The following is a 57671-nucleotide window of genomic DNA, read 5'->3' as shown; positions in this document are numbered from 1 at the left end:
AGAGAATGGGACTGGAACAGCCACTACAGAACTCCCTCTCCAGCCCTCCCGGAGGAGGGAACAACTCCGCCCGTTACGTTGTCTCGTCCACCATCAGGAAGGGAAGTGCAGAGATCAAATTATTCAATAACCTTTACAGTCAGGAGGCCGCCGGTGAGCGGTCTTCTTTCTTTACCGCCAGTTTGAGTGCACTATATGGTGTGACGAACCGCTTCAATGCGGGGATCGACCTCCGTTACCGGCGCGTCCGGTACGATGAAGCCGGGGCCGTTTCTAACTTTGCGGTGCTGAGTGATGGTGGAACCTTCAGCCGGACGGCCATCTCTGGCTTTGGCCCCAAGGTGCGTATCGCTCCGTTCAACAACCTGCCGAATTTCTCGATCCAGTCAGCACTCTGGATTCCCCTGGCCGACGATCTGGAAGGAAACGAGGGAGGACGCTTCACCGACTGGAACAAACCAACGTGGTTTACGCAGGTATTCAACGACTTCCCGATTGGCAGTAACTTCAGTCTGTTTGCAGAAGTGGATTTCACCCTCGAGGATATCGGAAGTGAAGACACCGACGCCAACCGCTTCTCCACCCCGCTGACGGGGATTCTGAGTTACTTCCCAACGCCCAAAGCGACGCTTTACGGATTGGCCAGCTATGCTCCGTACTGGCAGGAAGATTACGACTATTTCTACCAGCTTGGTGTGGGAGCCAAGTACCAGTTTACTCCAAATTTTGAGGTGGAATTGCTGGCGGTGGCTTTCGAAACTGAATTTCTGAATTCAGTAGATGGTAACGCCGGGACCGTAAACCTGGGGATTCGGGTGAACCTGTAGCGGACCGCGAGACGCAAAGACAGTCGGCCTGTTGAAGGTGAGGGGCTGGTCCCCGTATCGTGTTTAAACGCTTATTTGAGGTTGGATGGCAACATCAGCCTTGTCTGGAGATCCAGAGCCCGGTTTAAGCCGTACCTTGCAGCACTAACTATTCTTGATGTTTTCCTTTCGCTGCCTGTTGTTTTTAAACTTATTGTTGCCGATCACTCTGTACGCACAAATACCCCAGTACTTCACGGGTCTGGCGCGCACGCAGGTGCAGTATTTGGATGCGAAGAGCAAAGTATTGCAAGCCGGTACCTCGCCCGAAAACCTTGCCTTGCACCTGCCGCCGGGCCAGCAACTGACGGATGCCCTGACCGGTCTTCGGCAAGATCTGATCAATCTGCCCGCCATCACCCGGGCGAGCTTTACCATCGATTCTTCCCGCGAAAACCTATCTGTAGAATGGGACATCGAAGAAGCCCGGACCCTGTTTCCGCTGCTCGACCTTGGCGGCGTGAAGGGGAATTTTTACTACCTGCTCGGCTTTACCGATTCGCACTTTCGTGGCCGTGGCCAAAGCATCACGGCGTTCTACCAAAACATCGACGGCCAGCACAATTACTACCTCAGTTTTACGAATCCGAACCTCAACGGATCCCGTTGGGGCTATCAGCTTGAGAGTCGTCGTTACGCCGCCATCGAGCCGTTGTATTTCCCCGAGACTGTCCGTTACATCTACTCTAACCTGAATTTTGGGGCGGGGATCAGTTACACTACCCCGAACCGCCACGTCTTCCGCTTCGGGCTCAGCAATTTCTACGAAGATTACCGAAAAACAGAGGCTGAACCCGGTTCTCCCGGTCCCCGGGAGCTAAAACTCAACAAAGGCCTCCTGAAGCTGAGTCATGGCCGCCGAAAACTCGATTATCACTGGGAACGACTGGCGGGTACCGCCAACGAAACCGTCTTTCAGGCCGTCCGTACCTTTAACGGAACCGACGACAACTTCCTCATCGCCTGGCACGATTTCCGGTATTACCGCATGGTTGGCAAAGCGACGAACCTGGCCGTGAGGCTGCGCGCCGGGGTGTCTACCAACAACAACAGCCCTTTCGCCCCTTTCGTCCTGGATAGCCAGGTAAACATCCGTGGCTCCGGCAACCGGATCGACCGCGGAACCGCCCAGCTCATCCTCAATCTGGAGTACCGCCTCACTGCTCTGAAAGACCAGAAAGATCGCTTCGCCCTGCAGGCCGTCGGCTTCTCCGACCTGGGCAGCTGGCGCAACCCCGGCGGCGAAATCTCCGACATCTGGGACGAACGCAACTTCCGCCATTTCGTAGGCGGCGGTCTTCGCTTTATCAGCCTGAAGGCTTACAACGCCGTGCTCCGCCTTGATTACGGGGTGGATGTGCGCCACTCCCGGGAACGAGGTTTTGTGGCTGGTTTTGGGCAGTATTTTTAGTAGTAGGTAGTGGGTAGAACGTGGTGGGTAGTGCTGCCGCACTTTATCCCTCGCGGAAGCACTACCCACTACTAACTACACTCTCTCCTAGACAACAACTTCCCGCTCCGCTACCCTGGTCAGGAAGCTGTCCATCAGAGTATTGAACTCTTCGGGCCGCTCCATCATTGGCGCATGGGCGCACTTGTCGATGAAGTGCAGCTCGGAGTCGGAGATGAGCTCGTTGAACTGCTCGCCGACGAAGGGAGGCGTGATGGTGTCCTGGTTGCCCCAGATGAGCAGAGTAGGAGCCTTGATGCCGTCGAGCTTGTGCCCGAGGTTGTGGCGTACGGCCGACTTGGCGGTCATGATGATCCGCAGGCCTTTGTTCCGATCGTTGACGGTGGCGAAGACCTCGTCCACCAGCTCTTTAGTGGAAACTGCGGGGTCGTAGAAGGTCGATTCGGTCTTCTTTTTGATGAACTCGTAGTTCTTCCGTGGCGGCAGGGTATTGCCCATTGCACTTTCAAAAAGGCCACTGCTGCCGGAGAGGGTAATTGTAGCGATGCGATCGGGGTGGGCCAGAGCATAAAGGATGGCAACGTGCCCACCGAGGCTGTTGCCGACGATGTGTACCGGGGCGAGGCTCTTATGCTTCACGAAGTCTTCGAGGTGATCAACCAAACCCGCAAGGGAAACCTTGCGCAGCGGCAAGGTCATGATGGGAAGGGTGGGCAGGATCACATTGTAGCGATCGCGGAAAAAACTGATCTGGTCCTCAAAATTACTCAGGCCGCCGAACAAACCGTGCAACAGGAGGATGGGTTCGCCCGGTCCGCCTGTTTCCAGGTATTCGAACTTGCCTTCTTGCTTCATCTGTAATGCCATGGACTTGGATAACTTTTACTGTGGGCGGTAAAATAACGGAAAAAAACGTTGGGAAGGGGCATTTATTGGGTAGTGGGTAGAATGTATTGGGTAGTGCTGCCGTGCGTTATAGTGTGAATGTTCGCTCCGTTCGTTCAGTTTCATTGTCTGAAAAGGCAAAAAAACAGGTACACTTTCTTGTAATGTCAGCTCTGTCAGTTTCATTACCTGTAACGCCTTCAGTGCTTGTAGTATGCGGTCGTATTACTCACTCTGCCCACTACGAACTAAACTCTTCTTCAACAAAGTACATCTCAATGAGACCTTTGTTTTTGGCCTCTACCTTGCCCCGGTAGGTACAGCGGAACTTGTACTTGATCCGGTCGTAAGTAGATTCTGAAATATTGACCCGGCCGGGCTCGCTTTTACCTTCAATCCGGCTGGCTACGTTGACGGTGTCTCCCCAGATGTCGTAGGCGAACTTACGGGCACCCACCACGCCGGCCACAACCGGGCCGGTGTGCAGGCCAATCCGACCACTGAAGAACGGAAGCCCGAGCTCAGCCCGCTTCTTACCCTCGTCGTTGAGGAATTTCTGCATGTCGAGCGCTGCCCGGATGATGTCGTTCGGGAGCGTCTTCCGGGACGAAAGGCCCGAAGCTGCCATGTAGGCATCGCCGATGGTTTTAATCTTCTCGACGCCGGGATAGTTGTCCATTATTTTGTCGAAAGCCTTGAAGCAAACGTCGAGCTCCTGCACGAGCGCTTCTGCGCCCAGGCGCTCTGCCGTTTTGGTGAAGTTCACGAAGTCGCAAAACAGCACCGTTGCGTCGGGGAAACGCCGGGCACGGGCTTTGCCCGTCGCTTTCAGTTCCTCGGCGATTTCGACGGGGAGGATGTTTTTGAGCAGATCGTCGGACTGTTGCCGGGCGGCATCGAGATCGTTGTTGGCCGCTTTCAGTTTTTCGGCGCTGCGCTTTTTTACCCTCAGGCGCGACAGGACCGTAAGGACCAGAAGAAGAAGCGCAGCCCCGGCCCCCAGGGCCATATAGAGCTGGGTGGATTGGCGCTCGGCCTTCATTTCTGCTTCCTGGCGTATAAGTTCTGCTTCTACGAGTTGTTCACGGGTTTCGGTAGCAAGCATTCTTTGCTCGAGTGCTTCGCGGCTCAGGGCGCTTATCTCTTTTTTGCTTTCGGCAACGCGGGCTTCCACTACGGCTTTTTCTTCCTGGGTCTGGGCGAGTTCCCGGTTGCTTTCTTCCAGTTCCTGTGCTCGTTGGGCGAGTTGTTCCGCTCTGGTAAGGTTCTCCTTTTTGAGCTTTTGGTTGGTCCCTTTCAGCTCCTGATTGGAGCCGCTGAGCTGGTTTTTCTCGCTTTGCAGCCGATCGATTTCGCCGGCAAGCTGGCGGGTTTCGTTTTCTATTTCTCGCCGTCTGCGTTGCAATGCGGCTTGTTCGCGCTGTAGTTGGGCGCGCAGGGCCGAGAGGCTGCGGTCGTCCCCGTTTTTGGTGAAATAATCGAGTGCGCGCTGGCTTATGGCCGCTGCTTCGCGGTAATTGCGGGCCTTAGTGGCCAGGCGGTTGCGTTCGGCAACCGCCATCATGATGAGGTCGGGCTGGCCGGCTTTCATGCCGGCGGTAACGGCCTCGGCCATGAACTTATCGGTATTGCGGTCGTCGCGCTGGTTGCGGTACGCCAGCGCCAGGGTGTAGGCTGCCGGCCCGACCAGTTTCGTGTCCGGCAGGCGCTTGGCGGTAGTGTAAAGTTGCTTACTGAAGGTGACTGCCAGGGCTTTATCTTCCTTGCGCCCGGATTCCAGAAGCTGCCCGGTCAGGTCATACAGGATCCCGTAGCGCTCGGCATCGGTGTCGGCGTCGTCGAGGGCTTCAATGAGTTCTGAGGTGCTCTGTGCGTCCATCTGGGCGGGGACGCAGGTGCAAAGCAACAGGATAAGGAAGCAGAGTAAATTGGCTCGCATGGGGCGCAAGATAGAAACTCCCGCCTATAAATCAGGATGCCGGAGAGCACGGGCATTCGGTTCCCCTGCTCCTCAATATCCGGACTTTGCACCTGCGGCCGCGCCCGGAACCACCTGTTTGTGCAACCTGATCTTTTGAATTGCGTTAGACCATGGTGTATGTCGCAAATAACCACCGTCACACTACTCCGTTACCGAAGCGTCCGTGCCAAAGCATGGATCTTTACGCAAATGGGCCTGATGCCGGGCTTCCCCTTCCCGAGCCCGCTGGCCGGCACCGAAGGCTTACTGTTTGGCCGGCTGATGGGCAGTGGAGCGGATAACGGCTTCGGGCTCAAGCCTAATTTCGGAGTTTATGCTTTCATGGGGCACTGGCAGGACCGGGCGGCAGCAGACCGTTTTTTTGCTGCGCACCCGTGGTGGCGCGGCAACGAAAAACAACTGCACGAATCGGCAACCTTTTACCTCGAAGCCACCATGACCCACGGGGAGTGGGGCGGGCAGAAACCTTTCGTCCCCCAACCGGATAAGCACGACTCGGCTGCGCCCGTAGCGGTGATCACCCGCGCGACCATCCGCGCCCGAAAACTGGCAGATTTCTGGCGCTACGTTCCCCAAACCAGTGCCTCGGTCTACGAGCACCCCGAACGCAAACTGAGCATCGGGGTGGGGGAGTACCCGGTCTTCATGCAGGCTACCTTCAGCCTGTGGACCAGCGGCAAAGCCATGCGCGATTTTGCCTACAAAAGCAAGCACCACGCCGAGGTGGTCAAACTCACGCGAGAGCGCGGCTGGTACAAAGAAGAGATGTTTACCCGTTTCAAAGTTCTGGAGGTCAAAGGAAAGTGGGGAGACACCGATCTATCCGCCTTTCGTTAACGACGGATGATGCCGGAGTCGCCAGGCCAACTTTTACCTGCCGACTCCCGAATCATCTCCCGCCCCCGGAAAAAGTAGCTGCGCATTAATGATCAGCATCAGGCTTCTGATTTCGCGATTGGTTGGTGGAGTGGCGGGTCGCCAGTCCAATTCTTTTAGCCTGGCGAAGCCGGATAAAAGTTGGCCTGTCGACTTCCGCCTCGTTTTACCTGTCGACTCCCGCACCACTAGTGGTATGTCAAGCTAAGATTTTCAGGTAAAATCAGTGATTTTACCTAAAAAAGTCAGTTTGACGCAGCACTAGTCCACTTTCCGGTACCTGAGTACTTCCCGACCCGCATCATTGGTGAGGGAGAGTTTCAGCCCGTCGAGTTCATATCCGGTGACTTCCTGCATTGCCGCGTTGACCAGGCCCGGTACCACCGGGCGGATGCAGGCTTTACGCGTTGCAGCGAGAGCACCCATACGGAGCTCTGTGTCCGTTACCGACGTCAGCGATCCCGAAAAATCATTGCAGCCATCGGTTCCGAATACGCGCTGTTCCGTCAGGTTGATTTCCAGAGTCGGGCGTTGGGCCGGCGCCTGTGCGTTGTCGAAATCCACATCTTCTCCGTTGATGGCTTCCAGAGCCCAAATGTCGTGGAGGCGTGTTTTCGGGTCAGGGCGTTTATCGACGATCTCAACGAGCGTGTACTTTATGGAAGAAGCGTCGGCCGGAACCTGTGCGGGCGGCAGCCGGGTTTCGCTGACTTTGAGTTGGTAAACGTAACCCGTCTCGTAATCGAATCCTTCTATACCTGAGTAGAGCAACTCCCATTCTGCGGAGTTGAAGTCTTCGCCTTTTTTGACGCGCAGGCAGGACTGAGGCCCGGCGCCGGTGCAGGGAACTTTCATGCCGTCGACCCAAAAAGTGAGGGTGTTTAGTGCAGAACTGGTGGTTGCCTTCGGGCTGCAGGCGAAGAATAGGGTGGCCAAAAAGCCAATGATCAGGTATTTCATAAAAACGTTTTTTGGGGTAACGGGAGGGGCTCCTTACAGGTTTGGTGAATCCCTGCCCGAAGGGTTTCTCCGGGGCCGGGCAGGAGCTGCTGTCTTTTAAGCGTCAAAGTCTCCGCAGGAGGTGTTAAAATTATGGAGACTCCAAATTTTTTCGTTACCTTTTACCTTGAATAGCAGTCGATTGGCTTGTTGTTCCATTTGACTGAACTCAACCTACACGTCCTCATGGCCCAACACGCCTGGAACATCACGGGGCACCATGGGAACACCTACAAATTAGGTCTTTTCCACGGCGAGAAAACGCACCACGTCGTCGTGCATTGCAACAACAATGTCGTTGCAATTGACTTTGGAGTGAAAGAGTCTAAAACGTACACGATTTTTCTCGACCAGCAGCTCTGCGAAGTATCGATCGATCATACCGGTGGCGAAAATTTCAGCTACGATTGCCGGATCAACTACGAGGTGGAAACGCCGCTCAATCTCCAGCGCAAAAAGCAAAGGGAGGACGAGAAACGGTCCGAAAGAGTCCGGCTTTTTGCCGCCCTGGCCGTTCTGGTAATCATTGTTGCCTTTTTGATGGGCTGATGGTGTTATGCCTAGCCACATCGGCTTAGGTATATCCGGGCGATGAAGCCTGGTTAAGTTTCTGAAGAACGGGCCGGAATGGGGCGCTAACGCGGGTGCAATGCGAAGTTATTCATGGCTTCGGATCAATCTTTAATCAAGCCGGTACGTTGAACGTATATTGCAACCCACCAAAATGCATCCATGATCCACCTCGGAATAATAGAAGACGAACCCATTATGCTCGCCAGCGTCGAGGAATGCTTTGAGGCCAGCCGCGACGTTGAGGTTGAGCTTGCTGCAACCAGTGTTGAAGACTTTCTGGCCGGTATGCCAAAAGAAAAACCTCTGAATACCCTGTTGCTAGACATAATGCTGCCGGGCATGAACGGAATCGTCGGTATTCCCCGCCTGCTGGAAAGATGGCCGGACCTGGATATCATTATGCTTACCAATTCCGACGACTCCGACAATATCTTTCGTGCGCTGCAAGCGGGAGCCTTCGGGTACATTAGCAAAAAACGGATGAACCCCAACATCATCCGCGATGCCGTTTATACCGTTCATCGGGGAGGATCCTACATGAGCCCGAGCATCGCGCGTCAGGTAGTTGCCTACCACAACCAGCAACGAATCAAGAAAACAACGGACCCGACTACCCAGCTGACTACCCGGCAGCTAGACATCGTGCAGGGGCTGGTCGACAACCTTTCCTACCGCGAAATCGGGGAGCGGCTCGACATCAGCATCGAAACCGTACGTGATCACATCAAGAACATTTACCGGAAACTCCGGGTGAACTCCAAAATGGAGGTGGTACAGAAAAAGATCAAAGGAGAAATATAGTCTGTTGCACAGCCTGGCCCGCAGGCCGGAAGGCAACCGCAAGAAGGTCGTGGAGCAGTCCCTTTTAGCTTCCACTGCACCTGCGGCCGCGCCCCGGAAAACAGTATCTTCGCAACCACCCAAAGAACCAAGTAAACCAAAGAACCAAATAATGACTACCCAAGCTTACATCGACCAAAACAAGGAGCGTTACCTCGAAGAACTATTCGCAATGCTGCGCATTCCCAGCGTGAGCACGAACAAAGATCACGATCAGGATACCCACGATTGTGCCGTTCTGGTGCAGACCTACCTCGTGAAGGCGGGCCTCGAGAACGTGAGCCTTTACCCAACTAAAGGTCACCCCATCGTTTACGCCGACAAGATCATCGACCCGGCGCTCCCAACCGTGCTTGTTTATGGTCACTACGACGTGCAGCCCGCCGCACCACTCAACGAATGGAAAAGCGAGCCTTTCGAACCGGAAATCCGTAAAACAGAAATCCACCCCGATGGTGCCATCTTCGCCCGTGGCGCTACCGACGACAAAGGACAGATGTTCATCCACGTCAAAGCGGTAGAAGCCCTCATCCAGACCGACAGCCTGCCCTGTAACGTGAAGTTCATGATCGAAGGAGAGGAAGAAGTGGGAAGCCCCAGCCTATATCCTTTCCTCCAGGAGTACAAAGACCTCGTAGCGGCAGATGTGATCATTGTTTCAGATACCAGTCTGCTGGCAAAGAAAGCACCAAGCATTACCGTTGGTCTTCGTGGCCTGACCTACCTCGATGTGAAGATCACCACGGCCCGCGCCGATATGCACTCCGGACTCTTCGGAGGTGCTGTCCTGAACCCCATCAATACCCTCTGTGAAATGGTGGCGAAGCTGAAAAACGAAAAGAAACACATCACCATTCCCGGTTTCTACGACGACGTGGTTTTCCCTTCCGACGAAGAGCGGGACATGATGCGCAATGCTCCCTTCAACGCAGAGGAGTACATGGATAGCCCCGGCGTTTACGCGCTCGATGGCGAGGAAGGCTTCCATACCTACGAACGTACCGGTATCCTGCCAACCCTGGATTGCAACGGCATTTGGGGAGGCTTCACGGAGGAAGGTTCTAAAACGATAATTCCCGCAGTCGCCAACGCCAAGATCAGCATGCGTCTGGTAAGCAAGCAGGATTGGCATAAAGCCACCGAGCAGTTTACCGAGCACTTCACCTCGCTCGCTCCCGAAGGAGTGAAGGTGGAGGTAACACCCCATCACGGCGGAAACCCCTACGTGACCCCAACGGACAGCCCCGAATACAAAGCTGCTTCGGCCGCTTTCGAAGAATCTTTCGGTGTGGTCCCCGTGCCGATGTACGAAGGTGGTTCTATTCCCATTATCGCTGAGTTCAAACGTGTACTCGGGATCGAAACCCTCCTAATGGGCTTCGGCTTCGATACCGACGGACTGCACAGCCCCAACGAACACCTGGGCGTCTGGAACTTCTACAAAGGAATCGAAACCATCCCCGGATTTTACACTAAATATGCTGAAATGAAAAAACAGGCATAGCACCGTTCCGCAACGCAAGCATTCAGGCAGCCCGCTATTGCATGGCTGCCTGAATGCTGCATGCGTGAGGAGACTTTGTCTCGTCTCCATCATACCGGAGAGGGACCAAAAGGGTCCGTCAGTGTTTCAATCTTTATGACTCCGCGTACCCGTAGAGCAGACCGCAGAAAATCAATATTTTGTCGACTCGCCGCCAACAACAAGCCCGGATAATCCGTAAGGCCCGCTACCTGCACCGCGTGTCGGGGATCAGTCTGTTCGTGTTCTTCTTCATTATGGCCGTAACCGGCATCCTGCTGGGCTGGAAGAAGCACAGCGGGGAACTGATAATGCCGGACACTTACGCAGGCACCACGGATGAAATGACCCGGTGGTTACCACTCGATACCCTGAGTTTGCTGGCGACCGAAGCGCTGTACCAGGATGCTGGAGTGTTGTCTGAAATAGACCGAATCGATGTTCGGGCGGGGAAAGGGAGCATGAAATTCCTTTTCAAACACCAGCGGCTGGAAGTTCAACTCGACGCTGCCACCGGGAAGACGCTCAGTGTTGGCCGGCGCCACAACGACTGGATCGAGCAGGTGCACGATGGATCCATCATCGACGATTGGCTCGGCGTACCCTACGGCCTTTTCAAAGTGTTCTACAACACACTTATGGGCGCAGCACTCGTACTGTTTACCGTTACCGGGTTCTGGCTGTGGTACGGCCCCAAACGAATGAAAAAGAGGTGATGGATTTGCCTTACTCAGCAATCGTTTCTAATGGCTGGCGGTCAGGACCGTTTTCTGTACCAGTTCATCGACGGTGGCTTCCCGGACCGACAGCACGGCCCCGGAAAAGAACAACGTCTTGCCCGCCAGTGCGTGGTTGGCGTCCAGGGTGACGCTTTCGTCGTCCCATTTCAAAATCTTCGCGTGTACGGGTTTGCCGTCGGATCCGGTAAGGGTAATAAAGTGGCCCGCCACGAGAAGGTCCGGGTTGTTTTCTCCCTTATCGTTTTGGAAGTGGTGGATCGGCATCGTAAGGATGTGTTGCTTGCTTGCTACGCCGTAGGCGTCTTCAGGGGCGAGTTTGAAGGCGAACCCGGTACCGGGTTTCAACCCGAAAAGGCGGCGCTCCCAGGCTGGTAGCATTTTGCCTACGCCGAACATAAAGACAAAGGGGTGATCCCGGTCCATCTTTTCCATCAGCGGCCCACTTTCGTCGCCGTCGCGAACTTCGTAGGTGAGGGTTACTATGGTGTGATCGTCGATGGTCATTCAAAAGATTTTTGTTGCCTCCTGCGCCAAAGGATAACGAGGTTGACAAACGTAAGGCAAATGTAAGCTGCAATCACCCAGTTGCTTTCGGAGGGCAGGTAGTCGGTTATCGACATAAAAATCACCACCAGAGCGTAAAGACTGGCGCCGATAAGTAAAACCTGCATATGAAGGGGGAGACCGAGTTTCATGAAACATTAACGCAGGCCTTCGGCTTTGGTTTTATTTGGGTTATTACTTTGATCAGCCCGCTGATCTCTTGCCGTTTTCCTCTACATTTAAGCCAGCAACTTAAGCGATTTGTATGCAAGGTCTCATCCGAACGGTAATACTCAGTACCGTACTTCTTTCCCTCAGCAACTGCGGGGAACCCGCAAAGACAACGGCTCCCGGGCCTGGTCTTCCCAACCTGATTGTCATCCTGACGGATGACCTTGGGTACGGCGATCTCAGTTGCTACGGCTCGCACCGTATCCATACTCCGCACCTGGACCGGATGGCGGCCGAAGGGCTGAAGTTTACCAATTTCTATGCCTTTCCGTCTTGCTCCCCGAGCAGGGCAGCTCTGATGACGGGGTGCTACCCTCCACGGGTTGGCATTCCAAACGTAATCGGCCCAACCGGCCCGGCATGGACCTCACACGTTCAGTACGGGCTGCACCCCGACGAAACAACGCTGCCCGAAGTCCTGAAAACGGCAGGCTACGCAACGGGGATGGTCGGTAAGTGGCACCTCGGCCACTGGCCGGAAACCATGCCCCGCCGGCAGGGGTTCGACTTCTTCTTCGGGCTGCCTTACAGCAACGATATGCTCCCTGAGGATGGATACCCCGACCTTCCGGTGTACGACGACGAAAAGCCGGTAGCGTACAACCCAGATCAGGCGCTGATCACTCAGTGGTACACCCAACGATCGCTCGATTTTATCAGGGAAAACAAAGACACTTCCTTTTTTCTGTACCTGGCACATTCCATGCCCCACATCCCGTTGTTCACCGGTGATGCTTACGCCGATCGTAGCCGGCAAGGAGTCTATGCCGACGTTGTGGAGGAAATAGATGGTTCGGTAGGCACCATCATCGCCGAGCTCAAACGCCTGAATCTGGACGAGAACACCCTGGTGGTGTTCACTTCGGACAACGGTCCCTGGCTAACGTACGGAAACCAGGCCGGGTCCGCCGGCCCCTTCCGCGAAGGCAAAGGGACCACTTTCGAAGGAGGGATGCGGGTACCGATGATTGCGCGTTGGCCGGCAAAGATCGACGCCGGGAACATCAGCCACCGCACGGCTTCACTGATGGATATCCTGCCTACGTTTGCGGCGCTGAGCGCCGCCGAATTGCCCGTTGCTAAAATCGACGGGCAAGACATCTCTGCTCTTTTTACCGATTTTCGGCATCCTGCGTACGCGCCTGATAAAGAGCCGTTTTGTTACTATCGTTCGGGCAAAATCGAGGCCGTACGGCTGGGTAAATGGAAATTGCATATTCCCCACAGCTTCCGCTTCGTTGACGAAGTAGGAGACGATGGCATACGCGGCGGCTACGCCTACACAACCACTGGTTTGGAACTGTACGACCTGCACGGAGACCCCGCCGAAAAGTACAATGTTGCGGAGAAGTTTCCCGAAAAAGCGGACGAGTTAGAAAGACTCATCGGCAAATTGCAGGAAGAGATGAACGCCGAAATCCGCCCGCCGTTTTATCCGGCCGGGGATGATCAGGAGGCGCAGACGCAGGTGCAATAATGGTTTTTGAAGCAAGGTGTCGTGGCCTGATGTGCCGGCTTTCATCTTTTAAGGAATCCGTGTTGTTCTTCGGCCATGACAACAACCGAAACGCTCATCATCGGTGCCGGCCTCTCCGGCCTGACCATCGCCTATAAGCTTCATGAAGCCGGTAAGCCTTTCCTGCTCATCGAGGCCCGCGACCGCATCGGTGGCCGTATCATGACGTCCCGGACCGATGCTGGCGCACCGATAGAACTAGGCGCTACCTGGCTGGGCAAAAAACACCGCAATCTGATCAGCCTGCTGGCCGAACTGGGTATCGGCGTATTCCCGCAGGTCACCGGGGGAAGAGCGATCTACGAAGCCAGCTCTCTGAGCCCCGCTCAGGTGGTGGACCTGCCCCACAACGACGAGCCAAGCTACCGCATCGCGGGCAGCAGCAGCATGCTGACCCGTGAGTTGCGCAGCAAAATACCAGCCGCTTCCGTCCAACTGAACGAGCAGGTGATCGCCCTGAGGGGAACTCCGGACCACATAGAAGTAACCACCGATAAAGGAACCTGCCGGGCCGGGCGCGTGGTGTCTACTTTGCCCCCCAATCTGTTTGTTTCGAAGATTGCCGTCAGCCCGGCCCTGCCGGATCAGCTGGTGGCCCTCGCGCGCCAGACCCACACCTGGATGGGGGAATCGATCAAAGTGGGGCTGCGCTACGCGCAGCCATTCTGGCGAGAAGACGGTGCCCCGGGCGGTACGATCTTCAGCAACGTCGGCCCCGTCTCCGAAATGTATGACCACACCAACATCGAAGAAAGTAAGTACGCCCTGAAGGGCTTCCTTAACGGAACCTACCACTCCCTGACGAGGGAAGAACGCCGCGATCTGGTACTCACCCAACTCCGGAAATACTACGGCGAAGTAGTGGACGATTACCTAGCTTACGAAGAAGGCGTCTGGCGTCAGGAACCTCATACTTTTTCGGACTACGACAGCCACGTGCTGCCGCATCAGCACAACGGTCATCCTCTTTTTCGGGATGCCTACCTGAATGGACGTTTGTTCTTCGCAGGGGCGGAGACGGCCGAGAGCTATCCCGGGTATATGGATGGGGCGGTAGAGAGCGGGGTCAGATTGATAGAACGACCGGAATGGGGGTATACCTAAGTCAGAATGGTTTGGGACTTTTTCACTCGCTATCGCGATCCCTGACTTCGTTAAAAAGCCTCACCGAAGCTAAGGCTTCGGCTACGTTTTTTGCCTTGTCAGGAACCGCGTTAGCTTCGCGCTAATTGTCCCAAACCACTCCGGCTTAGGTATAGTGACTGAATCGTGGAGTACGATAGCATCATCTTGAAACAGAAATGACCGCAGAAGCTTGCTTCTGCGGTCATTTCATCGAATTCGCGGAAAGGTAGTCTGATGAAGTTACTTTACTCCTTATTCAACAACGCCGAGTTCTTTTCCAACCTTCACGAAGGCCGTGATGGCTTTGTCTAGGTGCTCCGTCTCGTGTCCGGCAGAAAGCTGCACCCGGATCCGGGCTTTGCCTTTGGGTACTACGGGGTAGAAGAAACCGATAACATAAATCCCTTCTTCCAGCAAGCGGCTGGCAAACTGCTGCGCCAACGGCGCTTCGTACAGCATGATCGGCACGATCGGGTGATCTCCGGGGATGATGTCGAAGCCGGCGGCGGTCATACCCTCGCGGAAGTATTTTGTATTGGCGGCGAGCTTGTCGCGCAGATCGGTCGACTCGGTGAGCATGTCGATAGCCCGGATGGAGGCCCCGACGATGCTGGGCGCAACGGTATTGGAGAACAGGTAGGGGCGGGAGCGCTGGCGCAACATGTCCACAATCTCCTTGCGGGCGGCGGTGAAGCCGCCGGAGGCGCCACCAAGCGCTTTGCCGTAGGTGCCGGTTATGATGTCAATACGTCCCATCACGTCGCGGTATTCGTGGACGCCCCGGCCGGTCTTACCGATGAAACCGGTGGAATGGCATTCGTCGACCATCACCATCGCGTCGTACTTGTCGGCGAGGTCACAGATTTTGTCGAGTTGAGCGATCGTGCCGTCCATCGAGAAGGAACCATCGGTAACGATGAGTTTGCGGCGGGCGCCGGATGCTTTTTTGAGTTCTTCCTCCAGCGCGGCCATGTCGTTGTGGGCGTACCGGTGGCGCTGTGCTTTACACAGGCGGATACCGTCGATGATGGAGGCGTGGTTGAGCGCATCGGAAATGATGGCGTCCTCTTTGGTTAGGATGGGTTCGAAGAGTCCGCCGTTGGCATCGAAGGCGGCGGCGTAGAGAATACAATCTTCCATGCCGAGGAACTCGGCGGTTTTGCGTTCAAGTTCTTTATGGATATCCTGAGTGCCGCAGATGAAGCGAACCGATGACAGGCCGAAGCCGTGACTGTCGATGGTGTCCTTACTTGCTTTCAGCAGTTCCGGGTGAGAAGACAGGCCGAGGTAATTATTAGCGCAGAAGTTGAGTACGTGCGGGGTGCTCACCGTATCGATTTCGGCGCCCTGTGGGGTTGTGATAACGCGCTCTTCTTTGAATACGCCGGCTTCGCGCATCTCGTTCAGTTCTTGCTGAAGGTCTTCCTTAATGTTGTACATGGTATAATTTTTTGAGGTTGGTTAGTGGTTGGTGCGCGGGCATTGCGTACAGGCTTTATGCAGCGGTGCCGAAGTTTAGAAACTGTTATAAAGCCAGTGGTTCACGGAAAGTAAGCTAAACTTCTGCCGTTAGTTGGTTCAACCTCGTCTTTTCGTGTTCGTATTTCTTTCGGAGGTTCGTCAGCATGGTTTCCACCAGCTCTTCCATTTTATATTCGGGTTCCCAGCCCCAGTCGGTGCGGGCGGCAGAGTCGTCGATGCTGTTAGGCCATTTGGCGGCGATGTTCTGTCGGTCGTCCGGGGTGTAACTGACCCGAAAGTCAGGACAATGTTTTTGAATAGCGGCGGTCAGCTCAGCGGGGGAGAAGCTGAGTCCGGCCAGGTTGTAAGAACTGCGGTTGGTGATGCTTTCTTTCGGTGCTTCCATCAGCTCGATGGTGGCCCGGATGGCGTCGTCCATAAAGATCATCGGCAGCTTCTCGTCGGGGTTGAGAAAACAGCTGAAAGGCTGTTCTCTGACGGCGTAGTGGAAAATCTCCACCGCGTAGTCGGTGGTGCCACCTCCCGGGTCCGACTGGTAGCCGATCACGCCGGGGTAGCGAACGGAGCGTACGTCTAATCCGTACTTGACGAAATAGTACTTTGCCCAGTTTTCTCCGGCGGCTTTACTGATGCCGTAGGAGGTCAGCGGGTCGAGGAAGGCGTCGTTCGGCGTGTTTTCCAGCGGAGCACTCTCCCCGAATACCGCTATGGAGCTGGGGTAAAAGACCTTCTCTATTCTTTCTTTTCTGGAAACCTCGAGGACGTTCAGAAAGGCTTGCATGTTCACGTCCCAGGTCCGTACCGGATTTTTTTCACCGTTGGCCGAGAGGATCGCCGCCAAATGATAAATCTGGGTAACCCCGTACCTGCGGACGATCTCCGTCATCCGGTCTTCATCGGTGGCATCGAGAACTTCAAAGCGTTCTTCCTGGTCGGTACGCCCGCGTAGGTCGGAGGCAATGACATTGTCGGTGCCATAACGGTTTCGCAGCGCGGGAATGAGCACACTTCCCAACTGGCCATTGGCTCCGGTTACTAAGATGATCGGTTTCATGCTTACTGTTTTTGGTCAAATGAGCTTGGCTCAATCTCTTCATTCAGGAGCCGGATAAAGACGCTCCGTTACCAGTAAAATTAGTAGTTGCCGTAAATCGACGCTACTTTTTGCATGAATCAGATAAAAAACACGGTTTTTTGAAAATAAACAGGTTTTTTTGCTGTTCCGAAATACTTGTCGCACCAACAATCAGTAAAAATTCTTGTGCCGATGTCTCAGAAAATTGACGAAACGGATCTGACCATCCTCCGTATTCTACAGGAGGATTCCAAAAAAACGGCGAAGGAGATTGCTGCGCATCTCAATCTTACGGCGTCACCGGTATACGAACGAATCAAAAGGCTCGAAAAAAGCGGCGTAATCAGGAAGTACGTTGTCTTGCTCGACAAAAAACAGTTCGACCTGCCGGTGACTGCCTTCTGCCAGGTTTCCATGCGGTACCACGACAAAACATTCATCGAGAAGTTCGAAGAACAAATTCAAGCCCTCGAGGAAGTCCAGGAGTGTTATCACATGGCCGGCAGGGTAGATTTCATTCTTAAAATCAATAGCCGGAGTCTGGAGGACTACCACAACTTCATCAAGTACAAGCTGTCCAAAATTGAAAACATCGGAGAGCTCAACTCAACTTTTGTTCTGAAAGACATCAAGCATACTTCCTCTCTGAACATCTGACCGCAATGCTAAGCTTCCATGACTCTGCGTTTGCGGAGGGTTCCTGAGCCCGAGGTCTCCTGTAAGACGCCTTCTTCTCCGGTATTGATTTCAGCAGCGTTACCCTCGTCGGTATCGATGTGCATTTCTAATTTGTACTTCGGGGATACCCGGATCAGTACGTTCCCGAAAACGAGGCTGCGCTCCCCACTGCCTACCGCTACCTCGACGATGTCCCGGTCCTGGACGCCAAAAACAGCTGCGTCTTCGGGGGTCATGTGGATATGCCGCCAGGCGCAGATCACACCGTCCTCAAGCAGGAACTCTCCGGCCGGGCCAATCAGTTTACAACCCGGAGTATCTTCAACTTTCCCCGATTCCCGGACGGGCGCATCGATGCCAAGGAAGAACTCATCTGTCCGGCTGATCTCCAGCTGATCCTTACTCCGTACCGGCCCGAGTACGCGGACCCGCTCGATGGTATTGCGGGGCCCTACTACGGTTACGGTCTCTTCGGCGGCAAACTGCCCTGGCTGGCTGAGCCATTTTTTTACCTTCAGTTCGTACCCGGGGCCGAAGAGTGCGTCAACTGTTTCCCGGCGAAGGTGAATGTGGCGGGCAGAAATAGCTACGGGGATGGTCGGTAACGTATTCACCGCGTCTGCCTTTTCGATCAGCTTTCCGCACTCGCGGGCGATCGCGAGTTGCTCGTCGGTCTTTACGGCAAGGAGTTTTACCCGGCTGTGCTGCATACTGAAATCCACCACCGGAGCGGTTTCTGATAACCGGGTCGTTGCGTTTTTGTCTTCGTTGATGATAGCGCCGAGGTAGCTGAGTCGCTGACTGGCCCGGTGGCGGATGATGGGGCTGTTTTCACCGATGCCACCGGTAAAAACGATTGCGTCTACTCCGGCCATGATGGCGGCGTAGGCACCGATGTATTTGCGCAACCGGTGGGTGAATACCTGCACGGCCAGCTGGCAGTCGGCGTTCCCTTTGGTCGACTCATCCAGGATCGTCCGCATATCGTTTCCTACTCCGGTGAGGCCCTTTAGCCCGCTCTGGCGGTTCAGCAGTTCATCGATCTCTTCGGGGGGTAGTCCGGTTTGCTCGTGCAGATAAGGGATAATGCCGGGGTCGAGATCACCCGAGCGGGTACCCATCACGAGACCTTCGAGTGGGGTCATTCCCATGCTCGTTTCTACGGAGCGTCCGAACTCGATGGCGGCTACCGAGCAGCCGTTACCCAGGTGGCAGGTAATGATGCGGAGGTCTTTGGGCTGAGCACCAAGGTAGCGGGCGGCTTCTGCCGCAACGTATTTATGGCTTGTGCCGTGGAACCCGTAACGCCGGATGCCGTGCTCGGCCATCAGGTCTTTGGGCAGCGCGTACGTTTTGGCCCGCCGGGGCATACTCTGATGAAAAGCTGTATCGAAGACCGCAAAGTGGCTTACGTCCGCAAAGAGTTCCCTGGCGGCGCGGATGCCCCGAAGATTGATGGGGTTGTGCAGCGGAGCGAGCTTCTCCAGTGCTTCGATTTTTGCTTCCACTTCTTCGTCAATACGCGCGGCCCGGTCAAAGTCTTCTCCCCCATGAACAACGCGGTGACCTACTCCCGCAATGGGCGTGTCTTTGAGTTTATCTTTCAGAGCTTCGAGGCAGACAGCAATAGCGCGTTCGGGGCCTTTGCTTTCCAGTTCGATTTTGGTGCCATCGGAAAACTCGATCAAGGGGGCGTCGAGCAAGCGCTCGGCGTTCATCTCCAGGCTGCGTTTGCCGGTTTCAGGATCAATCACGGCCGCTTTTACGGAAGAGGAGCCAGCGTTTATTACAAGAATCTGCATGGGATGGTCTTTGCGTTTGTAGGGCTAACGCAACAATACAGGCTGGGTTTCATAATCGCCCGTTTTATCTCTTTTTGCGCGGACGCAGGTGCAGGGAACTCTTTCAGGCTTGGTTGCAACCTGCCAGCTTTGCCGTAATTCGCCGGCGGACCGCCGGGTTTCTCGTCAGGGTGAGCGCACGGTTGAAGTGATACTGCGCCAGTTTTTCGTCCTCCAGCTGTACGTAAAGCTCGCCCAGCAAAAGCTGGTAGCCAAGGTGACCCCGAAGATTAATTTTAAGGGCTTCGTTCAGCGCTGCTTGGGCTCCATGAACCCTGCTCAGGGCGTAGGTCCGGTTCAATGCTGCAACGGGAGAGTAAGCTTTCATAAGCAAGCGGTTGTACAACGCCAGGATGTTAGGCCATTTATCTGGCCCCGGGTTGGGAGAGGTATGCATAAAGGCAATGGCTGCTTCGAGTTGGTAGCGGCCGACGGCTCCTCCGGCGGTTGCCCGCTCGAAATACCGGCTTCCCTGTCGGACGAGCCGTTCGTCCCAGAGCGATCGGTCCTGGTCGTCGTAATCAATCAGGTCTCCGTTGTCAGTTAGCCTTGCATCAAAACGGGAGGTATGGAAGCACATCAGAGCAAGCAGTGCGCTGACCCGCGGTTGGTCGGTAAGGTCATTTCGGGTGAGCATCAGGGTCAGCCGGATGGCATCCGCGCAAAGGTCCCGCCTGAAGTTAGTTGCTGTTCCGGTGGAATAATACCCTTCGTTGAAAAGAAGGTAAATAGTGGTCAGTACGCCGTCAAGCCGGGTGGGCAATTCGGAGTCGGCTGGCAGCTCAAGGTTGGTCATCACTTTGCGTAACCGGTTTTTACCCCTGCTCAGTCGTTTATTGATGGTGTCTTTGCTGGTCAGGAAGGCCGCTGCAATTTCCCCGACACCAAAACCACACAAAATGCGCAGGCACAGCGCTACCTGGGTTTCGGTGTTCAGTTCAGGATGACAGAGCGCAAAAATCATCCGCAGCTGGCTGTCCTTGAAACCGGCCGGCGAAAAGTCGGGCTCGTCAATTCCGCAGGTTGTTGGGGCTCGCTGTAGTTCTGGCTGCACTTTGTTGACAAAAACACCTTCCCGGCGCAGGAGGTCGCAGGCCCGGTTTTTTGCGGTGGTATAGAGCCATGCGGTTGGGTTTGCGGGCAGGCCTTTGGTTCCCCAGGTTTCTGCGGCGATCAGAAAGGTGTCACTGGCGATGTCTTCGGCTATCCCAACCCGGGCGATGCCGAACGAGCGAACGAGTACCGCAACGATTTTTCCGTACTCGGTCCGGAAAAGATTGGGAAGTAGCATTTGCGGATGGTTGAAAAGGAGGGCCGTTGGCCCACAAAGCGAAGGTGCGATTGCCCCCACGAAGCATTAGCGGCCACAAACTACTAATGCTTCGGCGCTCTGCGGGCTAACGGCCCTTGAATTTTAGCCCAGGTCCATGATGGGGCGAATCTCCACCTTGCCGCCCGGAGCGCTCAGTACGGGGCAGCCTTTGGCCAGCGCGACCGCATCGTCCCAGTCGGTGGCCTTCAGGAGGATGTACCCGCCAATAATCTCTTTGAGCTCGGTGTAGGGGCCATCGGTTACCGTACCGTCTGCCATCAGGGTTTTTCCGGTGTAGTCAAGGGCTTCTGAACTAAGGAATTTGCCCTGGGCGGCGATGCCGCCAATCCAGGCTTCCCAGAGTTTGATCTCCGCCTGAAGGGCTTCGGGGGAGGGGCGTTCGGTTGGGTTTTCTTCGCTGCGGAAAAGCATCATAAAGTCCTGCATAGTAGTTGTTTTTTTGCAGTTACAAATTCGGTTACAACTCTATTACGAACGGGAAGCAAAAAACAGGACAGGCCGGGAGAATTTATTTTCAGCAAGTTGATTGCTTTCTGGATCAACGCTCTTTCTCTTAACCAGACCCTGCACCTGCGTCCCCGCCATCGAGTTCTGCTTTTTGGGGAAAGTGCTAATCGGCCCCTGCCGGTGCAGGGCTGAAAATAAATAAGACCCTGATTGCGGTAATTCCTGGGGCTTAGTATCAAGCGTAAAGTCTAAGATTTTTCCCAGGTACAGGAAAAACCGATATGCGTTTTGAAAATGCCCCGGCACGCTCACCAGGTCAGGCCGGGCGCGGTCGCAGGAGCAATGAACGCTAATAAAAGTTTGGTTAGAGAACCGGAGACATCAGGCGGGCAAGTTTTTCGATAAAGCGGGTAAGTTTTCCCCGTTTCATCCACTCTTCCAGGGTGAGCTCCGTTGCTTCTTCGGCGTCGTCGAAAAAGGTTGCAGCCATTTGGCTGCCGGTCGTCTGGTCATAGACGATAGCGTTGACCTCAAAGTTGAGGTCGAAACTGCGGATGTCCAGATTGGCCGTCCCGACGATGGAAAGCGCCCGGTCCACAACCAGCGTTTTAGCGTGAACGAAGCCTTTCTCGTACTCGAATATCCGAACGCCTGCTTCCAGCAGGCGCTGGTAATAGGATGCTGCGGCCTTGCTCACTACTTTACTGTCTCCTTTGCGGGGGACCATTAACCGGACATCAAGCCCCGTACCCGCGGCGATACAGATGTTGTCCATCAGGCTTTGCCCCGGGATGAAGTACGGCGTCGTGATCAGTAATTCCTCTTCGGCCAGATCGATGGCCTGCAGGATGGAGTAAAGGATCGCGGGGGCTTTGGAGTCGGGCCCGCTGGCAGCGATCTGCATGGCGATGTTCCCGGGGGGCTTCGTGATTTCAGGGAAGTAGTGCTGGCGGGCTTCCTCCAGGCTCACTTTCTGATCTTTGGTACAGAAGTTCCAGTCGTTCAGAAACAGGTATTGGAGCTGATGAACCGCAGAGCCTTTCACCATCATGTGGGTGTCCCGCCAAAATGGTGTGTTTTTGTTTTTACCGATCTCGTTATCGTAAGCTTCGCTTACGTTGATACCGCCCACGAAGGCGGTGTGGCCATCGATCACGATCACTTTTCGGTGGTTGCGGTAGTTGAACCGGCTTAGGAAGGTGGTTGCCGTCATCCGATAGTAGGGCATCACTTCTGCGCCGGCCTCCCGGAGTCGGTGGGCCATCTTGTGGCGGATGCTCCGGCTGCCGAAGTCGTCGTAGATCAGGCGGATCTTCACGCCGGCACGGGCTCGTTCCAGGAGGATTTCTTCCAGGCCCCGGCCCACGAGGTCGTCCTCAAACCGGTAGTATTCGATGTGGATGTGGTGCTCCGCCCTGCGGAGCATTTCTTTCACGCGGGGGAATTTGTGCTCGCCGTTCACCAATATGTCGACCGAGTTGTCAGCGGTCAGAGGGTTCAGGTTGGTGTGCTGCATCAGGTTGATGAGCTTTTTATAAGGCCCAAGTTCCTGCCTTGTCGCCAGCAGCCCACCGGTGTGCCTTTCGGCTTCGGCCATCAGTTTTTGCCGCACCTTCCCGTCTCCGATCAGTTTGTCGGCGTACAACCGTCGCTTACGCATGTTGGTGCCAACGGCATAGTAGAAAACGATACCCACTACCGGCAGGATCACCACGAGCATCAGGTAGGCAAAAGTCTTGGAGGGTACCGTAGTGTCGTAAATAATCCGAATCATGGTGGCCACCAGAATGGTGAGGTAGATGCCTTGCGCTATCAGTAGCCAGTTGATCATGTTGGGGTATGGGAGTTTGTTCCGTTTGGTGATGAAACTCCTTTTCGACGTGCTTTGTTTGTTACAAGCCCGGGTGGATTAGGTGCGTAGCCATATGTGTCGTATTGGCTATCCCATCAGGAAATACTTACCAGCTCGACGTAAAAAATGAGTTCGCTGCGGGAAGGGATGCCTTCCACACCTTCCGATCCGTAACCGAGTTCGGGCGGGATGAAGAGGGTCGCCTGGTCTCCTTCGCTAAGGAGGCCGATGCCGATGTCCCAGCCGCCGATCACTTCTCCCTGCCCGAGCCGGAATTTGATGGGGCGTCCGCCCCGGAAAGAATCGTCGAAAAGGGAACCATCTTTAGCGAGTAGCCCGATGTAGTGTACCTCCGCAATTTTATTGCGTTTGGCGGGTTTGCCTTCGCCCTGTTCGTGGATGACGAAGCCCAGACCCGCATTGGTGCGGGCGGGTTCCAGCTCTCCTGCGATGTACTGACGGCGAATCTCCCGGGCAAACTCGGTACGCTCGCCGCCCCGGGCTTTGGTTTGGGCTGCCAGCTTTTTCGATCTCTTTTTCATAGACGTAAAGGTAGGGCGGAGCCGCAAGATGAGGGCTGTATCGCTCAGCGGTCCGCTCACCCTGCACCTGCGTTCGCGCAGTATGTTCCTGTGCCGCTACCGGTTGAAGCGGTACCCGACCAGTACGCCAAGACGCAGATCAAGACCAGGAAGGGCCTGGTAAAAAGCGGTGGTGACCTGCGCGCTTTCCTTGTTGCCAAAGGCTGTCCCGTAGCCGGCCCCTGCGTTCAGCTCCAGTACGAACCCGCTGTCGTAGGCCCATTTGTTGCCGAACATAGCGCCCAGAGCAAGGCGGGTGCCGCTCACGTTCTCTCCTTCCGATACGGCCTCGCCCTCGAAGAAGGCCAAACGACCGTAGGCGCCGGCAAACAGCCCGTCAGCTCCGTTCTGCGGATCGAAATAGTGGCGGTATTCGGGGATGATCCGGTACCGGAGGTACTGGTATTGATTTTCGTTGACGGTAAGCTTTGTGTTGGCCCGGCCGATACCGATTGCCAGAGAACTGTTGTAGTTGATCGCAAAATCTGCCACAATGTTGATCCCTCCGGTGACTAAAGAGCCTCCGTTCAGCTTCGCGTCGATCTGGGCAGAAGCAGTAAGAGATAAAAGGGCGAGGGCGCAGGTGCAAAGTAGGTTTTTAAAGAAGTTCATCGTGTGAGGTTTATGGGGTTGCGCAGGGAAAGAACCCTGCCTGGTGCCGCTAAGATCGGCTTCCGGAACGCTGTTAAATGTGAAAGGAAAAGACCTAAACGTTAATAGTACTGCTCTCATGCCAACCACAATGCGCGTTTGTGAGGTAGAAAGTTTACCGTTTGCGCAGCAAACGCCATTTTGAACCGGAGGTCCTCATTAAAAAACTTAACGATCTATGTACAGGTTTTAACCGCGATTAACAGGTCCGCGATGGTTTTTAGCCCATCAGCTAACGATCTAAACACCTGACTGCCTAACTTGCCCCCATGCCCCTCGAACCATTACAACTGTCTGACGACTTCAATTATGCGCTCAAGCGTATGGAATCCGGAGATCACCTCTTCATCACGGGGCGGGCGGGTACGGGAAAGTCTACGCTTCTGCAGATTTTCCGAAAGAGCACCACAAAGAATGTGGTGGTGCTGGCCCCAACGGGGGTGGCGGCGCTCAACGTGCAGGGGCAGACTATTCACAGCCTGTTCGGGTTCCCGCCCCGGCTGATCATGCCCGAAAACGTAAAGCCCAACCGCCGTTACCGCCGGCTGTTCGAAAACCTGGACACCTTGATTATCGATGAGATAAGTATGGTCCGGGCCGATGTGATGGAGGCCATAGACATTGCGCTGCGCATGAACCGGAGCAGCAGCCGGCCCTTTGGCGGCGTCCAGATTATCCTTTTCGGAGACCTCTACCAACTTCCTCCGATTGTGAGTAGCCAGGAAGAAAAGTTCTACTTCCGGCAGCGGTACACCAGTGCCTACTTCTTTGCCGCCGACTGCCTCGATATGATCGATATGGAAATGATCGAACTCCGGCAGGTGTACCGTCAGGACAGTCGCCACTTCCTGCGGCTGCTCGAGGCCATCCGTAACGCAACGGTAGACTACGACGAGCTGGAGTCGTTGAACGAACGCCACATCCCCGATTTTCAGCCGGAAGAAGGCGAGAACTACCTGACGCTTGCCGCCCGCAATGCTACCGTAAATGGCATCAACGCAACCAAACTGGCCCAATTGGATACTCCGGAAATGCTCTATCTCGGCAAAGTGAAAGGTGGCTTCTCCGAAAAACTGTTCCCAGTGCCTGCAGCACTGAAACTAAAGGTCGGAGCTCAGGTGATGACCGTTCGTAATGACAACGATAAAAAATACGTCAACGGAACCATCGGGACCATCATTGAGTGTAAACCCGAGTCGGTCGTTATTCTGGTCAGCGAAGACGGAAAGCCCCGCGAAATCGAAGTGGGTTACGAAGAGTGGGATGTGATCCGTTATACCGCAACGGGGACCGAAGAAGAAACTAAAATAGGAACGGAAACTCTGGGGACATACAAGCAAATACCCGTTCGCCTGGCGTGGGCCGTTACGATTCACAAATCTCAGGGTAAAACCTTCGACAAAATCATCATCGATCTCGGCCGGGGGGCTTTCGAGCATGGCCAGACGTACGTAGCCCTCAGCCGCTGCCGTACGCTGCAGGGTATCGTTTTACGCAACCCGCTCACGCCCCGCGACGTAATGGTAGACCCCGCAGTAGTGGAATACTACGAAGGAATGCGGTAAGCGGCAGCGGACGAAACCTGCTTGATAAGGCACTGGCTAGCCCACTAGCGTACGACCACTCTGCGCACTACAGAAGTACCGTCGGGCAGACCGACCCTGAGTACGTGCAATCCGCTCTGGAGGTGTGCGGGTATGCGAAGGCTTCCTGCGGCTCCGGTCGTCCCGGTGCTCACCTCCCGGCCGGAAGCATCGTAGATGCTGTAAGGAGCTATCGCTGTTTCTTGTCCGGCAAGGGTCAGGTCTTGTCCGGCAAAAACAGGGTTAGGGGAAAGCGTTAGGTCGGCCCGTTCAACGGGCACACCAAGGCTGCTGATCACTTCTGCGTATTCCTCCCAAAAGCCGATGGTACGAATCAGGGCGGGGAAGACACAGTTACCGTGCGTTTGCGCACCGCCGGATTCAAGGGTGATGCTTGTTGATCCGTTTGCCCGCATCACCGAGTCGGCCAGGATCGCGTTCCGGAAAGGAACCTGCTCGTCGGCCGTACAGTAGTAAATAAGGGTAGGCTCCTCCGGGGCCCAGTCGTAGGTGTCGTTGTCTGCCAGCGCAATATTGATCGGGTGGGTGGGGTCGCCGCTCTGCAGCACTGCGCGGATAGAGTCCTGAAAGATGGCGTTCAGGCGCGCGTTGTTGTTTCTCAGTAGCTGGTCCAGCTCGTCGTTAAACTCGTCCAGGGTTGTCTCTTCGTTGGCGAAGCGCTCAATAGGCTCCAGGTAAGGTTCCACAAATGCCTGGGAGAGGCTGTCGAAGAGTCCGTAGACATAATCATAGCTGATATAAGTATACGCGATGTAACCCGGCAGGGTGGCGTTTCCCTGCTGAAAAAGGGTGCCGACCATCACCTCGGAAATACTGTACGGACCAGACAGGTGAGAGGCGGAAGTCACCACCAGACCATCGTCGCCGGGGTTGGTTGCAATGTCGCGGTGAAGAGCCGCAGCAGCGTGGCCACCCTGGCTGTAGCCCGTGATGAAGAGTTGGTCGTTGAAAGCAGAAATACTCTCGTTGGTAAGCCATTTCTTTACCGCAATGATCATGTCGCGGCCGGCACTAGCTTCGGTGGCAGCATGAACGTAGGGGTGGGGCCCCTCGCTGTCGCCCAGTCCGATGTAATCCGGAGCGATGGTGATGTAACCGGCAGTAGAAATTGCGGCAGCAACCAGGCGTTCCTGAACGGTTGGCCGGCTGGGTACAGCCTCCCGTTCACCTACTGTTCCGTGGTTGTACACCGCCAGGGGAAACAGGAAATCCTGGGTGGTGATCGGGACCGTGACGAGTCCGCTGGCGGTATCGGGCTGGCCGAATGCATCCGTGGTAGTGTACAGGACCTTGTAGCTCTGCACATCGTATTGCGCTGGGTAAGGGACCGCAAGGCCGAGGATGAATCTAGACTGAACGTCCTGAACTTCGAAATCCACAACATCCTGAGCGGAAAGGGTAGTGGCGAAGGCACAAATCAGTAGTAAAAAAAGATTCTTCATAGTTGTGAGCTTGTGATTTCGGCGAAGATAAGCAGTTTGTTATCGCTGCACGATCAGTTGTTGGTAGTGGTTTTGTAAGCTGCTTTGCAGGTACTGGGTTATCTCACTTCTTTCTGCAGAGGTGGGATGTACAATAAGCCAGATGTGCCGCGGAGGATTAGGGAGAAGTTTTACCGGTGCTTTTTTGGTCAACTCAGTTCTGTCAGAGCCACTTTCCTCCGAATTTTTCTACCAGAAGGTCGTCGTACTCATCTGCTTTAGCAAAGAGGTGCTCAAACCTGGGCAGCGCTGTCTCTACGGTCAGGTAGCGGTCGTAGATCAACAACGAAAGTACAATGTCGCGGCCAAAGGTGGAGAAAGTAAGTTGCCGGAGCTTACAGTTTTCGCGCAGCATAAACGCAAACAGTTCGGCGTTGGGCAGCTCTGGCAGGGAACAGAGGTAGGCATCACCCGTCACAAGCCCGGAGTCTTCGTGGTAGGCCAGCTGAATGATGGCGCTGCCCTGGCGGATACTCCACAGGTTGGGGCCCCGGCGTGCCATGGGGGGAGCGTGCCCCGCTGATTTTATGATGGCCTCCACCGTAGCCGAAACACCGGTGGGCTGGTAGTCCTCCACCATGCCGGGCAGGGTGAGCTCAGACCCGCAGTTGGGGCAGTAGCCGGAAGGGTTTACCTCCGTTTCGTAGATAACCGATTGGCAATTGAAGCACCGCGAGGAGGCTTTTCCTTTCCCCTCAACATAATCCTCCAGGCACTGCCGGACTACAGAAGCGGGCAGGCTCAGCGCCCGGCCTTTACCTTCCTGAATGTCGTACATATTGATGCCGGCCAACTCTCCGGCCGCGTTGAAGAGCGGCCCTCCCGAGTGAGCCGCTTCCTGCCACGCATCGTGCATTATGAATCCGATGCCGTGATGCTCGTGCTCCAGTTCCAGCACCTGACCGTCGCTTACCCGCAGGGGATGACCAAAGTGCTGGCCTATCGCAGTAACGGCCTCTTCTACGGCCGGAGGGCTGGTAGCCAGGGGAAGTGGTGGCAACTCGGGGTTGAGCTCCGGCTTAAGGAAAGCAAGGTCGTAATACGGATCGAGATAAACTACTTCGGCGAGTTGCTCAGGAGTCGTCTCGCTGCCAATTACCACCGTGGAATTGTCGCGCACGACGTGTTCGTTTGTAATCACCAATCCGTATTCCGGCAGGTACACACCGGTACCGGTACTGAAGGGGGTGGCTACTTGAAAGACATAAGGACTGAGCATGGGGCGAAGTTAGTGAATCGGCGGATAAGCAGATTCGCAAATCGTCTGCTGCAACGAGGAGGACAAACGGCTGGTGCACTTATCCTCCCGATTCGGTTATTCTATCCTTATTTTTGCGCCGATGCAAAACCCTGATAATTTTTACCAGCAAACGTCTATCGATAATGCGGGAAAAGCCAAAACACTGCAAAGCTGTTACGACCGGCTCGCACTGGTGCGCCTTGTCGTTTTTATCGGCTGGCTGGCCCTGTTGATCGTCTTGTTCAGCAATAATTTCCTGATCGGGCTGGCGGTGTTTGTGGGTAGCCTGCCGTCGGTGGCCTACGGCGTCCGCTGGCATCTCAATATCCAAAAACAGGCTGAAGAGGCCGCTGTTTTGGCTGGCCTGGCCGAAGGCGAACTTCGGGCCCTCGAACATGATTTTGAACATTTCGATGGCGGCGCAGACTTTCTTGAATCCGCCCATCCTTACGCGGTAGATCTCGACATCTTTGGCCGGCAATCGCTGTTTCAGTTCATCAACCGTACCGTGACGGCACCCGGGAGGTCTCGTCTGGCGGATGCGCTGCTCGGCTACCACGACGAAGGGCAGGCGGCGCGGACGCGGGTGCAAAGCAAGGATATGGAAGCCAGCCCCGACTGGTGCCTACGTTTCCGAACCCTCGGCCACGACCTCAACGACGAAATCGGTAATTTCGACCGCCTGCTGGGCTGGCTAGACAGGCCAGCCGTTGCACCGACCGACTGGACGCGGGTTCTGCTGTTCATCGCTCCCGTACTCACGCTGGCTTCCATCGCCTGGATGCTCTTCATGACGCCCTGGCAGTTGGGCGTGATCGGTTTTTTGCCCGCCATCTGGCTCATCCGTAAATACCAGGAAGTGACGGCCGCCGAGCACGCTCATACCGCCGCGATGGGCAACTTGCTGAAAACCTACGCCGCTTTGCTCGAGCACGCCGAAACCCGCCCCGGAGGCATTGAACTTACGGGTGCGCCGCAGCGCGCACTGCAGCGGTTGTCCTTTCTGATCAGTCAGCTGGATGTGCGGTACAATCCGTTTTCTATTCTGCTCGAAGTGAGCACCCTCTGGAGCCTCAATAAACTGCGCCGGCTCGACGCGTGGCGCGAAGAGCACAAAGCCGACCTCCCCGGCTGGCTCGCTGCGTTGTCTGAAACCGACGCACTCGTAAGCTGGGCAACCCTGCGGTACAACCACCCGGAATGGACGGACCCCGTCTTCACCAATGAGCCCATAGTGGAAGCCACCGGGCTTGGGCACCCGCTTCTGGCCCCCGGAGGCCGGATCACGAACGACTTCAGCATCAATACCGACGGCCATATTCACCTGATCACCGGCTCCAATATGGCGGGGAAATCTACCTGGCTACGCACGGTAGGGATCAACCTGGTACTGGCCAACGCCGGCGGACCGGTTTGCGCGCTCTCCGGTAGCGACGAATCTCCCGTTACCTCACCCGGCATCCTGCGTACGCGCCCAAATCTGCAAGTATGGACGAGCATGAGAACGCAGGACGACCTGAGCGAATCCACCTCTAGCTTCTACGCCGAGCTCAAGCGCCTCAAAGCCATCATCGAAGCCGTAAGCAGCCCCGATCAGGAAGTGTTTTTCCTCCTCGATGAAATCCTGAAAGGAACCAACTCGCGCGATCGGCACACCGGCAGCCGGGCCCTCATCCGCCAACTCATCCGTGAGCGCGGAGCGGGCATCATCGCCACCCACGACCTTGAACTGGGAGCCCTGGAAGCCGAACCCGGCAGCCACGTCGAAAATTACGCGATGGAAGTGCAGGTCTCCGCTTCCGGTGACCTCGTTTTCGACTATAAACTTCACCCCGGGGTGTGCCAGAGTTTCAATGCTACCGCCCTGATGGCGCGCATGGGAATCGATATCCCCGACGAGGAAATCCGGCTACACCACAAATGAGTTGGTGATCAACTCAGCGACTCAGTTACTATCTTGCCGCCTAAACCCAGAGAATCATGAAAATTCTAGTTACAGGAGGCACCGGTTACATCGGTTCACATACCATCGTTGACTTGATCGAAAACGGCTTTGAAGTCGTTTCGGCCGATAATTTCCACAACTCGCGCCCGTCTGCTCTGGACGGGATCGAGGCCATCACGGGAGTGCGGGTGAAGAACTACAATATTGATCTGGCCGACCGCAAAGCAACACTGGAACTGTTCGATAAAGAGAAATTTGACGGAGCCATCCACTTCGCTGCCTACAAACTGGTGGGGGAGAGTGTAGGGAAGCCTCTGGAGTACTACCGGAACAATACGAACAGCCTGCTCAACGTCATCGAGGGCCTGCGCCGCCAGGGCAGCAGCAATCTGGTGTTTTCCAGCTCCTGCTCGGTATACGGAAACGCCGATGAGCTCCCCGTAACGGAAGCTACTCCCCGGAAAGTAGCCGAAAGCCCTTACGCGCTGACCAAACAGATGGGAGAAGACATGATTACGGATTACTGCAAAGCGATGCCTGACTTCAAGGCAATACTGCTGCGGTACTTCAATCCCGCCGGAGCGCACGAAAGTGCAAAAATAGGCGAAGACCCCAGCAACCCGGCTACCAGCCTGGTACCGGTAATCACCGGCGTAGCAGCGGGCAAACGGGATAAAATGACCGTATTCGGTACCGATTACGACACCCGCGACGGCAGTTGCGTGCGCGACTACATTCACGTTCAGGACCTCGCTCACGCTCATACCCTGGCGTTGCAGTACCTGCTGGCCGGTAAGGGGAACGCTAACCCGGAACTCTTCAACCTCGGGATCGGGGAAGGTCTCACCGTATTGGAGGCAATCAATGCCTTCGAAAAAGTGAGCGGTGTTAAGCTAAACTACGAACTGGGGCCGCGCCGTGCGGGAGATGTGGTTGCGGTTTATGCCGACCGGAGCCGGGCGACCAACGAGCTGGGCTGGGAACCTTCGCGGGGGGTAGAGGAAATCATGAGCACAGCCTGGGCGTGGGAACAAAGCCTTTAATAAAACAGCAGAAAATAGCGGGTAGTGCCGCTACGGCCGAAGTGAGCATTCTTAACTCCAATTCCCGGAGCAACTACCCACTACTTTCTACCCACTACCCACTATCTTTGCGGTCATGCTTCTCCAACCTTCTATGCACCTGCGTCCCCGCCTGATCATTCTGTTGACCCTGGCCGTTTGGGGAACAATGCTTCATGCTCAAAAGGACACGCTCCCGCCCGGAATCGGGGAAGACGACGAGTTCCAGCAGCAACTCATCGAAGACGTACTCGCGAATACGGAAGATGAAACGGACGAATTCTCGTTCAACGCTGCTTTTGACCTGCTGGAAACCTACCGCCGGCGACCACTCAATATCAACAAAGCCACCTATGAAGAACTGGAAGAAACGCTGTTGCTTTCTCCCATTCAGATTGGCCAGCTGATCGATTACCGGGACCGGATGGGGGGACTGCTGAGTGTCTACGAATTACAGGTAATTCCGGGGATGGACATGGAGTCTGTCCGTCGTTTGGCACAGTTCGTTCGCGTAGGGGGAGACCTAGATGATGCCAAAATTCCGCTTGGCCGCATGCTCGCCGAAGGCGACCGCGAGCTGTATGTACGCTGGCAGCGGAGGCTGGAAACCGCCCGGGGCTATGAACTCGGACCCGAGGATGGAACCAGTTATTACCTCGGAAGCCCGGACAGGATATACACCCGTTTCCGGCAGCGGTATTCTAAGAACCTCAGCTTCGGTATTACCGCCGAGAAAGACCCCGGTGAGGCATTTTTTGCAGAAAACAATAAAAAACGAGGCTTCGACTTTTACAGCGCTCACTTCTTTTTAGGGAATGTGAACCGGACGGTGAAGGCGGTGGCTCTCGGTGATTTTGCCGTAAGCTTCGGGCAGGGATTGATCCTGTACACGGGCTTCGGGTTCGGAAAGAGCAGCCAGACCACAAACGTTGCCCGCGGCGGGCCGGTACTGCGGCCCTACACCAGCGTGAATGAGGCCAGCTTCATGCGCGGAGCCGGAACGACCCTCGCCTTCGGTGATAAACTGGAACTATCCGTCTTCGGTAGCCGGAAAGGCAGAACGGCAAACCTCATTACGGTAACCGATACCCTCGATGTGGAAGCAGAAGACCTTGGCGTTACGAGCCTCAATATCTCCGGCCTGAACCGTACACCGAATGAGGTAGAAGACCGGAACTCTATCACTGAAATCAACTATGGAGGCAGCCTGAGGTACCGCGCGAATCAGCGTCTGCAGGTCGGACTGAACGTACTGGGCACTAACCTAAGCCAGCCGCTCAACCTAAACGATCAGGCTTACAACCGTTTCTTTTTTCAGGGCACTGACCTTCTGAACGCAAGCCTGGATTACCGTTACCGCTACCGTAACTTTACGTTCTTCGGTGAGCTGGCTGGTTCCGACAACGGAGGAGTCGCCCAGATACATGGCCTGATGATGGGGCTGGACCGCTTCGTCGACGTTTCCCTCGTGTACCGCAATTACGGTGTCGATTACCAGGCCCTCAACGCCCGTCCCTTCGGAGAAACCAGCGGAGGGCGCAACGAAAACGGTATGTACCTCGGCCTCGAGCTACGGCCCGGCAAGCACTGGCGTGTTAATGCTTACTACGATGTTTTCCGCTTCCCTTACCTCCGCTTCAACATCGACGCACCGAGCGAGGGCCACGAATACCGTTTCCGGGTCACTTACTGGCAAAAACGAAAGCTGGAAACTTATCTGGAGTTGCGCTCCGAAACCAAAGGTTTCGGTACCGACGGAGATGAATCCGTTTTCACAAACCTGGACCCGGTAGTACCACGAACCCGTTTTCAGGCGCGTCTGCACTTCGGTTACAAGATCAATTCATTTCTGGAGTGGCGTAGCCGCATCGATGCCGGCTTCACCGACGATGAACTCAACGGTCGTGAAAAGGGCTTCATGGTTTACCAGGACCTGCATTACCGCCCCCGTGGCGCCTTTAGTTTCAGTACCAGAATGGCCTTCTTCGATACCGACGGTTTCAACGTACGTTTCTACCAGTACGAAAATGGTCTGCTCTACAATGCCCGCGTAGTACCGTACTACAACCGGGGAACCCGTGCTTTTTTTCTGGTGCGTTATAAGGGGATCCGCGGGCTGACGCTCGAAGGCCGGATCGCCCAAACGTTCTATACCGACGGTACCGTTGCCGGCAGCGGATTGGAGGAAACAGGCCTGCCTCGCAGAACAGAAATGGGGGCACAGGCCATCTGGCGCTTCTAAGCACCTCTAAGTGACGCCATCCTGCATACGCAGACAATCGGAGGGTGAAGATTGAACATTGATCGGGTGTGTCCGCTTTCGCTATAAAGCCAACTCCTGATATTTTATGAATTATACTCACGACCTCATCGTAATCGGTGCTGGTTCCGGTGGCCTCGGCTGTGCCGGATTCGGCTCTTCTATCGGCCTCAATGTTGCCCTGATCGACAAAACTGCCAAGGCGTTTGGCGGAGATTGCCTCAACTACGGCTGCGTGCCGAGCAAAGCCATTCTTCACGTCGCGAGCCTCTTTGCGGGTGGCAAAGAAGCAGAAGCCTTTGGCCTGAAAACGGAAGGAAAGGCAGATTTCAAAAAGGTGATGGAATATGTACACAGCCGGCAGGAAGTGATCAGGGCGCACGAAACACCTGAGTATTTCGCTAAAGAATTCGGAACCGAAACCATTGTCGGTACAGCTGCAATGACCGGCCGCAACGAAGTATCCGTGAACGGTCGAAAACTGACCGCTCCGAACATCGTTCTCGCAACGGGATCGGTACCCCGCAAAATGGAGGTGCCGGGAATTGATCAGGTAAAACAGTGGGACAACGAATCCGTCTTCTGGGAGCTCGACGAGCTCCCCGAACACCTGCTGGTAGTAGGTGGCGGACCGATCAGTTGCGAACTCAGTCAGGCTTTTACCCGGTTGGGAAGCAAAGTGACGCTGCTGGTCCGCGGGGAGCGCCTCAACGAGAAAGACCCCGAAGTGATGGGCGACATCCTGGCCCGAAAGCTGGAAGAAGAAGGAGTGGATATCAGGTTCAACACCGAGATCGGCTCGTTCACTAATGCAACTACTGCATTGTTGAAAGATGGCGGGGCCGCAGGTGCAGGGAACGCCGGACGTACACTTGAATTTACCCACCTTCTCGTTGCGATCGGGCGTAAAGTCCGTACCGAAGGGCTCGGCCTGGAGCAGGGCGGGGTAAAGGTCGAAAAGGGGAAAATCGTCACCGACGATCGTTACCGAACCACCAACTCTTCGGTTTATGCCATCGGCGACGCCTGGGGCGGCGAGCAGTTTAGCCACGGCGCCGAGTTTCACAATACCCAACTGTGGAACAACCTCATCAGTCCGATCAAGAAAAAACACAACCTCGATAAGTTTGCCTGGGTAACCTTCACCGATCCGGAGATCGCCACCTTCGGGATGACGCCCAAACGCTTTAAGGAAAAAGGCATCGACTTCGAAACCCGCGAGCTCTCCCTTAAGGACGACGACCGGGCCATCGCTGCCGATTTTCGCGGCGGTCACCTCATCGTTTACCTCAGCAAGGGCTGGTGGGGAGGAGGCAAAGTCCTGGGCGGCTCATTGGCCGCCCCCGCTGCCGGAGAAATGATCCAGACGCTGCACTACCTGCAAACCGAAGGCAAGAAGTACTCGGCGCTAACGAATATGATCTATCCTTACCCGGTCGCCAGCCGGATCGTGCAGAAAGGCGCCCGGCAGGGCGCCTCAGATATGCTCACCAGCGGGCCGGTCCCGAAAATCCTGCGGTGGGCCTACCGGCTGGTGAACCGGTAAGATCAGATGAGGCCCAGTATCAGATAGGTAAGGCCCGCCAGGCCGCCGGCAATGCCGGCGTAGGGAAGCTGCGTCTTGACGTGGTCTACGTGGTCGGTAGCCGAGGCCATACTCGACAAAATGGTTGTGTCTGAAATTGGAGAGCAGTGGTCGCCGAAAACCCCGCCGCCGAGGGCGGCAGCGATGGCCATCAGTACGTTGGCATCCATCTGGTTCGCCATAGGGACGGCGATGGGAATCATGATGGCGAAGGTACCCCAGCTTGAGCCCGTACTGAACGCGATGAAGCAAGTGACCACAAATACCATGAAGGGGACGAGGCCGGGAGAGAGGAAATCTTTGGCTACGTCGGCAACGTAGATGCCGGTTTCGAGCTGTTTGCAAAGCGAGCCGATCGCGAAAGCGAGTAGCATGAGCAGCGCCAGCGGAATCAGCCCGGCGATACCCTTGAGCACCAGGTCAACGCTCTCACGAATGCCGAATATGCCCTGCGCTTTGTAAAAGCCCATGCTCACGAGTATAGACAACGCAACAGCAACCAGAACAGAGGTGGAACCGGAACCTTTACCGATCGCGAGCATGAAAACTTCCCCTGCACCTGCGTCCGCGCCCAGTGCGTCCCGTGCAGTTTCCCAACCGGTGTAGGCGAGCATTAGTGGCATCGCCAAGACCATAATTACGATGGGCAGGACCATGTTCCACAGGTTAGGCGTCACCCCGTCTTTGGCTGCAATGTCGGTAAGTTCTGTGTCAACCACCGGGGTTGCTCCTTCGCTGAGCACTTGCCCCCGGCGGGCGCGTTCTTCTGCTTTTTTCATCGGCCCGAAGTCGCGCTTCGAGAGAATTACCACCGGAACCAGCAGGAGCGCCAGGATAGCGTAGAAGTTATAGCCAAGCGCCTTGATCATCGTGCTGAACGGGTCCGCAAAGCCCTCTGCTACGAGTAAAGTCATGATGAAGGCGCCCCAACCATTGAAGGGGATGAGAATGGAACTAGGAGCCGAACTGGAATCTGCGATGTAAGCGAGCTTTTCCCGGCTGATTCCCATTTTGTCAAAGATGGGCCGGTACAGCGTGCCGACGGTAAGAACGCTGATGGAGCTTTCTACGAAGATTAAGGCGCCCGTCAGCCAGGCTAAAAGCTGAACCACAACCCGCCCGGATCCGTCCTGACGGTTCTCGTATTTCCTGAGTTTTCGTTCAACGAAAGCGATGAACCCCGCCACGCCGCCGGAGCGCTGCATGAACACAATAAGTGCCCCAACGAGCGCGCAAAACATAATGGTCCGGGTATTCCCCGCGTCCGCAAATACGTCTACCAGACCCTGCATCGTGTCCAGAAAGCCAAGCCAGGGGTTGCCTCCGGCCATGATCACGTAACCAATGAAAATACCCACAATGAGGGATATGAAAACCTGACGGGTCACGATGGCCAAAATGATGGCCACAAGGGGCGGGAGGAGGGTGAGGATGCCTAGAGATTCTGCCATATGGGTAAGCGGTAAACGATTAGGAATATGCGATGGGCGATTTTGCTGCCGCACGTTGGAGGACGGCACAAGCTAAACATTTCCTTTCAGGTATGGGAAAGCTGTGGCGTTCCTGGACCAAAGAGCCGCTGGCTTATCGATTTAAGGCTCCGGCTGAAGCGCGGGCCTACAGGATATTGATAAGCAGTTTAGTTGCCACACAGTGGAAGGGCAGCACAAGCCGAATGGTCCGCCGAGGCGCGAACGCAGGTGCAAAGAAGGCTTATTTAACCTCACGAATGGAAGTCTCGCCCCGGCTGGTCATATCGGTGTCAAGCATCCGTTGTTCCAGCCATTTGCGGTTGTCCGCGATCTTGCCGTTCAGGTAACGCTCGGTCATGAGTGACGCGATGGGCGCGGCGATGGTACCACCGAAGCCGCCGTTCTCGATGTAGACCAAAATAGCAATTTTAGGGTCATGCATAGGCGCAAAGGCAGTGAATACGGAATGGTCTTTTCCTTTCCAGTTTTGTACCGTGCCGGTTTTGCCGCAGATTTCGATGTCGGGGATTTGGGCGATGCGCGCAGTACCGTTGAGGACTGTTTGCCGCATTCCGGATACAACGGTCTCGAAGTGCTGGCGGTCGATGGCAATGTCGTGGCGCTCGATGTTCAGGCGCTGTTGCTCGCGGTCGTTGCCCACCCGGGCACCTTTCACCAGGTGAGGGGTGTACCAATGGCCCCGGTTGGCGATGGCAGCGATGAAGTTTGCGATCTGGAGGCTCGTCATCTCGTATTCGCCCTGGCCGATGGCCAGGGAACGGTTCCAGATGGCTTTCCAGCGGCGCTCTTCGCTGTGCTGGCTGTGAAGGAAAGCACTGTCGGGGATGAAGCCCTTTATCTCTCCGGGAAAGTCAATACCCAATTTTTGGCCAAGACCAAATTGATAGAGGTAATCATTAAACTCTTTTAACCCCTTAGTGGATTGATCCGATCCGTGGCGGTTCACGTTTTCGAGCCATGCCGTTACGAAGTAATTGTTACAGCTCTGGGCGATGGCCTGCTCCACGTTGTTGATATACGGATGGTGGTGACAGCCGAGGAGCATCTTTCCGCCACTCCAGAATCCGCCGTTACACGCCATGCCGCGGTCGGGGATGAGTGTTCCTGACTGAAGACCGATAAGAGCTACCAGGGTCTTGAACGGCGACCCCGGAGCATATTTCCCGTTGATGGCCCGGTTGAGTAGTGGCTGGAGGGTGTCCCGTTGTAAAGAAGTGAAGGCCTGTCCTCTGCCACGACCGATGCGCAGCGCGTTGGGGTCATAAGTAGGGGCCGAGATCATCGACAGGATTTCCCCCGTGGCGGGTTCAATGGCAATCACGGCGCCAACCTTATTGACCATTAGGCTTTCGCCGTATTCCTGAAGGTCGAGGTCGATGGTCGTCATCAGGTCAGAACCTACGACGGCTTCGTTTTCGTTTTGGACGTTGCCCACATCGCGGCCGAGCCGATCAAGGTACAGCCATTTTTCTCCCTTCTCGCCACGCAGCATCTCTTCGTACTGGTATTCGAGGCCGGAGAGCCCGTGATAATCACCAGTGACGTAGCGACCTTCGCCTTCATCGATGGCTTTTTGGTTTACTTCGCTCATGTAACCCAGGATGTGGGCGGCAGACCGGTGCGTGTAGCCACGCATGCTTCGTAGACTCGCCGAAAAGCCGGGGAACCGAAACAGGTTCTCCTGAAAGGTGGCGTAAACGTGCGGAGGTACGTTGGGCAAAAAGATGAAAGGCTTGCGCTCGGTGTACTTATGTCCCCATACTTTGGGGATGCTTTCTACAAAATACTCCGGGGTGATGCGCAGTAATTCGCAGAAGGCCGTGGTGTCGAAGGTCGCAGAATGCTTCGCGAAATCGCGGTAGGTCATTTCGATCTGGTACACCGGCTCGTTTACCGTAAGCCTTTTATTGTTGCGGTCCACCATCAGCCCGCGGGCGGGGTAGAGCGTTACCTTGCCTGAGCCCACGCGCTCTGCGCGTGCTCTGAACTCGGCATCGAAAAGCTGCAACTGAGCTGCTTTGCCCAACAAGAGTGCAGCCACCATCAGGAAGATAACCCTGATGATAGCGCCCCGATTGTCCAGATTTGTAGTGTTTTGAAGGCTCTGCATTTCTTGTTCGTCCCAAAGGTAACAACAGACTAACGAACTTAAAACCCGATGGCTTATATCCGTGGTCGCAAAAAGGTAACCAAAATCCCGCAAAGCAGTAGAGAAACAGGAGCAGTTAGCAAACTCTTGATGGTAATCTGTTTCCAAAACACCGGGCTGAAGGCTTCCATACTGAAGTAGAAGACGGTGTACGCGACCACCAGGTAGGCCAGGTAAGAAAACCACCAGCTAAGACTGAGGTCTTTACCGTCCGGGCTGGCTTTCACTTTGTAGCCATCGCGTGGCTCAAGAATTACGAGCACGAACTGGCGGATGTAGCCACAAAAGGTGGCCGCCGCAGCATGAACCCCCAGGGTTTCGTAGAAGAAATCGGTGCTGATGCCAAACAGAAAAGAAAAGATAACAACGAGCGGCTTGGGCGTTCGTAGCGGGAGCAGGGCAATAAATAACGGAGCAATAAATACAAAGATGTATTCTGCACCTCCCCAGCCCAGGCTCACCTGCCGGAAAATGAATACCTGCAGAAAGAGCAGGATGAAAAACCTGATGATATTACTGACCGAGTCTACACCTCCCATTATTTAAGCGGTTTTAGTTTGGCCAGTTCGTCTTTGAACAGGTCCCTGACTACAAAGACGTTATTGGTGTGCAAGGGATCGTTGATCAGCCTGACGATAAGGTTCTGGCTGCCCGTTCCCGGTTGAACCTCACTGCTCTCAACGGTCCCGATCACCTGCCCGGTAGGGAACACATTACTGAACCCGGTCGTGAAAACAGTGTCTCCCTCCATTACGGTCAGGTAGTCGGCAATGTCGGTAAGAATCATCCGGCGTGGATCGGTTCCATCCCATTGCAGGGTGCCGTAGGCGTTATTGCGCAGCCCCGCACTGATGCGCGCCGAACGGTGAAGGATCGAAATTACCCGTGAGAAGTTTTCTGTAGGCAGGTCTACTATCCCGATGAGTCCTTCTCTGCCCACCAGCCCCTGGCCAGCTGCAACGCCCTGGCCCGTCCCCCGGTCAATAACGAGGGTATTGTTGGGAGAAAAAGGAGAACGGTTAATCACGTTGGCCGTTAGGTGAATGAAGCGCTGAGCGTAGGTCTTATCCTCGATGCTGTCCGTCTCCAGGGTCGTTGAATAGCCGGCTTCGGGCAGCCGGCTGCGCAAGTCGGCTATCTCCCGCCGCTGAATTTCGTTTTCCTCCGCAAGGTTGAGGTAGCCCTCAACGGTGCCCGCACCACTTTTTACGCTTCCGGTGAAGATCGATGCGGTCTCGACGGCAATTGCACTTTGCGGAGAGTTGAAATTTACGATCAGATACAGGCACAAAAGTTGTAAACCAGCAAAGGTGAAAAAGCTGCCGTTTTTATAAAATATGCGGAGTATCTGCTCCATGCAAGTTGGAGGTTAGAGACTGCCCGCCGCGCTGGGCCACGACAGGCAAAATGTTTATTGAATAAAAGTTATTCAGGCGGTAAACAGCACCGGGTTCTTAAAATCCGCGCTCTTTACTGCAGGCTTCAACTAGCTCACGCTGCTGCTCGGAACCAGAATTGCCCGGAACCGTTGTGTGTCGCTCAGGGCCTTACTGGTGCCTCGAACTACGGCACTCAGAGGGTCTTCAGCTACGTGAACGGGCAGTTGAGTCTTGGCGCTCAGGCGCTTATCGAGGCCACGCAGCAGGGCTCCGCCACCAGTAAGGTAAAGACCGGTAGAGTAGATGTCGGAAGCCAGCTCCGGAGGAGTGGTTTCCAAGGCACGGATCACAGCTTCTTCGATAGAGACGATGCTTTCGTCCAGAGCGGTGGCAATTTCCTGGTAAGTAACCGTAATCTGCCGCGGAATACCGTTCAGCAAGTCGCGGCCGTTGACGGCGTAGGGTGGGGGCGGGTCGTCGAGTTCCGGAAGGGCAGAGCCAACAGCAATCTTGATCTTTTCGGCGGTACGCTCTCCGATCAGGATGTTGTGCTGCCGCTTCATGTAGTTTACTATGTTCTCGGTGAACTCGTCGCCGGCCGTTCTGATGGACTGGTCACAAACAATACCCGAGAGTGCAATTACGGCGATCTCCGTTGTCCCTCCGCCTATGTCGATGATCATGTTGCCTACAGGCTCTTCCACGTCAAGACCAATACCGAGGGCGGCAGCCATCGGTTCAAAGATCAGGTAAGTCTCTTTTGAGTCTACCCGTGCGGCAGATTCGAATACAGCGCGCTTCTCCACCTCGGTGATGCCGGAAGGGATGCAGATCACCATCTTCAGATGGGTGAAGAACGAACGGCGGTTGCCGATCATGTCGATCATCCCCTTGATCATGTGTTCTGCGGCACGGAAATCTGCAATAACCCCATCTTTGAGCGGACGAACCGTATGGATGGTGTCGTGTGTTTTTTCGTGCATCTGCATGGCACGGCGGCCAACGGCAATGGTCTCTTCCGTCTTGCGGTTGATGGCTACGATGGATGGCTCGTTGACCACCACTTTATCGTTCTGGATAATCAGCGTATTGGCTGTTCCCAGGTCGATGGCTAAGTTTTGTTGAAATAGGCTGAAAAACCTCATTTGAATATTTGTATCGTGAAGGTCGCCGGAAGTCTCGAAGGGAAGGCATCTTGGTCCCAACCTTATAGTAACATCTGACGTCGACTTCTTTGGTTTCCGCAAAAGTCGTAAAAAGTACCCGTAAACCATCGGAATCGGTCGTTTATTGTTGGTACTTCCGAATTAAGTTATTCTCTGAGCGTTTTTCGGGCGCTGACGCAGGTGCAAAGAGAGGGTTCTGAAGAGGAGGTCGCTGGCCTTCCTGTGGGGCTCCTTTCCGGAAATCTCAGCCTTGCACCTGCGGCCCCGCCTGCTTATTTCGGCACAAAACAGAAACGCGCGCGGGAAGTCTTGAGGGCCGACAACTCTAAACTTTCGTACTTTGCTCCCAGTTTTCAATTAAAAAGATCAAGCATATGTCCGATCAGCGCCCCTGGCTGGCACAGTACCCCGCCGGAATTCCCGCCAATATTGACACCAACGCCTATGCTTCGCTAAATGATTTGCTCAGCGAAGCAACTAAGAGATATAAAAACAAACCTGCCTTCAAATGTATGGGTAAGGCAATCAGTTACAACGAACTCGACAAAATGTCGAACGCCTTCGGAGCCTACCTCCACTACCGGGGCCTGCAGCCCGGAGACAGCGTTGCCGTAATGATGCCTAACCTCTTGCAGTATCCGGTTGTGGTACACGGCATCCTTAAGGCAGGGCTCGTACTCGTCAACACTAACCCGCTTTACACCCCGCGGGAGATGAAGCACCAGTTTACCGACAGCAGCGCTAAGGCGATCATCATCGCTGAGAATTTCGCTTCCAATCTGGAGAAAATTATCAACGAAACCGAAATCAAAACGGTCGTTACCACCAGTATCGGGGAGCTGCTCGGTTTTCTGAAAGGAGGAATCACCAATTTCGTTGTCCGGAACGTGAAAAACATGGTGCCGAAGTTCAATCTCCCCGGTTCGGTTACTTTTAAAACGGCGCTGGCAGAAGGTAAAAAGTACAAACTCCCAACCTTTGAGAGCAAACACGACGACACCATCGCGCTGCAGTACACCGGCGGAACGACCGGTGTGTCTAAGGGCGCAATGCTTTCAAATAAAAACCTGATCGCCAACGGCCTGCAGGCAAAAGCCTGGCTGAAAGATAAATTCGAGGAAGGTGGAGAAGGCGCGATGCTCTGCCCGTTGCCGCTGTACCATATCTTTGCCTTTTCGGTAAACGCAGTTGGCTTGTTTCTGCACGGTGTTTGTAACGTACTCATCACCAATCCCCGTGATATGAGTACCATCAACAGTGCTTTCAAGGACAACAAAATCGCCGGAATAACCGGCGTCAATACGCTCTTCAACGGCCTGTTGAACAATTCCGGTTTCAAGAAGCTCGATTTCCGTCATCTCCGCGCCGCCGTTGGCGGCGGTATGGCGGTCCAGCGCCCCGTGGCGGAAGCCTGGCAGAAGCTAACCGGTGTCCCGCTGACCGAAGGGTACGGCCTCACTGAATCAAGCCCCTGTGCAAGCATGAACCCGCTGGATGGCACCGAACGCAATGGCACCATCGGAATCCCGATGTCCAGCACCGATATGCGCGTCTGGAATGAGGAAGAAAACCGGGTCGCCACTCCGGACGAAAGAGGCGAGATTCACATCAAAGGCCCTCAGGTAATGAAGGGTTACCTCAACCGGCCTGAAGATACCGCAGAGGTTATCACCGCCGATGGTTGGCTCAAAACGGGAGACATCGGTATGATGTCCGAAGATGGATTCTTCCGCATCGTTGACCGCAAGAAGGACATGATTCTGGTCTCCGGCTTCAACGTCTTCCCCAACGAGGTCGAAGACGTACTGGCCGGGCATCCCAAAATTCTCGAATTGGCCGCAGTCGGTGTTCCCTCCGAGAAATCCGGTGAAATAGTCAAGGTTTTTGTGGTGAGAAAGGATAAGTCGCTTACCGAAGATGAAGTCATCGCCTACGCCCGCGAAAATCTTACGGGCTATAAAGTACCTAAAGCCGTCGAGTTCCGCGAGGAACTGCCAAAATCCAACGTAGGTAAGATCCTGCGGCGGATGCTGCGGGATTAAGCATTCCTCAAAAAGGCCGTGTATCAATAGTGAAGTGCCGCACTTACCCGACGGGAACCCCCGCAGGTAGGTGCGGCACTAACTTTTTACTGCCTACGGCCGGATAACTCCTTTGTTCTTAACGTATTTGTCCATCCACTGATCCTGCTCCCAGAGCAAGTGCAGAATGGATTCCTTTGCGCGGTAACCGTGGCTTTCTTTGGGCAGCATTACCAGGCGAACGGTAGCACCGAGCCCCTTCAGGGCGTTGAAGTAGCGCTCTGACTGGAGAGGGTAGGTGCCCGAATTGTTGTCGGCTTCGCCGTGGACGAGAAGAAGTGGCGTCTTCATCTTGTCGGCGTGCATGAAGGGAGACATCGTGTTGTATACCTCAGGGGCATCCCAGTACGAGCGTTGTTCAGACTGGAACCCGAAGGGCGTCAGCGTCCGGTTGTACGCACCACTGCGGGCAATGCCCGCAGCGAAGAGATCGGAATGACTCAGCAGGTTGGCCACCATGAAGGCTCCGTAGCTGTGGCCACCAACGGCAACGCGTTCCCGGTCGATGTAGCCTAGTTTATCTACTGCGTCAATGGCTGCTTTGGCGTTGCTAACCAGTTGCTTGCGGAACGAATCGTTAGGCTCGGTGTCTCCCTCGCCAACGATCGGGAAGGCGGCTGCGTCGAGCACAACGTAACCACGGGTAACCCAGTAAACGGGGCTGCCGTAGTAGGGGTAAATAAAACTGTTGGGGTTACTGGTGGTCTGGCTGGCACTGGCTTTGTCTTTGTACTCGCGCGGGTAGGCCCACAGGATCATCGGGTATTTCTTTCCTTCCTCGTAACCGACAGGAAGGTAGAGTGTACCGGAAAGGTCCAGCCCGTCTTCGCGCTTGTAATTGATGACTTCCTTGTGGACGCTGCCGAGCGCCGCAAACGGGTTTTCAAATTCAGTAATCGGGGTTACTTTTCCCGAACGAACATCGCGAAAGGCGTAGTTGGGGAACTCCGTCGGTGACTCGATGCGCACCATCAGCTGGTTGGATTCTACGTCGTAATCCCGCAGGCTTTCAACTTTATCGGTGTATTCAGACTGATAAAGGCGTTCTGTTTTTCCTGATTCCAGAGCCATCCGGTCCAGGAAAGGGAACTGGCCTTTGTCCGAAAAGCCGGCACCCAGCAGGAAGGCGTTTCCGTTTTTGAGGGCGAGTACCGAGCGGCCCCATTTGTTCCGCTTCGATACGAAATTACCAGGATCGCTGTAGGTGTCCTGATAATTGCGGTCAAAAAGAATGCGGGCTTTCTTATTCGGGGCAGAAGGATCGAACACATAGGTTTTTGCGTTGCGGGTATCCCACCAGCGGTCGTAGAGAACTGCGGTCTTATCGTCGCCCCAGCGGATGCCGGAAAAGCGATTGATGGTTTTTACGAGCGGGCTTCCTTTGCCGGCAAACGGAGCGGGGAGCGTAAATACCTGATCGCGGTATTCAACTTCGTTGGCAGGGTCTCCTTCGTCCAGCGCCTCGACGTAGATGAGGCTGGCGGCGCGGTCGGAGCGCCAGCTGACGCTCCGTCTGCCCGGCTGGGTCGCCATAAAGCCTTTGGGGAGGTCTTCGATCAGCGGAACCGTATTGACTGTGTTGACTTTCTTCCCTTCTTTGGTGTACACCGTCGTGACGGAAGGAAAGCGGTAGTAAGGTACGAGATAAGAGAATGGTCGTTCGATATTGGTTACCATGACGTACTCTCCGTCCGGGCTGAAACTGATACTCCGGTACATGTTTGTTGGCAAAAATTCTTCTTTCGTACCATTCAGCCGGACGCGGGAGATGGTAGAACGTGCGAGTTGCTCGAAGTTGTGCTCATCGTTGGGGTTCTTGAGGAGGTCCTGGTAGGTGCGGTTCTGAGCCTTTTTGCCGTCAGCGGTCGAAATGGTGGGGCCGGTAGGAACGGCAGTGGCACCGTTGATCAGTTCTTTGCGGTCGGCAGGAAGAAACTTGAGGAGCATGCTCTGGCTGTCATCGAACCAGTTGATAACGTCGCCGAGGTTGGCGTTGATCGGATCAACCGATGCATCGGTAACCCGTTTTACGGAAGCTGCGGCTACGTCGAGAAACCATACCTCGACCCCGTCGGCGGTGGTGTGGGTCATGGCAATTTTCGTCTGGTCCGGGCTCCAGGTGAAGTTGGAAAGTTTTGGGTTGTCGGGCAGGCCCATCACTTCCATCAGGTCCGTTTTGCCGGTTACCCGCCGTACGGCAATTTTGTTGGAGTAGTTCGTCCGGCTTCCGATGTTGGTGGCCGGGTCGATGCGCAGGCCGCCGAGGCGCATTTCCTGACGGCTGAGGTCTTCGATGGATTTGTAGGCGTCGCGGTAGGTCAGGACCATGAATTCGTGAGCGTCATCCATCATGACACCCGGTGCAAGCGGGACGTCTACAAGGTCGAGGATTGCTTTGTGTGGTTTTTGGTAGCCCAGGTTCTGGGCGGTCAGCGGCAGGATGCAGCCGATAAAAAACAGGAAAAGGAGGTTTCTCATTTGGTTGGGTTTGAGGTTTCAAGATACAGAACTTAACAGAGTACGTTTGGCCCGATGTGGGGGGAATGTCTTTTGGGTAACCTAAAACCTCGTTTCGGGGGCGCGAACGCAGGTGCCGGGCAGGTTGTTTGTCCGGGGATTCGCCGCTGATCCAAACGTATCCGGAAGGACTCGATACCCTTAGCAATTGCGTTGCCCCTCCTCGCCCGACGACAGCCGCCGGGGGAGAGAGAAGCAGGAATCCAGAGACAGCATAACGAACTTACGTGCTACCTTAGCCCCATGGCCATTTTTCCCGACATCGAACTCATCGGACAACCCGGATATGCCGAAGCGATCCGTCAGTTATCTCCCAATGCCGTCGATGGCGTTGACCTGCTGATCGTCTACGACTCCGACTATGATTTCCTGGAAAGGGTGCTCGCTGCGGCGGGGTACGACGATCCAAAACTTCAACTTCACTTGCTGGAGTGGTCCCCCGCCGCCGGGCCGCTGGACCTTACCGGTTTGATCCGCCACCTGAAAATAAAACGCGTCTTGCTTTTTGGCCAGGACATGAAGTCGCTCGGCCTGCACTTTCAGGTCGCCGATTATTTTCCCGTGGAAGTCGGCGGCGTGAATTACATGCGTAATCCTTCGGCGGCAACGATCTCCGAAGCCAAAAATAAAGGTGACAACGGCCCCGCCGGCGCTCTGTGGCGCGGTGTGAAGGCAAGTTTCATGAAGGGGTGAAAGCTGTCAGCACCTGAGTATGTCCAGCAGATGAATCAAGAACACAATCTGGTTTGCGCCTAACACAATTAACGCCATAAACTACCTTTCGTATCATGTCCCAATTAGTCTTTGCTACCAACAACAAGAACAAAATCGCTGAGATCAAAGCTCAACTGGGCGACCAGTACACTTTTCTGAGCCTTGAGGACATCGGCTGCCACGAGGACATCCCGGAAACACAGCCGACCCTTGCCGGGAACGCCGAGCAAAAAGCCCGCTACGTAAAGGAAAACTACGGACACGATTGTTTCAGCGAAGACACCGGCCTGGAAGTAGATGCGCTCGGCGGTGCGCCGGGTGTCATCACGGCCCGCTACGCGGGCCCGGAGCGAAGTGCTGAAGCCAATAACGCCAAAATCCTCGCCGGGCTGGAAGGCAAATCCGATCGGACGGCCCGCTTCCGTACCTTCCTTTGCCTGATCATGAACGGCGAAGAACACCTCTTCGAGGGCCGCTGCGAAGGCCGCATCAGCGAAGCAGTAAGCAACGGGACGGATGGCTTCGGTTATGATCCCATTTTCATTCCCGACGACGGCGATGGGCGTACCTTCGCAGAAATGACCGGCGAGGAAAAGCGGAGTATGAGCCACCGCGCCCGGGCCATGACCAAACTGCAGGATTTTCTGCGCGAAAACTAGAAAGTAAAGTGTAAAATGCGGAGACCAGATTACAGCATTTGGCCCTGATTTCTGCTCTTTGCACGCTTCCCCCTTTAGCCCCGATCTATGCGTACCCTGATTCCTTTAGTGATCCTGGCAGCTATGGCTTACGCCGGCTGGTTCTACCTGCAATCGTTTACCGATCAGCCCCTGCGCGAAAACCTGCTGCTGACCAATACCAATACGCTGCGTGAGCTGAAGGTAACCAACGATCGCCGCGGGTTCCGGATCTTTCGGGGCGAAGAGGGCGGCTGGATCGTTAAGCAGGACGCCATCGAATTGTACGACCAAAGCGAAGCAGCCGACCGGCTGATCGAAATCCTGAACAACCTGCAAACCGATTCCGTGATGCGCCGGTCTTCGGCGGTTCATGGCCCGTCGGTAATCCTGGTGGGAGAAGGAGGGCAACGGGAAGAACTTAGTTTTCGCTTCCCGCTTCAGGGGCCGCCCGTTGTACAGGTCGGTGCCACAGGCGACCTTTTCGCGCTGCCGGCCAGCGTCAGGGAACCCCTGGAGAAAATGCTTTGTTTCGATGCTTACCGTGGGAGACGATCGCTGGAAGTCGCAACGGAAAAAGTGGACAGCATTACGGTGAGTTTCCACGATTCTTTGCTGTGGAGAGTTCCTGCAGAAGAAGTTCCCCGGCTCGCAAAAACGTTCGTTGCACCTGCGACCGCGCCTGATGATTTGCCGGCGTATGCTGATTATTTCGACGAAGTGATGGACCGCGAAAAATACTTTGCAACCATCCGTCTTTTTGCCGTTGCTGACACCCATAACATCGAGGTATTCCGTGATTCGCAATGGATAAAACCCTACGTTTTGGTGGGAGAGGATTACCCGAGAACATACTTCGGAATCGATTCTTTACGATAGTTTCCGTGGCGCTGACGCAGGTGCAATGAGTAGCCCTGAAAGAGCAGTGTGGGGCAAGGTTGAAATTTATGGCAACCACCAGCCGGTTCGACACGTTATGCAACGCATGACCTTACGCCTTATCTTCTTACTGGTTACTCTTCTTGCACTGGATGTATACGCCTTCCAGGCTATCCGCAGCTGGCTAAGTCCTTACAAAGCGACGGCCCGACGGATTGGTTACGCAGTCTACTGGGGACTGTCGCTGCTTGCTTTCACTTTCCTGCTGCTGAACGTTCTTGAAATTGTGGACGGGTGGGGCAAAAACGCACAACTCATCGTTCGGGTCAGTCTTTTCCTGTTCTGGGTTTGTAAACTGCCGATCATCCTGCTGCTGGGGATCGACGATCTGCGCCGTGGTATAAGCTGGCTGGCCAATCGTATCAGCCCCGTAACGGAACGGGATACCAGTCGCTCTCGCTTTATGGCGAAGACGGCATTGATTGCCGGTGGGGTACCACTGGCAACGCTCACCTACGGGATCGTACGCAATGCTTACCGCTACCGGCGCTTTGCGACCGACGTTCCTGTGAAGAACCTTCCTGCCGGACTTGAGGGGTTCAAAATTGTTCAGATCTCCGATATGCACTCGGGTAGCTGGACACGTTCTGAGCCGCTGAAAAATGCGGTGGCCATGATCAATGCCGAAGAAGCCGATGTGGTTTGCTTTACCGGTGATCTGGTGAACAGCGAGGCGGATGAGATCGTGCCCTTCATCGATATCTTCAAAAACGTGAAGGGTAAATACGGAGTGTTCAGTATTCTCGGTAACCACGATTATGGAACCTACCACGACTGGGGCTTCCCCAAAGGCAGCGAGGAGGAAAAGGCTGCCATCGCCGCCAACATGGAGCGCCTCTACGGTCACCATGCAGCCCTCGGCTGGGACCTGTTGCGCGATGAAAACCGGATACTCGATGTAAACGGACACAAAATCGGCATCCTCGGTGTGGAAAACTGGGGCTCGGCTTTCCGCTTTCCCCGCAAGGCGGATTTACCGAAAGCAACCGCAGGAACAGACGCCTGTGACTGTAAAGTTCTGCTGAGCCACGACCCAACGCACTGGGATGCTAAGATCCGTCCCGGGTACCCCGACATCGACCTTACACTGAGCGGGCATACACATGGGTTTCAGTTCGGGATCGAAATTCCGGGGTTCAAATGGAGCCCGGCTCAATACCTTTACAAACAATGGGCTGGCTTGTACAAAGAAGGCGACCAACACCTTTACGTGAACCGCGGGCTGGGCTTTTTGGGCTACCCCGGGCGGGTAGGCATCCTGCCTGAGATTTCGGTACTCACGCTCAGAAAAGCCTGAAGTCGCTTTATAAAGGCGGCACTGGCGTAAAAAAAACCGCCGCAGGCGGGAAAGCAGAGTTGTGCTTTCCGCCGTACGGCGGTCAGTTATAGTTGCCTGAAATCAGGATTGCTGTTTAGGAGTGCAGTGTGATCTGACGGGCAGCGAGTACGCTTTCTTCTTCTTCGCGCTCGGGGTCAGGAACACAACAGTCTACGGGACAAACTGCAGCGCACTGTGGCTCTTCGTGAAAACCTACGCACTCGGTGCATTTGTCGGGCACGATGTAGTAAAACTCATCGCTGACCGGCTCCTGCTCGGCGTCCGGCTCAATGACGTCGCCGGTTTCGATTTTGTAAGGTTCGGAGATGGTGGTGCCTTCAGACATTTTCCACTCTACGCCGCCTTCGTAAATTGCGGTGTTAGGGCATTCGGGTTCGCAGGCTCCGCAGTTGATACAGTCGTCGGTAATGAAAATTGCCATTTATCTTGGTCTTTTGATTCTTTGCTATTCTGGTTCCTTAGTTCAAACCAATGAACCATGCCTTGGTTGAATGAAAATGAGCCGTGAGGCCGTACCTGAACATGGTGGTACTGAATTAACAACCTGTACGGGCTAACCCTGGTTGACTTGTTGGAGGGCAAAATTACACCACAAAAGGTGTACTATCTACTATTTTCTTAGTAAGGTAATTCGGGAAATACGGGAACTCCGGTTGCAAATGTCCGTAATTCGGTTATTTTTGCGGCCCTCTACGAAGGATTTTTGGTGTCGAACCATCTTATTTATTACCCCGGAGGTAATAAGATTGTGGTTGCCGATACGTTTTGCACCCGGGTTGTGTTCTTAGAAACAGTACGATTTGGTGTTGACCTTCGGAGCTTTTCCTTACCTGAAACTTTACCGTTGTCATGCGTTTGGAGGGTGGGGGGAAGGGGCAGAAGAACACTTTGACCTTTCGGGCCGTTAATTGTCCGCGTAATAAGGGGAATTGTTACAATTTCAAAAGTGCTTCGTCTTAAACCAGCAGGGCTTAAATACCCCGTACTTTGTATAACTGAATAATTTATGTATCATTGGATGTTCGGAACAACAAAAATGTTCCTGGCACCTTTACCGGGCTGATACACCAAACTACCCATGGAAAGATATAGTGAAAAAGAGCTCGCACAATTTGCAGAGCGCATCAAATCAGACTACCAGCTTGCTAAGACGGAGCTTCAAATGCTCCGCGATCAGGTTACGGAACTCAACGATACCATGTCGGAAGGCTTCGGCGCCGATATGGGCGAAGACAGTAGCTCAGTGAGCCGCCTGGAATTGCTTAAAGAACAGGTTCTGCGTAAGCGGGATCACATCCAGGACCTGCAAAACGCAATGCTCCGGATCAAGAATAAAGTCTACGGCGTTTGTAGCGTGACGGGGAACCTGATCGATAAGCAGCGTCTGGATGCTGTCCCCACCACGATCAAGTCCCTTGAGGGCATGCGACTGGAAGCAAGTGGCCAATTGGATATTACTGCGCAGGACATCGCCCGTCGTGCGATTGAACGCCGCGAAGGGCCCAACAAGATCATCTCGAAGATCAAAAAGCCGCCACCACCCCCACGCAAAGTGGAGAAGAAGCGCAAGAAGCCAGGGCGTAAGCCCCGCAAAGTGGAAGAGGATGACGACGATCTGATCTAGAAATCAAAACAGCCGGTACGCGCTGACGTAGCATTGTGTTTTTTCGCTCTTTTCTATCACTTCGGCTCAAATCCGGTTTGCGGTGGTATCCGCCATCTTATAAAAAGACCCTGCGGATCGCCACCCGCACGCCGGTTTGGTAATAATTACGATTGAGCTGGTCGAAGTTGGTCTTAAGGTTGCCCTGAAGAAAGAACCGAAAGTACGGCTGTACCCGAATGGCCCAGTTCTCGCCCAGTTTACGGTCGTATCCCAAACCGGTATTGAGGGAAGCCACCACCGGACGAAATTCACGTTCAGGATCGTCGGGAAGTTCTGTCGTACCCTGCTCCACGCCGTCGAGCCGGGTGGAGCGTTCGGTTTTAGTGCTCAGGTGCAGGTTGGCGGCTACTCCCAGCATAAAGTGAACGCTGCTTTTTTCAGACATGTCCTGGTGGAAATTAAATTCGAACGGCAGCTCCAGGTACTGAGCGGTAACTTCATCTCTGGTGTCCAGCCCAACGGTAGGTCCGTCCAAATCGTTTTCAACTACTTCGTAACCAGTACGGAGGTACCGAATCCCGGTAGTGAACCCCACCTTGTCGGCCCGGCTCTCGTACAGCAACCCGATGCCGTAGCCTCCGAGACCACTCTCGATGCTGTCCTGCACTTCCAATGCTGTAATCAGGGTTCCGCCGCTGGACGTGATGCGGTTACCTCCGCTGTGCGGAGCAATTTCGAGCCCGAAGGAACGCTCATACGTCTGTGCGCTGAGCGCGACTGAGGTGAAAAGCAAAACCAGGACCATGAGGTGAAGAGAAAAAATATTCGACATTGTCAGGATTCAATCTTGGAGAAAAAGTGGGGACCTGAAAAACTCTTTTTGGTGCCAAGTTATTTCATCGCCGCTGCGGGGCTTTGCCCGGAGCCGGTAATAAGTCAACGGCTTTCGGGTTACTCCCGCCGGGTGGTGAGTTTGCGGCTTACACAAAAAATCAGCCTCAAAGCCCGTACCTTTCGCCCATGATAATGCGCATTGTATTTTTTTCCTGTTTTCTATTTGCTTGTTGTTCTTTTCTAGTTGCTCAGGGCAGCCCGTTGCCGGTAGAGGACACCGAAACTTATGACCTGATTCGTCGGCTTAGCCTCCGCTACGGGTACGATGGTTTTGAGCAGCCTGCAACCGATCTGGGCCTGCGGCCCACCAGCAGGGGAGGCCTTGTCCGGTTGGCCAAAACCTACCAGAAAATCTACGGCGACCAGTTCAGTAAAACCGACAACTACCGCCTGCAGCGGTTTTACGACGATAACAACGAATGGCTGGCACTCGAACCGTACGCCGCCACTGAGGACCCGGACCAGGCATCGTTCTGGAGTGGTGATGACTTCGCCCTGAAGTCGGTCGAAAGCCCGCTGTACCGGGCGCAGGATCAGATTCTCAACGTGTTCTACCCCACGCCGGCACACATGTTTGAAGTGAACCGGCCCGACTTTTACCTCCGCTTTAATCCCGTGCTCGATTTCCGTTACGGAAAGCAACAGGACGACACCGAAGATTACTTCTTCAATCGTCGGGGGGTGAAATTGAGGGCAGGCCTGGACGATCGTATTTTCCTCAACTTCGAGATTTTGGAAACCCAGGCGGGGTTGCCCAATTTCGTACGTGATTTTCGTAACCGTTTTGATGCGGTGCCCGGAGCCGGTTTCAATAAAAGATACTCACTCGACATCGCCAACGTAGAAAGTGGAACGGATTACCTCAACGGGCAGGGCTATCTCTCGGCGGACATCACGAAGCACGTAGGCGCCCGGCTGGGCTACGGCCGGCACTTCATCGGAGACGGAGAACGCTCGTTGCTTTTGTCCGATTTCAGCAACAACTATCCTTATCTCGAACTGAACTGGCGTATCTGGAAATTTCATTACCGCAACATCTTTGCTGAGCTTACTTCTGGTCCGGCACGAGCGACCGCATCGGGGCAACCCCTGACCAAAAAATACATGGCTTCGCACTACCTGAGCATCAACCTTGGCCGGCGGTTTACTTTCGGTCTGTTTGAATCGGTCGTGATGAGCCGCGAAGATGGCTTCGACCTCGCTTACCTCAATCCCATCATTCTTTACCGCACCATCGAGCAGAGCGTCGGGAGCCCGGATAACGCCATCGTTGGCCTGACCGGGCGGTACCGCACGCCGTTTCGGGTAGAGCTCTACGGTCAGCTGATTATTGATGAGTTCAAGTTCGACGAGCTCTTCAGTGAGCAGCGGGGTTGGTGGGCCAACAAATTCGGGTATCAACTCGGTGCGCGCTACGCAGACGCATTCGGGCTCGATCAATTAGACATCACCGTGGAGCGCAACTACGTACGCCCTTACACCTATACCCACCGTGGCCTGGGCAATTACACCCACTTTGCGATGCCGCTGGCGCACCCTTTGGGGGCGAACTTCAAGGAAAATCTACTGGCAATCGAGTACCGTCCGCTTCCCCGGCTGCACCTTAGAGGGCGTCTGTATCTGATTACGCAGGGGGAAGGAACCGACGACCTCGTAGTGGGCGAAAACCTGAACCGCCCCAACGGTTTACGCGAGATGGACTTCGGCAACGAAATCGGGCAGGGAATCGGGTACGACAACACCCTGATCTCTCTGACGGCGGGTTACGAGCTTAAACCCAATCTGTGGCTCGAAGCGGAATACTTCTCGCGGAGCAAAGATTCTGATGCTGCCGCCAATGATCAGGAAACAACCATCATCAACCTGGGCGTGAGGTGGAACGTAGCGCGGCAGCGGTACGAATTTTAGTGGCAGCGACCCGCTGCTGTAATTCCGCCGGGAACAAACTGTTTTCGGGCGCGGTCGCAGGTGCAGGGGAGGAGTCTCAGGGAGAGTTGCAACGGCTCAACCCGGTCGTGCATAATCGGAGTAAGGCGATCCCCGCCGGAGGAGGCCGAAATTAAATTCGGCACTAATCTGTAAAAATTCCCAACTTTGCCATACGTTAGCTTTTCATTGCACCTGCGGCCGCGCCCCCGGATTTTTGTGCGCTGAATGCCGTACATCCGAACCTGATTTCAGGGGCATTTGAATCTAACCAATTCATAAAGCGTATTTTCACCACCGCTGATGCCTTTTATTTTACCCCTAACCATAAATTGAGAACCTCATGGTCGATAGCACATTCCGTACCGAAAAAGTACAACAGAGTCGCGTAAAAGACGTTGACTGGGACAACCTCCCCTTCGGGAAAATTTTCTCTGATCACATGTTTGTTTCCGACTACAAAGACGGGAAATGGTCCGATGGTGAAATCATCCCCTTTGGTCACTTTACCATTCACCCCGCCAGCATGGTTCTCCACTACGGTCAGGCCATCTTCGAGGGGATGAAAGCCAGTAAGCTGGAAGACGGAACACCAGCCTTGCTCAGCCCGATTGAGCACGCAAAACGCCTCAACGCCAGCGCCCGCCGTCTGATGATGGCCGAATTCCCCGAAGACCGCTTCGTAGAAGCCGTAAGCCAGTTGGTCTCTCTGGACCGCGACTGGATTCCGCCAGCCGAAGGCAGCGCACTCTACCTGCGCCCTTACATGTTCTCTACCGATGAGTTCATCGGCGTTCGCCCGAGTGAGAGCTACCGCTTCTGCATCTTCACCGCTCCCGTAGGCCCGTACTACGCTAAGCCGGTACGCCTGGTGGTGGAGCAGAACTACGTCCGAGCGGTCCCCGGCGGAACGGGCGAAGCTAAAGCCGCCGGCAACTACGCCGCCAGCCTGCGCCCTGCATTCGAAGCCAACCAGAAAGGTTTTGACCAGGTAGTATGGATGGGAGGCCCCGATATGACCGAAATCCAGGAGGTAGGAACCATGAACATCTTCTTCGTCATCGATGGGGAAGTGATCACACCCGCAACTGACGGCGCTATTCTGAAGGGAATTACCCGCAAAAATTTCATCACCATCCTGCGCGATCAGGGCTACAAGGTGACCGAACGGAAAATTCTCATCGACGAAATCGTCGAAGCATACGACGCCGGCAAACTGGAAGAAATGTTTGGCGCGGGAACAGCGGCTGTAGTCAGCCACGTTGCTGAGTTGCAATACAAGGATAAGCTGATGGTACTGCCCGACGTAGCAGAACGTAAAGTTGGCCCGATGCTGAAAAAATACATCGACGGCCTCCGCACCGGCCGGGTGGAAGATAAGTTCGGCTGGATCGTTAAGCTGTAGCCAAACAAGAGAAGTACAACTGTCGTACGGGCGCAGGCCCGTGCGACAGTTCTTCTTTGACTGGTTATGCCTCTTCCCGGTCCCAGTCGGTCTGCCCGACATAGATCATAATGAATCCGGTCACGATAAGGATGAAGCGGAAGACCAGCGACAGGGCTACGTTGTAGCGGTAGATCCATTCAAAAAGGATAAAGTCGACCCCTACCAGATTGAGCACAAGCGTCATCACGCCAGTGATGAGGAGAATAAACCCGATTACGGTGATGGTGGTGGCGTGTTTGATCATGGCTTAGAAGTTTGATTTCTCTGATCGCAAAACTACGTCGCCGGCTGTGGTGTTGCGAGAATAACCGATTTTTTTACACGGTTGTAGCTTTAGCACATGCCGTCAGTGCCCACCACCACGATTTTTTATTCTCCTAACCACATTGCCCGTGTCCACCACCACGAATTCAATCAAGATCATCGAATGCCCCCGCGATGCCATGCAGGGGCGCAAGGTTTTTATCCCCACCGCCGAAAAAGCTGCCTACATCCAGAAGCTATTGGCCTGTGGGTTCGATACCCTCGACTTTGGCAGTTTCGTATCACCGAAAGCTATTCCTCAAATGAGGGACACGGCCGAAGTACTCGGTATGCTTGACCTGAGCGCTACCGATACCAAACTACTGGCTATCGTAGCTAACCGCCGCGGCGCAGTGGCCGCGCTGGAACATCCCGAGATCCAGTATCTCGGCTATCCGTTCAGTGTGAGCGAAACGTTTCAGCTGCGCAACACCAACGCTACCCTGGAGGAGAGCCTGGAGCGGGTGAAGCAAATTCAGGAACTGACGGTCGCTGCCGGCAAAGAAATGGTGCTCTACCTGAGTATGGGCTTCGGGAACCCTTACGGAGATCCCTGGAATGTGGAAGTGGTGGAACAATGGGTCAGCAAGCTTTCGGCGCTGGACATCACCATTTTCCAGCTTTCGGATACCATCGGGGTGAGTGCCCCAGCGAGTATCAGCTACCTGTTCAACAGCCTGATCCCACGCTATCCGAACCTCGACATCGGCGCGCACCTGCACACCACGCCAACCACCTGGGAGGAGAAAATAACCGCCGCCGCAGAAGCCGGATGCCGTCGCTATGACGGGGCCATCCGCGGGTTCGGAGGCTGCCCGATGGCAAAAGATGATCTGACGGGCAACATGCCAACCGAGAATCTTTTTGCCCACTTCGGCTTTGAGCCCACCGGCGTTGATGAGGCTGCTTTCTCCGAAGCAATGCGCGCCTCGGAAGCAGTATTCACGTATTAGGAGTCGGGAGTCATGGAGTCGGGAGTCGCTGCCGCAAGCACCGTTCGCTGCGCTACGCTTGCTCACCTTGCACAAGCATGTGTAGCACAGTGACGCCTGTCTAAGGAGTCGGGAGTCATGGAGTCGGGAGTCGCTGCCGTAAGCACCGTTCGCTGCGCTACGCTTGCTCACCTTGCACAAGCATGTGTAGCACAGTGACGCCTGACTAAGGAGTCGGGAGTCATGGAGTCGGGAGTCTGGAGTCGCTGCCGCAAGTACCGTTCGCTGCGCTACGCTTGCTCACCTTGCACAAGCATGTATAGTACAGTGACGCCTGTCTAAGGAGTCGGGAGTCATGGAGTCGGGAGTCAGGAGTCGCTGCCGCAAGCACCGTTCGCTGCGCTGCGCTTGCTCACCTTGCACAAGCATGTATAGTACAGTGACGCCTGACTAAGGAGTCGGGAGTCAGGGAGTCGGGAGTCGGGAGTCGCTGCCGCAAGTACCGTTCGCTGCGCTACGCTTGCTCACCTTGCACAAGCATGTATAGTACAGTGACGCCTGACTAAGGAGTCGGGAGTCGGGAGTCTGGAGTCGCTGCCGCAAGTACCGTTCGCTGCGCTGCGCTTGCTCAGAGACTGTTCATCTAAGTGTGTCTACATTACTTTACAGTTAGATACGATTATTATGGCAAAGAAAACCAAAAAGACACGCTCATTGGAAGAGCTTTTTACCGACTCGGAGCAACTCAAGCGCATGCAGAGCCACCTCTACTCCGGCAAACCGATTTTAGAGCGTGGCGGTGGATTCGCTGAGATGCTCCAGGCGATGGTTAATGCTACTCTTCAAGGCGAAGCTGCTGCGCATATCGCAGAGGACCGCTTGGAG

47 protein-coding genes and 1 pseudogene (1 of these 48 running past the window's edge) are annotated in these 57671 nt (G+C 54.8%); 25 read left to right on the top strand and 23 right to left on the bottom strand.

Translation table 11 applies throughout. From position 1 onward, the window contains the following. Both FUA23_RS07580 and FUA23_RS07575 read left to right on the top strand, forming a co-directional pair. Positions 1 to 827, top strand: partial view of a DUF547 domain-containing protein gene (locus FUA23_RS07580; RefSeq protein WP_187270929.1) — the 3' end only. It extends 832 nt beyond the left edge of the window; the window shows 827 of its 1659 coding nt (coding positions 833-1659); its start codon lies off the left edge, out of view; the stop codon is at positions 825 to 827. Between the two features lie 157 nt (positions 828 to 984). Beyond that, entirely contained in the window at positions 985 to 2277 is a 1293-nt protein-coding gene (locus FUA23_RS07575) for a BamA/TamA family outer membrane protein (RefSeq protein WP_147930130.1), read from the top strand. Between the two features lie 87 nt (positions 2278 to 2364). On the opposite strand, the gene FUA23_RS07570 is transcribed toward FUA23_RS07575, so the two are convergent. Together FUA23_RS07570 and FUA23_RS07565 are read right to left on the bottom strand one after the other, a co-directional pair. Continuing rightward, complete coding sequence (locus tag FUA23_RS07570; protein ID WP_147930129.1) at positions 2365 to 3144, bottom strand: alpha/beta fold hydrolase; 780 nt, start codon at positions 3142 to 3144, stop codon at positions 2365 to 2367. Between the two features lie 259 nt (positions 3145 to 3403). Next, positions 3404 to 5101, bottom strand: a complete 1698-nt coding sequence (locus FUA23_RS07565; RefSeq protein ID WP_147930128.1) for an adenylate/guanylate cyclase domain-containing protein — start codon at positions 5099 to 5101, stop codon at positions 3404 to 3406. A gap of 159 nt (positions 5102 to 5260) precedes the next feature. Here FUA23_RS07565 and FUA23_RS07560 point away from each other — a divergent pair, with 159 nt between their 5' ends. Then, positions 5261 to 5980 carry a hypothetical protein gene (locus FUA23_RS07560; protein WP_147930127.1) on the top strand — a complete coding sequence of 240 codons (720 nt, stop codon included), beginning with the start codon at positions 5261 to 5263 and terminating at the stop codon, positions 5978 to 5980. 300 nt (positions 5981 to 6280) lie between these two features. On the opposite strand, the gene FUA23_RS07555 is transcribed toward FUA23_RS07560, so the two are convergent. Then, on the bottom strand, positions 6281 to 6979 hold the full coding sequence (locus FUA23_RS07555; RefSeq protein ID WP_147930126.1) for a DUF4377 domain-containing protein: 699 nt from the start codon (positions 6977 to 6979) through the stop codon (positions 6281 to 6283). 225 nt (positions 6980 to 7204) lie between these two features. Here FUA23_RS07555 and FUA23_RS07550 point away from each other — a divergent pair, with 225 nt between their 5' ends. From FUA23_RS07550 to FUA23_RS07535, 4 genes are all read left to right on the top strand, one after another. Beyond that, complete coding sequence (locus tag FUA23_RS07550; RefSeq protein WP_147930125.1) at positions 7205 to 7567, top strand: hypothetical protein; 363 nt, start codon at positions 7205 to 7207, stop codon at positions 7565 to 7567. Positions 7568 to 7750: 183 nt separating this feature from the next. Beyond that, complete coding sequence (locus tag FUA23_RS07545) at positions 7751 to 8392, top strand: response regulator transcription factor (protein WP_147930124.1); 642 nt, start codon at positions 7751 to 7753, stop codon at positions 8390 to 8392. 151 nt (positions 8393 to 8543) lie between these two features. Beyond that, a complete protein-coding gene (locus FUA23_RS07540) occupies positions 8544 to 9935 on the top strand; it encodes a dipeptidase (protein ID WP_147930123.1) in 1392 nt (463 codons plus the stop codon). 179 nt (positions 9936 to 10114) lie between these two features. Beyond that, positions 10115 to 10669 (top strand): PepSY-associated TM helix domain-containing protein, encoded by a 555-nt coding sequence (locus FUA23_RS07535; RefSeq protein WP_246144075.1) that lies wholly within the window; start codon positions 10115 to 10117, stop codon positions 10667 to 10669. Positions 10670 to 10696: 27 nt separating this feature from the next. On the opposite strand, the gene FUA23_RS07530 is transcribed toward FUA23_RS07535, so the two are convergent. Next, a complete protein-coding gene (locus FUA23_RS07530) occupies positions 10697 to 11197 on the bottom strand; it encodes an FKBP-type peptidyl-prolyl cis-trans isomerase (protein WP_147930121.1) in 501 nt (166 codons plus the stop codon). A gap of 304 nt (positions 11198 to 11501) precedes the next feature. Here FUA23_RS07530 and FUA23_RS07525 point away from each other — a divergent pair, with 304 nt between their 5' ends. After that, on the top strand, positions 11502 to 12944 hold the full coding sequence (locus FUA23_RS07525) for a sulfatase family protein (protein ID WP_147930120.1): 1443 nt from the start codon (positions 11502 to 11504) through the stop codon (positions 12942 to 12944). 75 nt (positions 12945 to 13019) lie between these two features. Beyond that, positions 13020 to 14087: a flavin monoamine oxidase family protein gene (locus FUA23_RS07520; protein ID WP_147930119.1), complete on the top strand. Its 1068-nt coding sequence runs from the start codon at positions 13020 to 13022 to the stop codon at positions 14085 to 14087. Positions 14088 to 14360: 273 nt separating this feature from the next. Here FUA23_RS07520 and kbl read toward each other — a convergent pair whose 3' ends face one another. Together kbl and FUA23_RS07510 are read right to left on the bottom strand one after the other, a co-directional pair. Further along, positions 14361 to 15548: a glycine C-acetyltransferase gene (kbl, locus tag FUA23_RS07515; RefSeq protein ID WP_147930118.1), complete on the bottom strand. Its 1188-nt coding sequence runs from the start codon at positions 15546 to 15548 to the stop codon at positions 14361 to 14363. Positions 15549 to 15663: 115 nt separating this feature from the next. Continuing rightward, on the bottom strand, positions 15664 to 16644 hold the full coding sequence (locus tag FUA23_RS07510; protein ID WP_147930117.1) for an NAD-dependent epimerase/dehydratase family protein: 981 nt from the start codon (positions 16642 to 16644) through the stop codon (positions 15664 to 15666). A gap of 213 nt (positions 16645 to 16857) precedes the next feature. On the opposite strand from FUA23_RS07510, the gene FUA23_RS07505 reads away from it, so the two are divergent. After that, positions 16858 to 17322 carry an Lrp/AsnC family transcriptional regulator gene (locus FUA23_RS07505; RefSeq protein WP_147930116.1) on the top strand — a complete coding sequence of 155 codons (465 nt, stop codon included), beginning with the start codon at positions 16858 to 16860 and terminating at the stop codon, positions 17320 to 17322. Between the two features lie 8 nt (positions 17323 to 17330). On the opposite strand, the gene FUA23_RS07500 is transcribed toward FUA23_RS07505, so the two are convergent. The 6 genes from FUA23_RS07500 to FUA23_RS07475 all read right to left on the bottom strand — a co-directional run bounded on the left by FUA23_RS07500 (position 17331) and on the right by FUA23_RS07475 (position 24009). Further along, a complete protein-coding gene (locus tag FUA23_RS07500) occupies positions 17331 to 19145 on the bottom strand; it encodes an acetate/propionate family kinase (RefSeq protein ID WP_147930115.1) in 1815 nt (604 codons plus the stop codon). A gap of 103 nt (positions 19146 to 19248) precedes the next feature. Continuing rightward, a complete protein-coding gene (locus FUA23_RS07495; protein ID WP_147930114.1) occupies positions 19249 to 20475 on the bottom strand; it encodes an RNA polymerase sigma factor in 1227 nt (408 codons plus the stop codon). A gap of 123 nt (positions 20476 to 20598) precedes the next feature. Beyond that, on the bottom strand, positions 20599 to 20943 hold the full coding sequence (locus FUA23_RS07490; RefSeq protein WP_147930113.1) for a YciI family protein: 345 nt from the start codon (positions 20941 to 20943) through the stop codon (positions 20599 to 20601). A 385-nt stretch (positions 20944 to 21328) separates the two neighbouring features. Continuing rightward, positions 21329 to 22795 (bottom strand): cardiolipin synthase, encoded by a 1467-nt coding sequence (cls, locus tag FUA23_RS07485; RefSeq protein ID WP_222707006.1) that lies wholly within the window; start codon positions 22793 to 22795, stop codon positions 21329 to 21331. 116 nt (positions 22796 to 22911) lie between these two features. Beyond that, a complete protein-coding gene (locus tag FUA23_RS07480; protein WP_147930112.1) occupies positions 22912 to 23358 on the bottom strand; it encodes an FKBP-type peptidyl-prolyl cis-trans isomerase in 447 nt (148 codons plus the stop codon). A gap of 96 nt (positions 23359 to 23454) precedes the next feature. Further along, a complete protein-coding gene (locus FUA23_RS07475) occupies positions 23455 to 24009 on the bottom strand; it encodes a DUF3575 domain-containing protein (RefSeq protein ID WP_187270927.1) in 555 nt (184 codons plus the stop codon). Positions 24010 to 24317: 308 nt separating this feature from the next. On the opposite strand from FUA23_RS07475, the gene FUA23_RS07470 reads away from it, so the two are divergent. Then, the gene (locus tag FUA23_RS07470; protein WP_147930110.1) at positions 24318 to 25613 is read left to right on the top strand and encodes an ATP-dependent DNA helicase; all 1296 of its coding nucleotides are present in this window, start codon (positions 24318 to 24320) and stop codon (positions 25611 to 25613) included. A gap of 44 nt (positions 25614 to 25657) precedes the next feature. Here the strand turns inward: FUA23_RS07470 and FUA23_RS07465 are convergent, their stop codons facing one another. Together FUA23_RS07465 and FUA23_RS07460 are read right to left on the bottom strand one after the other, a co-directional pair. Then, the gene (locus FUA23_RS07465; RefSeq protein WP_147930109.1) at positions 25658 to 27094 is read right to left on the bottom strand and encodes a T9SS type A sorting domain-containing protein; all 1437 of its coding nucleotides are present in this window, start codon (positions 27092 to 27094) and stop codon (positions 25658 to 25660) included. A 202-nt stretch (positions 27095 to 27296) separates the two neighbouring features. Further along, positions 27297 to 28352, bottom strand: a complete 1056-nt coding sequence (locus tag FUA23_RS07460; RefSeq protein WP_147930108.1) for a serine protease — start codon at positions 28350 to 28352, stop codon at positions 27297 to 27299. A gap of 121 nt (positions 28353 to 28473) precedes the next feature. On the opposite strand from FUA23_RS07460, the gene FUA23_RS07455 reads away from it, so the two are divergent. From FUA23_RS07455 to FUA23_RS07440, 4 genes are all read left to right on the top strand, one after another. Continuing rightward, positions 28474 to 30297, top strand: coding sequence for a MutS-related protein (locus tag FUA23_RS07455; RefSeq protein ID WP_147930107.1), 1824 nt, complete (start codon positions 28474 to 28476; stop codon positions 30295 to 30297). A 56-nt stretch (positions 30298 to 30353) separates the two neighbouring features. Beyond that, a complete protein-coding gene (galE, locus tag FUA23_RS07450; RefSeq protein ID WP_147930106.1) occupies positions 30354 to 31361 on the top strand; it encodes a UDP-glucose 4-epimerase GalE in 1008 nt (335 codons plus the stop codon). A gap of 115 nt (positions 31362 to 31476) precedes the next feature. Beyond that, positions 31477 to 33621 (top strand): helix-hairpin-helix domain-containing protein, encoded by a 2145-nt coding sequence (locus FUA23_RS07445; RefSeq protein WP_246144074.1) that lies wholly within the window; start codon positions 31477 to 31479, stop codon positions 33619 to 33621. Between the two features lie 106 nt (positions 33622 to 33727). Continuing rightward, positions 33728 to 35185, top strand: a complete 1458-nt coding sequence (locus tag FUA23_RS07440) for a dihydrolipoyl dehydrogenase family protein (protein ID WP_147930105.1) — start codon at positions 33728 to 33730, stop codon at positions 35183 to 35185. A 2-nt stretch (positions 35186 to 35187) separates the two neighbouring features. Here the strand turns inward: FUA23_RS07440 and FUA23_RS07435 are convergent, their stop codons facing one another. The 5 genes from FUA23_RS07435 to FUA23_RS07415 all read right to left on the bottom strand — a co-directional run bounded on the left by FUA23_RS07435 (position 35188) and on the right by FUA23_RS07415 (position 41390). Then, complete coding sequence (locus FUA23_RS07435; RefSeq protein WP_147930104.1) at positions 35188 to 36675, bottom strand: Na+/H+ antiporter NhaC family protein; 1488 nt, start codon at positions 36673 to 36675, stop codon at positions 35188 to 35190. Positions 36676 to 36937: 262 nt separating this feature from the next. After that, positions 36938 to 38827: a peptidoglycan D,D-transpeptidase FtsI family protein gene (locus FUA23_RS07430; RefSeq protein ID WP_147930103.1), complete on the bottom strand. Its 1890-nt coding sequence runs from the start codon at positions 38825 to 38827 to the stop codon at positions 36938 to 36940. A 53-nt stretch (positions 38828 to 38880) separates the two neighbouring features. After that, complete coding sequence (locus FUA23_RS07425) at positions 38881 to 39405, bottom strand: hypothetical protein (RefSeq protein ID WP_147930102.1); 525 nt, start codon at positions 39403 to 39405, stop codon at positions 38881 to 38883. Further along, positions 39405 to 40223 carry a rod shape-determining protein MreC gene (gene mreC / locus FUA23_RS07420; protein ID WP_147930101.1) on the bottom strand — a complete coding sequence of 273 codons (819 nt, stop codon included), beginning with the start codon at positions 40221 to 40223 and terminating at the stop codon, positions 39405 to 39407. The genes FUA23_RS07425 and mreC overlap by 1 nt, the downstream gene beginning before the upstream one ends. Positions 40224 to 40352: 129 nt before the next feature. Further along, a complete protein-coding gene (locus FUA23_RS07415; RefSeq protein ID WP_147930100.1) occupies positions 40353 to 41390 on the bottom strand; it encodes a rod shape-determining protein in 1038 nt (345 codons plus the stop codon). A 395-nt stretch (positions 41391 to 41785) separates the two neighbouring features. Here FUA23_RS07415 and FUA23_RS07410 point away from each other — a divergent pair, with 395 nt between their 5' ends. Beyond that, positions 41786 to 43453 (top strand): AMP-binding protein, encoded by a 1668-nt coding sequence (locus FUA23_RS07410; RefSeq protein ID WP_147930099.1) that lies wholly within the window; start codon positions 41786 to 41788, stop codon positions 43451 to 43453. Positions 43454 to 43546: 93 nt separating this feature from the next. On the opposite strand, the gene FUA23_RS07405 is transcribed toward FUA23_RS07410, so the two are convergent. Then, positions 43547 to 45970 carry a S9 family peptidase gene (locus FUA23_RS07405; protein WP_147930098.1) on the bottom strand — a complete coding sequence of 808 codons (2424 nt, stop codon included), beginning with the start codon at positions 45968 to 45970 and terminating at the stop codon, positions 43547 to 43549. Positions 45971 to 46252: 282 nt separating this feature from the next. Here FUA23_RS07405 and FUA23_RS07400 point away from each other — a divergent pair, with 282 nt between their 5' ends. The 4 genes from FUA23_RS07400 (at position 46253) to FUA23_RS07385 (ending at position 49636) form a co-directional block, all read left to right on the top strand. Continuing rightward, the gene (locus FUA23_RS07400) at positions 46253 to 46702 is read left to right on the top strand and encodes a hypothetical protein (RefSeq protein WP_147930097.1); all 450 of its coding nucleotides are present in this window, start codon (positions 46253 to 46255) and stop codon (positions 46700 to 46702) included. 95 nt (positions 46703 to 46797) lie between these two features. Further along, the gene (gene rdgB / locus FUA23_RS07395) at positions 46798 to 47382 is read left to right on the top strand and encodes an RdgB/HAM1 family non-canonical purine NTP pyrophosphatase (RefSeq protein WP_147930096.1); all 585 of its coding nucleotides are present in this window, start codon (positions 46798 to 46800) and stop codon (positions 47380 to 47382) included. 87 nt (positions 47383 to 47469) lie between these two features. Beyond that, positions 47470 to 48279 carry a hypothetical protein gene (locus FUA23_RS07390; RefSeq protein ID WP_147930095.1) on the top strand — a complete coding sequence of 270 codons (810 nt, stop codon included), beginning with the start codon at positions 47470 to 47472 and terminating at the stop codon, positions 48277 to 48279. 106 nt (positions 48280 to 48385) lie between these two features. Continuing rightward, a complete protein-coding gene (locus FUA23_RS07385; RefSeq protein WP_147930094.1) occupies positions 48386 to 49636 on the top strand; it encodes a metallophosphoesterase in 1251 nt (416 codons plus the stop codon). A 115-nt stretch (positions 49637 to 49751) separates the two neighbouring features. On the opposite strand, the gene FUA23_RS07380 is transcribed toward FUA23_RS07385, so the two are convergent. Next, complete coding sequence (locus FUA23_RS07380; protein ID WP_147930093.1) at positions 49752 to 50099, bottom strand: 4Fe-4S dicluster domain-containing protein; 348 nt, start codon at positions 50097 to 50099, stop codon at positions 49752 to 49754. Between the two features lie 657 nt (positions 50100 to 50756). On the opposite strand from FUA23_RS07380, the gene FUA23_RS07375 reads away from it, so the two are divergent. Then, positions 50757 to 51302 (top strand): TraR/DksA family transcriptional regulator, encoded by a 546-nt coding sequence (locus FUA23_RS07375; protein WP_147930092.1) that lies wholly within the window; start codon positions 50757 to 50759, stop codon positions 51300 to 51302. 97 nt (positions 51303 to 51399) lie between these two features. On the opposite strand, the gene FUA23_RS07370 is transcribed toward FUA23_RS07375, so the two are convergent. Next, positions 51400 to 52116, bottom strand: a complete 717-nt coding sequence (locus FUA23_RS07370) for an outer membrane beta-barrel protein (RefSeq protein ID WP_147930091.1) — start codon at positions 52114 to 52116, stop codon at positions 51400 to 51402. Between the two features lie 194 nt (positions 52117 to 52310). On the opposite strand from FUA23_RS07370, the gene FUA23_RS07365 reads away from it, so the two are divergent. Both FUA23_RS07365 and FUA23_RS07360 read left to right on the top strand, forming a co-directional pair. Continuing rightward, positions 52311 to 54086, top strand: a complete 1776-nt coding sequence (locus FUA23_RS07365) for a hypothetical protein (protein WP_147930090.1) — start codon at positions 52311 to 52313, stop codon at positions 54084 to 54086. Between the two features lie 361 nt (positions 54087 to 54447). Next, on the top strand, positions 54448 to 55509 hold the full coding sequence (locus FUA23_RS07360) for a branched-chain amino acid aminotransferase (protein WP_147930089.1): 1062 nt from the start codon (positions 54448 to 54450) through the stop codon (positions 55507 to 55509). 64 nt (positions 55510 to 55573) lie between these two features. Here FUA23_RS07360 and FUA23_RS07355 read toward each other — a convergent pair whose 3' ends face one another. Beyond that, positions 55574 to 55795, bottom strand: coding sequence for a hypothetical protein (locus tag FUA23_RS07355; protein ID WP_147930088.1), 222 nt, complete (start codon positions 55793 to 55795; stop codon positions 55574 to 55576). Positions 55796 to 55994: 199 nt separating this feature from the next. Here FUA23_RS07355 and FUA23_RS07350 point away from each other — a divergent pair, with 199 nt between their 5' ends. Further along, the gene (locus tag FUA23_RS07350) at positions 55995 to 56807 is read left to right on the top strand and encodes a beta/alpha barrel domain-containing protein (protein WP_147930211.1); all 813 of its coding nucleotides are present in this window, start codon (positions 55995 to 55997) and stop codon (positions 56805 to 56807) included. Between the two features lie 663 nt (positions 56808 to 57470). Further along, positions 57471 to 57671: pseudogene (locus FUA23_RS07345) on the top strand (IS256 family transposase); the annotation flags it as partial.

The organism is Neolewinella aurantiaca, assembly GCF_008014675.1.
Lineage (GTDB): Bacteria > Bacteroidota > Bacteroidia > Chitinophagales > Saprospiraceae > Neolewinella > Neolewinella aurantiaca.
The sequence above is the reverse complement of the archived record's forward strand: the minus strand, read 5'-3'. Positions and strand labels throughout refer to the sequence as shown.

Bases quoted from the DNA above. Each gene is read 5' to 3' on its own strand.
- FUA23_RS07550 (WP_147930125.1), top strand. From the start codon at position 7,205: ATGGCCCAACACGCCTGGAACATCACGGGGCACCATGGGAACACCTAC.
- FUA23_RS07425 (WP_147930102.1), bottom strand. From the start codon at position 39,405: ATGGGAGGTGTAGACTCGGTCAGTAATATCATCAGGTTTTTCATCCTG.
- FUA23_RS07555 (WP_147930126.1), bottom strand. From the start codon at position 6,979: ATGAAATACCTGATCATTGGCTTTTTGGCCACCCTATTCTTCGCCTGC.
- FUA23_RS07470 (WP_147930110.1), top strand. From the start codon at position 24,318: ATGCCCCTCGAACCATTACAACTGTCTGACGACTTCAATTATGCGCTC.
- FUA23_RS07575 (WP_147930130.1), top strand. From the start codon at position 985: ATGTTTTCCTTTCGCTGCCTGTTGTTTTTAAACTTATTGTTGCCGATC.
- FUA23_RS07465 (WP_147930109.1), bottom strand. From the start codon at position 27,094: ATGAAGAATCTTTTTTTACTACTGATTTGTGCCTTCGCCACTACCCTT.
- FUA23_RS07430 (WP_147930103.1), bottom strand. From the start codon at position 38,827: ATGCAGAGCCTTCAAAACACTACAAATCTGGACAATCGGGGCGCTATC.
- FUA23_RS07365 (WP_147930090.1), top strand. From the start codon at position 52,311: ATGCGCATTGTATTTTTTTCCTGTTTTCTATTTGCTTGTTGTTCTTTT.
- rdgB (WP_147930096.1), top strand. From the start codon at position 46,798: ATGTCCCAATTAGTCTTTGCTACCAACAACAAGAACAAAATCGCTGAG.
- FUA23_RS07380 (WP_147930093.1), bottom strand. From the start codon at position 50,099: ATGGCAATTTTCATTACCGACGACTGTATCAACTGCGGAGCCTGCGAA.
- FUA23_RS07370 (WP_147930091.1), bottom strand. From the start codon at position 52,116: ATGTCGAATATTTTTTCTCTTCACCTCATGGTCCTGGTTTTGCTTTTC.
- FUA23_RS07565 (WP_147930128.1), bottom strand. From the start codon at position 5,101: ATGCGAGCCAATTTACTCTGCTTCCTTATCCTGTTGCTTTGCACCTGC.
- galE (WP_147930106.1), top strand. From the start codon at position 30,354: ATGAAAATTCTAGTTACAGGAGGCACCGGTTACATCGGTTCACATACC.
- FUA23_RS07545 (WP_147930124.1), top strand. From the start codon at position 7,751: ATGATCCACCTCGGAATAATAGAAGACGAACCCATTATGCTCGCCAGC.
- FUA23_RS07440 (WP_147930105.1), top strand. From the start codon at position 33,728: ATGAATTATACTCACGACCTCATCGTAATCGGTGCTGGTTCCGGTGGC.
- FUA23_RS07385 (WP_147930094.1), top strand. From the start codon at position 48,386: ATGACCTTACGCCTTATCTTCTTACTGGTTACTCTTCTTGCACTGGAT.
- FUA23_RS07495 (WP_147930114.1), bottom strand. From the start codon at position 20,475: ATGCTACTTCCCAATCTTTTCCGGACCGAGTACGGAAAAATCGTTGCG.
- FUA23_RS07375 (WP_147930092.1), top strand. From the start codon at position 50,757: ATGGAAAGATATAGTGAAAAAGAGCTCGCACAATTTGCAGAGCGCATC.
- FUA23_RS07520 (WP_147930119.1), top strand. From the start codon at position 13,020: ATGACAACAACCGAAACGCTCATCATCGGTGCCGGCCTCTCCGGCCTG.
- FUA23_RS07390 (WP_147930095.1), top strand. From the start codon at position 47,470: ATGCGTACCCTGATTCCTTTAGTGATCCTGGCAGCTATGGCTTACGCC.
- FUA23_RS07415 (WP_147930100.1), bottom strand. From the start codon at position 41,390: ATGAGGTTTTTCAGCCTATTTCAACAAAACTTAGCCATCGACCTGGGA.
- FUA23_RS07355 (WP_147930088.1), bottom strand. From the start codon at position 55,795: ATGATCAAACACGCCACCACCATCACCGTAATCGGGTTTATTCTCCTC.
- FUA23_RS07560 (WP_147930127.1), top strand. From the start codon at position 5,261: ATGTCGCAAATAACCACCGTCACACTACTCCGTTACCGAAGCGTCCGT.
- FUA23_RS07525 (WP_147930120.1), top strand. From the start codon at position 11,502: ATGCAAGGTCTCATCCGAACGGTAATACTCAGTACCGTACTTCTTTCC.
- FUA23_RS07475 (WP_187270927.1), bottom strand. From the start codon at position 24,009: ATGAACTTCTTTAAAAACCTACTTTGCACCTGCGCCCTCGCCCTTTTA.
- FUA23_RS07570 (WP_147930129.1), bottom strand. From the start codon at position 3,144: ATGGCATTACAGATGAAGCAAGAAGGCAAGTTCGAATACCTGGAAACA.
- FUA23_RS07540 (WP_147930123.1), top strand. From the start codon at position 8,544: ATGACTACCCAAGCTTACATCGACCAAAACAAGGAGCGTTACCTCGAA.
- FUA23_RS07505 (WP_147930116.1), top strand. From the start codon at position 16,858: ATGTCTCAGAAAATTGACGAAACGGATCTGACCATCCTCCGTATTCTA.
- FUA23_RS07490 (WP_147930113.1), bottom strand. From the start codon at position 20,943: ATGCAGGACTTTATGATGCTTTTCCGCAGCGAAGAAAACCCAACCGAA.
- FUA23_RS07460 (WP_147930108.1), bottom strand. From the start codon at position 28,352: ATGCTCAGTCCTTATGTCTTTCAAGTAGCCACCCCCTTCAGTACCGGT.
- FUA23_RS07455 (WP_147930107.1), top strand. From the start codon at position 28,474: ATGCAAAACCCTGATAATTTTTACCAGCAAACGTCTATCGATAATGCG.
- FUA23_RS07400 (WP_147930097.1), top strand. From the start codon at position 46,253: ATGGCCATTTTTCCCGACATCGAACTCATCGGACAACCCGGATATGCC.
- FUA23_RS07500 (WP_147930115.1), bottom strand. From the start codon at position 19,145: ATGCAGATTCTTGTAATAAACGCTGGCTCCTCTTCCGTAAAAGCGGCC.
- FUA23_RS07445 (WP_246144074.1), top strand. From the start codon at position 31,477: ATGCTTCTCCAACCTTCTATGCACCTGCGTCCCCGCCTGATCATTCTG.
- FUA23_RS07480 (WP_147930112.1), bottom strand. From the start codon at position 23,358: ATGAAAAAGAGATCGAAAAAGCTGGCAGCCCAAACCAAAGCCCGGGGC.
- FUA23_RS07510 (WP_147930117.1), bottom strand. From the start codon at position 16,644: ATGAAACCGATCATCTTAGTAACCGGAGCCAATGGCCAGTTGGGAAGT.
- FUA23_RS07530 (WP_147930121.1), bottom strand. From the start codon at position 11,197: ATGACCATCGACGATCACACCATAGTAACCCTCACCTACGAAGTTCGC.
- cls (WP_222707006.1), bottom strand. From the start codon at position 22,795: ATGATCAACTGGCTACTGATAGCGCAAGGCATCTACCTCACCATTCTG.
- FUA23_RS07360 (WP_147930089.1), top strand. From the start codon at position 54,448: ATGGTCGATAGCACATTCCGTACCGAAAAAGTACAACAGAGTCGCGTA.
- FUA23_RS07350 (WP_147930211.1), top strand. From the start codon at position 55,995: ATGCAGGGGCGCAAGGTTTTTATCCCCACCGCCGAAAAAGCTGCCTAC.
- mreC (WP_147930101.1), bottom strand. From the start codon at position 40,223: ATGGAGCAGATACTCCGCATATTTTATAAAAACGGCAGCTTTTTCACC.
- kbl (WP_147930118.1), bottom strand. From the start codon at position 15,548: ATGTACAACATTAAGGAAGACCTTCAGCAAGAACTGAACGAGATGCGC.
- FUA23_RS07405 (WP_147930098.1), bottom strand. From the start codon at position 45,970: ATGAGAAACCTCCTTTTCCTGTTTTTTATCGGCTGCATCCTGCCGCTG.
- FUA23_RS07410 (WP_147930099.1), top strand. From the start codon at position 41,786: ATGTCCGATCAGCGCCCCTGGCTGGCACAGTACCCCGCCGGAATTCCC.
- FUA23_RS07435 (WP_147930104.1), bottom strand. From the start codon at position 36,675: ATGGCAGAATCTCTAGGCATCCTCACCCTCCTCCCGCCCCTTGTGGCC.